Consider the following 57,671-nt stretch of genomic DNA (forward strand, 5'->3'; position numbering starts at 1 on the left):
ACCTCTCATGCCTGTTGTCTTTTTTTCATTGTGTACAAATAACATATATCAGAAAATTCTGTTACATATGTCTCAAATGGAAAATTAACGCTTGACTTGAAGCATTACTTTTTATGCAACGCTAGTGATAATTTCCTTGACAATAAAAAACAGTAGCGTTTTGATTCTACTGTTTTTTATTGATTTAAGGTGTAGCAACTCGTCTATAATTGTGAACTTCAGCGACTTTACATATTTCTACAGTCTCAGCGGGTCCATGCGCTCTCACCGAAGCTTTACCTGCCCATTGGAAAGCTTAAAGTCGCCACATATTAACGATGATCTGCGTAAATTGCCATGGCATCACGCATAAAAATGGCTAATCCTTCCCCAAATTGATCAATATTTCTCTGAAAACGTTCGTCTTCTACATACATTTTTCCTAAGCCTTTAAAAGCGTCGTAAGAATAGGTTCCTATATGATTTAACAGTTGATACCATTCTCCAATTCGCTGTTGTGCAATGTCTGAAGCAGGATCTTCATTACGAATCTCTGCCAGCCTGCGATACAAATCGTTCATGATTTGTTGCAAGTTTTCTTCGTCCTTTAATTGTTTAATCTTGGCATTTGCTTTGTCAACAGCTTCATTCCCCCAACGCTCACGCGCTTCATGCTCGTAAGGGTTGTTACTAAAATCAAAGCCTGCAAAGCGTTCCTTGTTGCTCATGTTCATTTCCCCTTTCGTATGTTGAATCGTTTTTTGAATCGTTTCTAGCATCGTATCAATTTGGCTTCGTTTAGCAAGCAATCGTTCGCGATGCTTTTCTAACGCTTCAACTTGATCAAAGGTAGGATTATCTAAAATGGCTTTTATTTTTTTCAAAGGAAAGCCAACTTCTTTATAAAATAAAATTTGCTGTAGCCGTTCCAATTCATCATCTGTATAAATGCGATAACCTGCTTCGGTTGTATGTTCCGGCTTTAGCAAACCAATGGCATCATAATGATGAAGCGTACGGATGCTAACACCAACTAAACCAGCAACTTCCTTTACTTGCAACCTATATCCCTCCCTAATTTTTTTTAATAGTAAAAGCTGTCATTTTCCTTGTATTATAATCCCTAAACCCTATAGAAAAAGCATAAACGATAACGTTACGTTAGAGTCAATACCTTCTAGCAACGCTTTTCTAAATTATTTCTCATTACTCTGTTTCTCAGGATTTCCTTGTTGCTTTACGTCACTAAACTGTTCACTTGGAACTGCTCGATAAACCAAAAATGCTAAGATAACCGCAATGATCGAAATAGCAAATGCAATAAAATAAACAAACTCTACTCCTATAATCATTGCCTCATTTATTGTTTCGGAATCATTTGGAGCTGCCGATTGACTTAGATAAAGGCTTTGCCTAGCATTTAACATACTAATAAAAACAGAAACACCGACAGCCCCCGCTACGGGCTGAAGTGTTGCCATCACAGACGTCCCATGTGGATACAACCGTTTCGGTAACTGGTTTAATCCATTTGTTTCTGCTGGCATCATAATGGCAGAAACAGTGAGCATTAAAATAATATAAGCAACAATAATCATCCATGCTTCTGTATTTTCGTTTAATTTACTTAACAAGAACATCGTACTACTTAAAATAATCGTCGCAGGAATCATCATGACACGTGGGCCAAATTTATCAAATAAATGTCCCATCACAGGAGACATGACGCCATTAATGAGACTACCAGGCAATAATAGCATTCCTGCCTTAGCTGCAGTAAACGCTAAAGCTCCCTGCATAAAAATAGGTAAGATTATTTCTGAAGAAAACATCATCATAATAATAATTAAAAACATCAGCATCCCGTGCGTAAACATCGGATATTTAAATACTCGAAGATCCAAAACAGGTTCCTTTAACTTAAATTGTCTAAAAGAAAAGATGGTAATTCCCAACACACCTATAACGATGAAACTGTACACACTTGGGTTAAGGAATCCTTTTTCTCCACCTGCACTAAATCCATATATAAGTGTTCCAAAGCCTATCGTAGAAAAAACGAGCGAAAGAATATCCACTTTTGGTTTTGTAGTTTCTGAAACATTTACCAAATATTTATAAGCAAATGCTATAGAAAACAAGGTAAACGGTATAACCGTAATAAATAGAAAACGCCATCCTAAATATTCCACAATCACGCCGGATAAGGTAGGGCCAATTGCAGGTGCGAACATAATGACAAGACCTACCGTCCCCATCACTTTCCCTCTTCGATGTGGGGGAAAAATGAGCAGAAACACATTAAAAATAATTGGCATCAATAAACCAGTACCCACAGCTTGAATTAATCTACCTGTAAGTAATATGGGAAATGACGGTGCGAAAGCGGCAATAGTTGTACCCGCTGTAAATACAATCATTGTCCCTAAAAATAATTGCCTTGTTGTAAACCATTGTAGTAAAACAGCAGAAGCAGGTATAACAATGCCCATCACAAGAAGAAATCCTGTCGCCATCCATTGCACCGTTGTCAAAGACACTTGGAACTCTTTCATTAATGTCGTAAGGGCAATATTAAGTAATGTTTCATTAAGAATAGCAAAGAATGCACCAATAATTAATGACAGCATAATTGGCATTACTTTAAAATTCGGATCATCCGCTAAATATTCGTACTCTGTGTTTGTTGAACGCATTATAAAATTCCTTCCTCGTTGTAAATTATTCTTTTTTATACTATAGGAAAGTATAAAGTTTTAAGGCTTAGAGTATAAGAAAAACTTGGTTAATTGCGAAGGGCTTATGGTGAAAGCTATCATTAAACTCCAAAATTTATACTTTCTAATGTACATGAGTAAATCTAACAATCAGTGGAGTTTTCTTTCATTCCTCCACTGATTGTCACATGAACAAATCCATTTTATTTGCTTACAAAGTAAGATAATCCTATCACCACTTATTTTTATTAGCAAGCATAAGTTTTTCATGTAAATTTTTTTTAAAACAGCGAGCTATTTAGGACAAGTGCGCCCATTTGTCGGAAATGAATAACAGGTAAGGCAGTTGACCCATATAGTAAACTAGACGACTCATTTATAGGAGGAAAATGTATGTACCCATATGACTATCATTATGATCCGAGCTTGAATCAGGAACGCGTTTTTCCTTTTTCCACGTTAGGAAATATGTTTTTTGGGCCAGGGCAGTCAAGCGGCACTTTTGGCCCTCCAGGGTTTCCGCCCGGTCCTCCACCTGGATTTCCTACAGGGCCAAGCGGTGGAGGTGGAATGCCAGGTTTTCCAGGTGCACCGACCAGCGGATTTCCACCTTTTCCGGGAAACCAAGGTGGTGGACCTTCAGGGCCCGGAAATCAACCACCAAGCTCTCCACCCCCAGCCTTCACACCGCAAAAATCACAAGTACAAACTTTCGCGGTTGACCCAGGAGGCATTCGTAATTGTTTATTTCGCTACACGTATATTTGGTTAAGAAGAGACGCTTTCTGGTTCTACCCTACATTCGTCGGACGAAATTCTATTGCCGGATACCGCTGGACCGGTTTCAATTGGGTTTACTTTGGCATCGACCTTAATCGAATCCAATCATTCCAATGCTTTTAGATTCATCATCTTACACCGTTTAGCAAAACTCGAATTCTCATCCATTCTTTATAGCGATATAATACCGTTTGGCTGCACGATAAACCCTATCTAACATTTTTACTTTCCCATAGTAGAGAAAACAAAAAACAGGAGCCGATTTAGATTTAACCTCTAATCGTCTCCTGTTTAGTTATTTATCATATAAAGTGCTGTGAGACTTCCAAATAGAAATATAAGTTGAATAGGCCTAATGTTATCTACTTCATTTGTTATTGAAGATTACTATCTACTCTTATATTGACTGCACAATTAAAACTGGTAAAATGTTAAAAATACTATTCTCTAAGGAGGGTTTAGATGAAAATTCATTTTTACGATAACAAATTCAAAAATGTGATTAATAATTATGAATTAACCGAAGAACAACTTCGCTATACTAAACACCCAAAAGATTGTATACAATTATTAAACGAGGATTTCAATCGTTATTCAATAGTAGCAATGGATGGAAATAAACTTGTAACTTTTTTTGTCTTACATAAAAATGACGGGGTAAAACCATATTCAAATAATAATAAATCCATCTTATTAAGATCATTTCAACTGATTTCCGTTTCCAAGGCAGAGGCTATGCTAAAAATGCATTAATGATTTTACCTAAGTTTGTTAAAGAGAATTTCACACAAACGAATGCGATTGTCTTAGCTGTTAATAGTACCAATAAGGTAGCACTGAGATTATACAAAAACTGCGGATTTATTGATGAAGGTGTTCGAAAAATGGGTCCAAAAGGGGAGCTCATGATAATGCATTACTATCTATAATCCAAAAGCAAATCAGCGTATACAATGAAGAACAATACCTTCATTCCAGAGGCTCGGGCGTCATTTAGCAACGTAACGACTAGAACGAATTAACGAAAGATAAAGGAATAATCCCATTAAAAAAGAGGTATGCCGACGCCATGCGGCAAGCCCGTTTTTAGTCGTTTCTCTTAGACACGAACCGATAATGGCCTAGCTTAAGGCGATTCGTGATTTCGCCTAGTTGCTGGGCAATGGAGCTGGACGTGGCTATTCAGTATTTTTCTTCTCACTAAGCATCAAATTTTATGCTTTCTTATCTTATTAGAAAAACTTGGCTTGTCGCCAAGTCTTATGGTGAAAGCTATAGTTTTTCTTAAACTATAACCCCCTACTCCTTCTATAGACTTTCCTATAATACTAAACAACCCGTGGGGGGGCTTTCATCCTCCACGGGTTGAAAATTCTCTTTATCTTTTAATCATCAACGACAATATAAGTGGCTTGAACGGGACCGTGTACACCAACAATTAAATTCATTTCAATATCTGCACTATTACTTGGTCCAGATACGAAGCTAACACAAGATGGCGTAACCTCCCCTTTTTCCACAGATGTGTGTAGTTGTTGAGCAGCTTGGGTCATTCTAGGTACAATCGTCCTTTTAGGAATGATTGCAATAAAGCTTTTTGGTAATAAACTAATCGAACGGCCGTTATCTTTATGATTAAATAAGGTCACTGTCGCTGATTCAGCTAAAGTGATATCACTAAATGAGATACCAATATCAGCTCGTTCAGCAATCTGCTGATTTTCTTCACCGAGCTGCGCATCCCAAATATGCACTTCCATTTCTTCACCAAGTTGTTCATACAATGGCTCTAATCCATAAGCGGTATTTCGCTCATCATGAGCTGTAATAATCGTTTTACCTTCATACCGCTCGATCGCCTGTAATAAAGCTTTCGGCAACTGAGCGGCACTTACTTCCACAACATCTGTATGGATTGCTTTACATTGCTTTTTTAATACAGCAACAAGTTCTTCTTTGGAGTAGCCTGCAAACACACGATCTTGCGGGCGGACACTCCATGTTGGTCGCTCTACTCCTGACATACGACGCGGCCGACCTAAATGGGCAGCTACATTACTTAAAAATGCATCTTGGTTATGAATGGTCATGACGAATTTCCTCCTTCTGCCGTTCTTTCCACCAAGCACGGAAGGATTGTTTCGCTGGTGCCGGAAAATCTCTTACATCTGTCCATCCTTTTAATGGACCTGGGCCATTTTTAATCGTCTCTTCTTTTGTCCACGGCTTTAAAGCTGTTCTTGCCAATTTCGTACTTAATTTATAAGCAGCAGGAGTCGAAGCCCATTGAGCAAATCCCTTCATCATCATCTTTTCTGTTACGGGTGATTTTTTCTCCTTTTCTACGATAATTTGTCGATGGCGAATCAACTGTTCATGTAATGGAATTTTCACCGGGCAAGCCTCTGTACAAGCAGCGCACAGGGATGACGCATAGGGTAATTCTTTATGATCCTCATACCCATCCAATAATGGGGTTAACACAGCACCAATCGGTCCAGGATATATAGAGTTATAAGCATGACCTCCGACATGTCGATAGACAGGACATACATTAATACATGCTGCACAGCGAATACAATGTAAAGCAGATTGAAATTCTGTGCCTAATATTTTTGAACGACCATTATCGACAATGACTAAATGATAATCATCGGGGCCATCAATTTCCCCTTCTAGCCTAGCGCCAGTATAAGAAGTCACATAGCTGGTTAATTTTTGTCCAACTGCTGCTCTCGTCAATAAACTTACTAACACTTCCATATCTTCCCATGTAGGGACAATGCGTTCCATTCCCATGACGGTTATTTGCGTATCAGGCAAAGCAGTAACCATACGTGCATTTCCTTCATTCGTAACTAGCGTAATCGCACCAGATTCGGCTACGGCAAAATTACACCCGGTAATACCCACATCGGCAGAAAGGAAATCTTTTCGTAGTTGTCCCCGTGCAAAAGCTGCTAGTTCTTCGGGAGAATCAGATCCCTTATACCCTCTTTTTTCCGCAAACGTCTTCTGGATTTGCGCTTTATTCTTGTGCAAAGCTGGCGTAACAATATGGGAAGGAGGATCTTCGTCAAGTTGTAAAATCCATTCCCCTAAATCGGATTCCACAACTTCTGCTCCCATTTTTTCTAATTGCTGATTTAAACCGATTTCTTCTGTTACCATCGATTTGGATTTAACAATCTTTTTAGCGTTTTTTTCGGTAATCACTTTTTCAATATAGGCATTTGCTTCCTCTGCTGTAGAAGCAAAGTAGACACTTCCACCACGTTTAGCTACTTGCTCACTTAACTGCTGTAAATAGTAATCGAGATTTTCTAATGTATGTGTACGAATTTCCGATCCTAGCTGTCGCCAATCTTCCCAATCACCAAGTTCTTCCGCTTGCGTGATACGTCCGTTTCTAAATCGACCTTGAGCAGAAGATACAGCATCTCTCATGAAATCATTCTCTATTCCTGTTTCAATACGCTCTTGATATGACCTATCTCCGAGTTTAATACTCATGCAATCCCCCCGCCTTGTTCGTGTGAATTCAAAATTTCCGTAATGTGAACAACTTTTACATTCTTTCCTTCTCGTCTCATCCTACCACCAATGTTCATTAAACAGCCCATATCAGCGCCAACTAGATATTCTGCTTTCGTCTCGGAAACATGCTGTGATTTTTCTTTTACCATTTCCTGTGATATTTCTGGATTTTTCACCGCAAATGTTCCGCCAAACCCGCAGCAATCTTCCTTTACAGGTAATTCGATAAACTCCATTCCCTTCACATGCCGTAAAAGAGTCTGTGGTGCATCCTTCACACCAAGAATACGTGTCATATGACACGATGGATGGTAAGTAACCCGACCTTTAAATGTCGCTCCAAGATCTGTCACACCTAAAACATCCACTAAAAACTGTGTGATTTCATAGCTTTTATTGGCCAAGTCGATAGCAGCTTCTTCCCACTCTGGATCATCTTTGAAAATAGCAGGATACTCTTTTAACATACCGACACATGAGCCTGACGGACCGACGACATACTCAGAATCTTGAAAAGCTCGCATCATTTGTTTCATCGATTGCTTCGCTTCTTTTACATACCCGCTATTATATGCTGGCTGACCACAGCAAGTTTGCGCTGCGGGAAAATCCACCTCACAGCCGACACGCTCAAGAATTTCCACTGTATTTTTACCGACATCGGAAAAAATGATGTCACTGACACATGTAATAAATAATGAAACCTTCATTACGTTCACCCCTTTTTTCTATCTGAAGCGGGCAGAAAAGATACTTACAGGTGTTTAAACACGATTGCTTCTACCTTTTCTAAATGATCGTACATTGCTTCTTCCGCTTGATCTGCCCGTCTATCTTTTATTGCCGCAAAAATTCGTTGATGCTCTTGGAACAAAATATCTGCACGATCTTCGGTATATAATAATATTTGTCTTGTTTCTCGTATTGTTTCTGACATGAGTTCGGCAACACTACCCATTAAATGATTTAATAGATTAATATGCGTCGCTTTAGCAATGGCGAGATGAAATTCGGTATCCGCCTGCTCAGCTAAAGCTTCATTTCCTTTCGCATGCTCCATAACGACTAATGCTCGTTCCATTTCTAGTAAATCTGCTTCCTCATAATTTTCAGCAGCTAATCTAGCAGCGCCTGCTTCCAATATTTTTCGGACTTTGTAAAGTTCTTGTACATCCTGACGTTTCATTAAAAACGCCGTACTAACCGGAAGCGTGAATCTTTTAGCATCAAATGTCTTCACATATGTACCTTCCCCTTGGCGCATTTCTATTAACCCCATTGAACGGAGTCCACTAAGTGCTTCACGAATGGCAGATCGTCCTACTTCAAAATTCACTGCTAATTTCTCCACAGAATCCAACTTGTCCCCAGGTTGTAACTCTCCAGATTTAATCATATCTATAATTGAATCAGCTACTTGTTCATAAATTTTTTTTGGTTGGATACGCTTGTATTTCATCGTTCCCACTTCCCTTCGTTTGAACCCATTTTACTTGATGCCCTACTATTTGCAAAGTTTACCAAGGAAGGGGCATGCACATTGTATAAACTAGCAATCGCTTTACAAATAAGAATATAAATGCATATTTTAGAAAAACTTTGCTTAATTCCTATGGGGAAATCGTTTTTCTTATACAATAAACCTTTAAATTTAGTACTTGCCTATCGTATAATCTCAACCAATTGCATTTGTATCGTACTATTAATGATAGTATGCTTTAACATCACACATAGAAGATAACATAACTAGCTAGTCCAATAACCAAGCCATATAAAATGGCTGGTAACAATGTTTTCCTTATAATATCGCCTTCTTTCCCGGATAAGCCTACGACTGCACTGGCTGCTACGACATTATGCACACAAATCATATTACCAGCTCCTGCACCCACGATTTGCGCTGCTAACACAGCATTTACGTCCACACCTATCTGATTTGCAACACTATGTTGAATTGGTGCAAAAGTTAACGTTGACACGGTAGCACTTCCCGTAATAAACGATCCGAGTTCACCAACAAAGGGAGCTACTAAAAACCAAATAGATCCTAAAGAACTCGCTAAAGACGCTGCTATATACTGCGGCATGCTTACTAAATCATGAGCATTCATACCTGAATTGGTAAACACATGCACCATAGCCAATGTAGCTATTAAAGATATCGCTGTCGTTTTCATAGTAGAAAAAGACTGAGTTGCCGCAGTAGCAAAAACGGAAAAACGTTTTCTATGTAGAAAAACCGATACCAATGCTGCTATTGCTAGAACAGTTCCAGGGGAATACAAAAACTCCCAGTTGGAAGTGATGCCTTCCACCCCAATAATATTCGTCCAAGAAAAATCGATGGCACTTTTTGTAAACTCGGCAAGTGGTGTAATAATTCGCGTCATTAACAATAGAACAACGACAATGACATACGGTGACCACGCAGCAAACAATCCCATACTTGATGGCTTCGTTTCTAACTGAAAATCTTCCTGTAATGCGTCTTGCCAAGATTTTTTTGGTAGTAGCCACCCCTGTTTTGCAGTAAAAGTTGCAACAATTAAAGCCGTTAAGGAAGCTAAAATCGCAATAAATTCTTGCCCAAATACAACGGCAGATAACAAAGCAGATAACGTGTAAACGATACCAATTAGTAACGTCCACGGTAACATTGGTAATGCATCTCTCAGCCCTTTTCCTTTTCCAAAAAACACTGTCATAATCACAATTAACGTAAATGGAATAAATGTTCCTGCAAATAAATCCAGTGTCGTAATAGCAATACCTATTTCTTGAAAAAACGTAGGACTGGCTTCTGGAAGTGTGCTTAAACCAACAGCAACTGGAGTTCCGACTGCACCAAAAGCAACTGCTGTACTATCGGCAACTAAAGCAAGTGTTGCAGCCGCTAAAGGACGAAAACCAAGTGCGATCATTAATGGACCAGTTACCATTGCTGGTGTCCCAAAACCAGCAGCCCCCTCTATTAACGATCCGAATAACCTTAAACGCAGAAAACGTGTATTTTATCGTAGTATCGTTTTGCATATTCTGTAAATAATGTGAACTTCAGCGAATAAATGATCAACTTCAAACAGCTTTCCTGTGAACTTCAGCGACTTTTCTACAAATTCTAGCACATATCCTGTGAACTTCCACTTAATCGCTCATTAAAGCAGCTAATAAAGCTTTTTGAGCATGTAATCGATTTTCTGCTTGCTGAAAAACAACGGATTGTAAACCATCCATCACTTCAGCAGTCACTTCTTCCCCGCGATGGGCTGGTAAACAATGCATAAAGTTGACCTCATTTTTTGCTAGTTGCATTAATTCTCTATTTACCTGGAAATCAGCAAACGCTACTTCTCTCTTAGCTTGCTCTGCTTCTTGCCCCATACTCGCCCAAACATCTGTATAGATAATATCCGCTTGCTGTACAGCTTCTCGAGCGTCATCCGTAATAAGGAGGCTCGCATCAGACTGATAAGCTCGTTTGCTAGCTTCGGTTACAATCTCCTCAACTGGTTGATAGTCTTTCGGAGATGCTATCGCAACATCCATTCCTAACATGCTCCCGCCAAGCATTAACGAATGTGCCATATTATTGCCGTCGCCTATATAGGCTATTTTTACGCCTTGAAGCCGACCTTTTATTTCTTTTATCGTTAACAAATCAGCTAAGACCTGACAAGGATGATATACATCTGTTAGCCCATTAATTACGGGGATATTAGCTTTGTTTGCTAATTCTTCTACATCTGTTTGCGAAAAAGTGCGAATCATAATTCCGTCTAAATATCCTGACAATACTTGCGCTGTGTCTGCAATCGTTTCTCCACGCCCAATTTGTAAATCATTGGAACTTAAAAAAATACCGTTCCCACCTAATTGATACATTCCAACTTCGAAAGACACTCTCGTTCTCGTTGAAGATTTTTCAAAAATCATCCCTAACGTCTTACCTTGTAGCAAAGGGGCTTGCTTACCATTTTTATAGTTTGTTTTCAATCTTTGCGCAAAATCAATTAATTCTTCTATTTCTTCACGGGTATAATCAGCCAAGGTTAAAAAGTCTCTCCCTTTTAAACCTTTTAACGTTTCTTTCACTCCAATTACCATCCTATCGCCGCCTTTTTTAATTGTTTATGAATTATTATGCACTATTAATAATAAATATACAATAGGAACATGCTACATTGTTTGTAATTTCTAATAAAAAATCTTTTTATGGTGAAAGAAAATGGTAATCAAAACTCTTTGTAGTAAGTATATCTTGATGGGAAAGAAAGCTCCATACACGCAAGAGGTGAACGGAGCTTTCCACTATAAAAAGATATAAAATTTCAGGAAATACGACAGCTTTTGCTTACAAAAGATGAATAGCAAGCAATTGTCTTATACCAAGCTTCACACTTATTTTTTCTGTATTTCTACGATACACACTTTCAAGTAATTACTTTGGATAAACTGTTTATTCGTTTGAAAGTCAGCTGGCAGTTGATACTGTTCCAGAATGTTAAAATTCACGTGCATTTTATTACACGCTTGCTTAATGAATCCTTTAAAATTCTTCATACCAAAACTAGCATTATTGGTGGATGCAACAATGACACCATGATTACTTGTAATCGAAATGGCATCTTGAAGCAAGGTAGGGTAATCCTTTGCTGTACGGAATGTTCGTTTTTTAGATCGTGCAAAACTAGGAGGATCAAGGATGACTAAATCATATTGTAATTGCTTTCTGCGCGCATACTTAAAATAATCAAATACGTCCATGACCACAATTTCATGTTGCTCAAAATCAACCCCATTTACACTAAACTGTTCTACAGTCTTTGACTTACTCCGTTTTGCGAGGTCCACGCTTGTCGTTTTCTCAGCTCCACCTAAAGCAGCAGCGATGGAAAACGCACCCGTATAAGAAAACGTATTTAAAACACGCTTCCCTTCAGCATATGTATCACGTATTGCCTTACGAACATCGCGTTGATCTAGGAAAATACCTGTCATAGCACCATCATTTAAATAAACGGCATAATGCATGCCATTTTCTTTCACAATAATCGGAAATTCTCCGCGCTCTCCTTTTACAAAATCATCGTCTTCCACGTACTCACCATGTTTGCGAAATCGCTTTTTCTCATAAATGGCATCATAATTGCCTAATGTATCTAAAACGTCGATTACAAGCTGTTTATATGCATAGATCCCTTCACTATACCAGTTGATTAAGTAATAACCCGCATAATAATCAATTGTTAAACCACCTATACCGTCTCCTTCGCCATTAAATATGCGAAACGCATTTGTATCCGGAGATTGAAAAAAGCCTTGGCGTTTGTTCATCGCCGCTAACATCTTAGACTGAAATAACGCTGCAAGATCCAATGGATCCTGACGGTGCGTCAATACCCAGCCTACCCCTTTATTTTGGACACCGATATATCCATTAGCGATAAAACGATTTTTCATATCTAATAACCGAACCATGGAGCCCTCTTCTGGCAATTCCTGCTCCTTTACAGCTTCTTTATGGATAAGCGGATACCCTTCTCGCATTTGTTTGCTATAATCATCGTTTATGTGTAATGTTACTTCTTTAGCCATTTTTTCATTCCTAACCTACGTTTTTCTTTATTATGGCATGCCAATAAAGAAATGAAAAGCTCTTTTACCCGATTGTATGTGTCGAGTTTTTTAGAAAAACTTGGCTTGTGGCGAGAGCCTTTATAATGTACTTGCTTTCACAATCAATTATTCCATGTAATCAATGATTTCTTTATTATGTAAAACTTTTATGAACACCCTAATAATTATGTGACAATTGTTTCTACTTATTTCATCAAATTCATGGATGAAGCAGTAGCCTGTTCCGACTCCATAAATAAATTAACCGCTTTCATTGTTGTTTCTCCGTGTTCTAATAACAATGATTGGTATTTCGAAATAAGCCCCTCTAGCAAGTCATTCATTGCTTCTAATTTTCTTGCCATCCCCAGTGTATTGTTGACTAATTGCGTACTTATCATATTCGCATGCAATTGATTGCTCGTTGTTTCTACATTTGAAATCGCTTTTTGAATTGGAGCATGGGCTACCTTAATTTCGTCACTCATTAATTCAATAACTCCCTTCGTTGTTTCCCATATAAATCATCTAAAATATCACTTTGGGTTGACAAATCCATACGGATATCAATGATGGATTGTTTCGTTTCTTTAATTTTATCATTTAATTGCTCCAACGTTTGGGTTAATTGATAATCATATAAATTAATATAACTTCTAAACAGCGTATGTTCTTTCCACTGCTCATACTGATCTGCTAAATGACCTGCCCATGTATTTCCAGTTAACTCAGGCTTTGTACACCATGTCTTATACTGTTTGAGTTCTTCCTGGTTCTCCTGTAAATTTGCTTGTGCTAATACAAGTCGTTCTAAGTCCCTTCTTTTTTCATCTAATTGAAGATGAAGCATATATAGTGAATTTTGTGTTCGGGTAATTTGTCCATTAATCCAATGCAATGATTCCATTTCCTCACCTCGGACTTCTGTCTTCCAGCTATATGTTGTCTTTCATCCACTTACTTCTATTATATAGTATTGAAAACTTTGTTTTAAGAGGAACTTTTGCCTATATTTGTTTACAAAAATATTCTCCCCGAGTAGGTAGGAAGTAGCAAAACAACGGACAAATGCAATGTTTTAAAGACAATGCTCTTGCAATGTTAACTTCTTTCATGTTTGCTGTAAATTTTAATATAATATAATATAATATAAACAACGGCTATCGCAAAAGCCTTTATGACGATAAAACGCCGTCTTTTTTCTTATACTACAAAACTTTATACTTTTCTAAAAATACAAGCAAAAAGCCCCCATATCTTAAAACACTGTAATGTGATACTACTCCAATTACAGCATTTCCTTGGAGACTTATTTAATATCGGATTGTTATCATTGATTCATATATGTGATGTTCCCATCCGCCTTTATTTCTATATCCTCACTAGCACGAATCAACAAGATTCTTTCACCATTACGAAACGCCCCATCTGACAAGTTTCTTTCTTCGCTAAACTGTTTAAATGGCAGCTCAGATTGTATGGTATAAACGTTTTTTTCTATGCTTTGAGGCTCCCATATCGTCAGTTGCGAGTCTTTAAATGTAACGATTGGAAATACATCTTCTTCTATAAATTGCATCACATTGATACCATTAATAAAGTGTGGAGACTGAAAATAACGGATGTCAATTTTATTTTGCAAATCCCCTGTTCTTTCCACATACACATCCATGGAACCATCAGGCGATACTATATGTAATGGTTGATTAGAGGATACAGAAAACTCCCATTGTTTTTGTTGATAGGAGGAATCTACATCTTGCCAATGACGGTCACCTGCAAAATAATTGTACAAAACGATATCCGAATTCTTCGCTTGCCTTTTTACAACTTCATTATATGGAACAAAAAATGAGATCCCGGCAGCAATCAATAGTAGGATGACATATCCAAGAAAAATAAACTTTACATATTGATGGTAATGACGAAAACGATGTTTAGAGAGTTTGAGAACACCAAAAACAATTGCAACAAACAGAAGCAAAATGAACAGAGGCAAATACGCTAAAACGCTCATTACTTCAATTCCTCCTTCCTATTAGATAGAACAATGGCTAAACCAAATAAGACAGAAATTGTAACTAGCATTTTTATTATAAATAACAGGAAAGAGGTTTCTTGAAGATAAAAATCATACATTGTTGCATATAAGTCTATATAGCCGATTCCAAAGCTCAAACCAACGAGCAAAATTGGAATGACAATTGCTATAAAACGATTCCATTGTAGAATAATTCCATATACATATCCGATAGCACTAGCTAATAATATGTAAAAAATCATCGTTAGAACGCCAACAATCAGCTCAGAACTTTCTAACGTACTTAATTGTATAATCGGTTCATCACGCAATATATAATGAATAACGACATTGACATATTTGGTTAATAATGCCGTTATCCCACCCACAATACTTACCGTAGTCAACAAAGCAATATTTGCCAAATGATTGCTAAGACGATTCGTTACAAACATAAAATTTTCTATCCAATATCCCTTTGTCGTAAGCAATATAGCGCTGATCCCTCCCCATATAACGGTGAAAAAGAAGGCGACATCTGCAGAATATTGATGCATGTTTAAAGTAAAAACATCCGTAGTTTCCCCCGTATAAAGTGTACCTTCTATAGAAATTAGTATTGCAATAAGCTGCAATACCATTAAAGACATATACATACCAACATAGCTTTTTTGTTTATATTGGTACTGCTTCCAAACAATAGATGACAGCGAAATATTATTGAAAGACATCATCAATCGCTCCTTTTCCTGCACGCGTTAGGTAAACACAAAAATCACTTGCGGATACAGGAGTTACTTGAATACCGAGCTGTTTTGCTTTTTCCATATCCACTTGATTCGCTTTTATCACCGTATACGTTGTATCCATACCAATACTTTCTCGATAAAAGACCGTTTTGGCTTGTGTATATGTATAAACCATCTCCGTTCTCCCCGTTAGACCTACAGCTTCATGTTTTACATCATCCATAGGGAGATAGAGTTGCTTTTTCCCTCTATCCAGTAGCAATACAGATTCTAATAACTCTTCTACTTCTTCTAAATGATGACTAGATAGTAAAATCGTACGCGGTACTTGCAAATAATCTTTTAGTAAAGCTCGGTAAAAATCATTTCGCACTGCCTGATCCATCCCTGTAGTTGGCTCATCAAATATTGTGATCGGGCAGCGGGAAGACAGTCCAATAATTGCATTAAATGTATTTCTTTTACCTGTTGAAAGCTGTGTATATAAGTCATTGTCCCGAAACCCGAAGTATTCAACTAACCGTCTAGCCAAATCATCATCCCATCGCGGATAAAAACGACCTGCTTCTGTTAGTAACGCGGATAAAGATAGGGAGTTCGGCAATACCATTTCATTGCTAATGTAAATCGTATTTGCTGATACATATAAACTATTAAATGGATTTTCTCCTAACACATGGACATTTCCAGATGATGCCCTCCATAATCCAGCTAAAATTTTAAGCAAGGTCGTTTTTCCTGCCCCATTTCGACCGACAACGCCTACGATCGTATTTTCAGCAATTGAAAAAGACACTTCTTTTAACGTAGTCAATTGTTTCTGCTTTTTTGTCAACCCTTCACAGACAATCGCTTCCATTATTTTCTCCCCTTCCGCTTCGCTATGGTTTCTTGAAGTAGCTGCATAAGCTCCTGTTCATCCACCTTTAACTGTTCTGCTTCGATCACTACATCTTCCAATAATTGTTTTAATGTTTGGTTTTTCCGTCTATCCATAATAATTTCTTTTGCTTCTGGGGTTACAAATTTCCCTAGGCCTCGTTTACTGTATAAAATATCCTCTTCTGCCAAGAGCGTTAATCCTTTTGCCGCCGTTGCAGGATTAATGGTAAACATATCAGCAAGCGTATATTGCGAATACACTTTATCATGTGGCAGAAAGTTTCCATTTAATATTTCCGCTTCTATCCACTCGGCAATTTGAATATAAATCGGTTTCATTCCACTCGTATCTAACAGCAAATTTGCAACCCCCTTTCCGTCATGCGCATGAGTGCATTAGTCTTGTAATGTAGTATATAATATATAGGCATAATTAGCAAGGTGGAAATGTAGACCATGAGAGGAGTACCAAAAGGGAAAGATGTTGCTAGGTCATAGTCCATTTTGTGAAAAATGCTATAAAGAATTAAATAATTCAGAAGTGATCTCTTGATCTTGCTTTGCTCTTAAACTTATGATCATGCAAGTTTTTCTCTTTATATTTTTTGTCGAACGATTTTTTTTAAAGTTTAAAGGTCAAATTTACATTTAAAAAGAATAAAGTATTCAAATAAAAACTAGAGGATCGTATTATGAACAACAAATTGTATATTTTTTTACTTATCATTTTTTATTTATTTCTTACTGGTTGTACAGATCAAAAAGATTTACAAGATACTAAATCGAATTTTAAATTAACTCTTAAACAGGCAATAGAATTAGCTTATTCAGATGCAGTACTTTGGAACAAACAAGCTAAGTTAATCGATGCAATTAGTATCGATAACGATGAGAAACAAACTGGAGGGGATGGAAAACGTAGATATTGGAATATAACGTTTGGGCTACCTAACACAAATGATTTTTATCTAGTAAACATACACGATGGGAAAATCAATGAACATGTAGCTTTTCCAAATGAAGGAGAAGAACTTAGACCAAAAGAATATTTCATTACTAACTTGTCAGAAATCAAATATGACACACCTGAATTACTTAAAAAAGCGAAATCACTAACAAATTTATATCCGGGAGACGTATTTGCAAAAGGTTATAATTTTGGAATTACAAAAGATCCTAGAAAAAACATCATTCTTATAAAAATTATTGGATGGGATAAAGCAAGGAAAAAAATGAAATATTTACTTTTCAACGGAGAAACAGGTGAATTGCACAATGAATTTGAAAAGAATCAATACAAAAGAGAGGAAAACCATTGATGAAAAAGGTTTTTCATTAATTTTTTTAATGTCTGCTTTTATATTTTTATTCACTCCACAAACACAAGCTGCTACTCAAGTCTATCAAAAAGTCGCCTAATTGCTGGACGCTGGAGCCGGACGTAGCTGTTCTGTTTTTCGTTATCGCAAAGCATCTAATATGCTTTCTTGTCTCGGAACAGAAGAGTTTCGGTACTCGTACACAAGCTATTTTTCATTTATTGCAAGTGGCAGTCGAACAGTCGGACAATTGAGATGGCAAAATACATCCCTTGTCCGAAGGCGATTCATCCCCCACTTACTCATTCGGCTAAGCGTTTCCCATTGCTTGAAGATGGGGATTTTCTCGCCTGTTTTTGATAAAGGAAAAAGCTGAGGCATGATAACATCCTCAGCAAATATAAAGCAATTGATAAATAGCTCCACTTTATCTCGTTCGTACTTGTAGAAAAGTTTTCGCAGAGAAAACGCTATTATTTAAAATTCCTATAGTATAAATTGAGAACGGTATTTTGATGGAGACACACCCTTACATTTAGAAAACTGTCTAGAAAAATGCGAAGGCGTATTAAAACCAACTAAAAAAGCTATTTCCTCCATGTTGTAACTACTTTTTTTCAGTAATTCTGTCGACTTATTTATACGATATTGTCCAATATAGTGTGTGGGATTGACATTTAGATACTTCTTAAACAACCGATACAAATAGGACCGCTCAATTTGTAGCATTTGTGCGAGCTCTTGAACAGAAAACGTTGGCTGATTATAATTTTTTTCTATCACTTCAATGGCACATTTTACATACTTCTCTCCTTGTGTGATACTGCACCGTAAATCTTCTTCATGCTGCTCCATTAAAAGATTCATAATATGATAGGATTCTCCAATCGCAGCATACGGCCTTCTTTTTTGTGAATAACTAAACACACTAGCGAATAATTGACCCATTTTCTGCTTGTTCTCATATCGATATGTGAAATTCTCCATCCCATTTTTCGTTTTCTTTAAGAAGCCACATTGATAAAATAAATCATCACACGCTTCCCCTTTAAAGCCAATCCACCGATAACTCCAGGGATTACCTGCGAGTGGATAATAATTATTCTTCGTATTAGGTGGAATGACAAATCCTTCTTTTTCACCCAAGTGATACACTTCATCATTGATGAAAAATAGCCCTTCCCCTTCTAAAATATAATGGATTAAATAATAATCAATAGGCTGATACTGATAAGGCTCCCGCGGCTGTACGTCTTCAAAACCACATTCATATACATAAAAATGACTATTTGGCTGCTGATCCGTTTCAAAAGTACCAATAGAATGAAACAAAAACAACTCCTCCTCTATACAACATAATGTCAAGAACGAACAACATTAGATCATTAACTTTCGTGACAAATAACAGTATGATGAAAGCGTAACCAAATCATATTTATTTATCTTCATCGTACCAAATCACCTTGTACATGTACATTTTGCACACAAACATCAAAAGAGAAAGGAGCAAAAATTGTGACAGAAAATAGAAAAAAGATAACTGCTACCTCGTTTTTATTAATGGCGTTCACAGCAGTGTTTGCATTTAATAACATCATTAATGCAACTGCAAGTATTGGTTTATCTGCTGTATTCACATTTCTTTTTGCTACTGTTTTTTACTTTATCCCTTTCGCTCTCATGATTGGTGAGTTTTCATCGGCAAATGCGGAATCCGAATCTGGTGTATATAGCTGGATTCGAACATCATTAGGGGAAAAATGGGCATTCTTAGGATCATGGTCTTACTTTTTTGTCAACTTGTTTTACTTTACCGCATTACTGCCACAAATTCTAATTTATGCGTCCTATACCTTTACTGGAAAAAACGTATTCGGAACTGGAGCTACTGTTGCCATTTCTTTACTGTCTATTTTCTTGTTTTGGTTAGCTACATTTGTGTCTATTAAAGGTGTTTCTTGGATTTCAAAAGTAACAGATGTATCAGGAGTAGCCCGTATTTTAATGGGTATTGGCTTTATCGTTTTTGCTTTAGCGGTTGTATTTATTTTAGGAGAGCCATCTGCACAGGAATTTAATCGTGAATCAGTTGCTCCCTCAATGAATTGGAATTATTTTGCCACCCTTGCCTGGATATTACAAGCTGTAGGGGGAGCAGAAGCAATTGGTGTCTATGTAAAAGATATTAAAGGCGGTAACAAAACCTTTATCCGAACAATTATTATTGCTGCTTTTTCCATTGGGATCATGTATGCTTTAGGATCTGTAGCAGTTGGTTTAATCATGCCTGCTGATGCCCTTCAAGATAACTACTCGGATGCATTGTTTGAAGCCTTTGCTATTTTAGGTAGCCATTTTGGAATTGGAGATGGTATTACGAGATTCGTCGGTTTAATTATGCTATTAAGCGCTGTCGGTTCACTCGTCATTTGGACTGCTGCACCGGTTAAAATTCTATTTTCCGAAATTCCAGAAGGCATCTTTGGAAAATGGGTTGCCAAAACAAATCATGAAGGAAACCCTACCAATGCACTAACACTACAAGCGATTGTTGTAACCATATTATTAGTCATACCTGCTTTAGGCATCGGCTCTGTCAACTCTTTGTTAAAAACATTAATTAATATGACAGCTGCAACGTCGTTAATTCCAGTCCTGTTCTTGCTCATTGCCTATATCATGTTTCGCGTTAAAAAAGATAATCATCCTCGAACCTTTAAAGTTGGAACGCGAACTACTGGTATAGTGATGGGGGTTATGCTATTAGTTTTCTTTTTATTCGCTTTCTTTGTTTCTACGTTCCCATCCCCTTTTGCATTAATGGAGTACTTTAAAACCGGGGTGGTTGCTGAAGGTTCTATGAATCCACTATTCAGCCTTGTCTATAACTTGTTAGGAATTGTCATCTTCATTGGCTTTGCATTAATCTGCTATAAGCGGTATGAAAAAAAAGAGAGGATGGGTAAGCAATGAAATCGTTCGATAAAAAAAGATGGGAAGATTATAAAAATGATGGGATTCATAGATTAGAGGCAAGAGCGCATTTTACAAGTGTAACAGAAAATGGTCACCCTTATTTTAAGCAAAATTTAAACGGCGATTGGGCGTTTCTATTCCTAGATGCACCAGAATACAGTCCAGAAGGCTTCTATAAAACCGATTTCGACATATCATCATGGGATACGATTGAAGTTCCGGGAAATTGGCAAATGCAAGGCTATGGCAAGATGCATTATTCTGATTTATGGTATAATTTCCCAATTATACCACCGTTTGTACCAACAGAAAATCCTACTGGTATATATAGAAAAACGGTAGAAGTTGATCACATCCATTCAGGCTATCAATATATTCTACGCTTTCAAGGCGTTGATTCGGCATTTGAAGTGTACGTCAATGATGCATTTATCGGCTATAGTAAAGGAGCGAGAATTCAAAGTGAGTTCGATGTCAGTGAAGTTTTAAATAAGGGAACAAATACGTTAACCGTTCGCGTGTTTCAATGGTCTGATGGAACGTATTTAGAAGATCAGGATATGTGGTGGTTAAGTGGTATTTTCCGTGATGTAGAAATGTTTGCTAGACCGACATTAGGTCTCTACGACTATACCATAAAAACACGATTCGACGATCATTATAAAGACGCAACATTCATTGTACATCCTCTGTTTGATAAGATGCAAAAGCAGAGCATACGCTACGAATTAAAAAATGCAGAAGGAAAAGTTATTTTTACGAGCGAGCAAGCTGGTAATAAGAGCTTTATGCAAACCGTGCAACAACCTGTAAAGTGGTCAGCCGAAAACCCCTATTTATACAAGCTTACCATGACTATCTATCACGAAGGTCAAATAGTCGAAATCGTGGAGCAAGATGTTGGTTTTAGGCAAATTGAATTACAAGGGAAACAATTTCTTGTAAATGGTGTGGCAATTAAATTAAAAGGTGTTAACAGACATGATTATAGTCCAGATAAAGGGCGTGTAACGACGTATGAGAGCATGGAGCAAGATATTATGCTTATGAAACAACATAACATAAATGCTGTGCGCACAGCGCATTACCCAAATTCACCTTGTTTTTACGACTTATGCAATCAATACGGGATGTATGTTATCGCAGAAGCGGATGTAGAATGTCACGGCTTTGAGTTGACTGGTGACTATAAATGGATTTCTGATAATCCAGAGTGGGAAGAAGCGTATGTGAATCGGATGAAACGGACGTTATTACGAGATAAAAACCATCCATCTATCATCATGTGGTCCTTAGGTAATGAATCGGCATTCGGCTATAACTTCCGAAAAATGGCGGAGTATGTGAAAAAGGCAGATACTACTCGTTTAGTACATTACGAGGGTGATTTTGCAGCTGAAGTAAGTGATGTATACACGACGATGTACACGTGGCTAGAGCATGACCGTAAATTAACGATGGATGAAGTTATTCAAATAACCCAAAAACCACATATATTATGTGAATATGCCCATGCAATGGGAAATGGTCCTGGAAACTTAAAAGAATATCAAGATCTCTTTTACCGTCACGATCATCTGCAAGGGGGGTTTATTTGGGAATGGTTTGATCATGGAATCCAAACCGTTACAGAAGATGGAAAAGTATATTATCGCTACGGTGGTGATTTTGGCGATGAACCGACAAATGGAAATTTTTGTATTGATGGTCTACTTATGCCAGACCGTACGCCGTCCACAAGTTTAATAGAATATAAAAAAGTGATCGAGCCTGTTCAAACAGATCCTATCGATATTGCTGCTGGATTATATCAATTAACGAATCGTCTGGATTTTACTAGCTTGCACGCGTACAGATTGGTTTGTCAATTTTATGAGGATGACAAGCTCATTGAAGAAAAAATAGTTCCATTGCCAGAACTAGCAGCACGAAGCTCTGCACTAATTACGATTTCTTATCCAAATGCAAACAATAAACCTGGCGCCCAGTATACCGTCCACTTTATTTATCAATTAAACCAAGAGGCAGATTGGGCTCCACAACATTTCGAAATTACAAGATCTGTTTTTATCTATCATAAAGAGCCGAATCAAGTTATACCTGTTCCAGTAAACGCTGATCTATCATTACACAAAGAAGGAACTACCGTAATAGTATCTGGTGATCATTTCACATACATCTTTGATCGCGTACGGGGAAACTTGCTTCATGCATCTATCCATGGAGAAAAAGTCCTTGAGAAAGGTCCCATTTTTACATGGTGGCGTGCTCCGATTGATAATGATATGTATATATTAGAGGATTATCGACACAAATACTTTATGCACTTAGACCATCACATCGTTCGAAACGTAGAATATGAAATCAAAGATAACCACTTCATTTGGATGGTCCAAGCTTTTTACGGGACAACGAACAGCTCCTGGTACTATGACTTAACCTATTGCTATACCATCACGCCAGATGGGAAATTACAAGTCTCTATTGCTGGCATTGCTTCTGGACGCAAAGAAAACGCACCACCAATGTTGCCAAGAATTGGAGTAAAGTTGCATATTCATCAACAATACGACACCGTATCTTGGCGCGGATTAGGCCCACACGAGAACTACGTTGATTCCTGCCAATCCGCTTACCATGGCGTATTCCATGCACATGTAGATGATTTATTTGTCAATTATATAAAACCTCAAGAAAATGGAAACCATATGGATTGTGATTGGATTGGCTTGGCAAAGCAGAATAAAGGCATACTCGTCCAAACAGAAAATCCGCTAAACTTTAGCGTTTCCAAGTATGAAGATCATGACTTAGAAATAGCAAAGCATACGATTGATTTAGTGGAACGCGATTATCTCATCCTTCACTTGGATAAACAACAGAACGGATTAGGAAGTAATTCCTGTGGGCAAGATCAACTGGATAAATATCGTTGTAAATTTGATGATTTTTCATTTAATTTTTCACTTACTCTGAAAGATTTAACTACGCGAAGTCTTGTAGATTGGGGAAGATGCCAAAGCTAAAGGTACAACTTTTTTAAATAAACCGCATGAGCTCTCACAAGAACAAAACGGGAAGAGCTTTCATGCGGTTTGTCTATTTCTTAGCTTTAACAGAAAGCCATTGCTAATTGTTTTGCTTATTCATGCTGCGAAACTTTCTACGCAGTGCATCATATCCAAACCTTTGTGATGTAAGCCATCATTTTGCTAATGCGGAATCAACTTTGCTATAGTGCTTTGAAAAAGGGAATTCAACGATTCTTTATCCAAAATCGTCTTGTTTCCAAACCGTTTTCATCTCGATGTGATTCAGTTTCCACGCCACCATTATGCATAATCACCTTTGCAGAGCCAACATTCGTTGCCGCACATGTAACTAAAATATCTCCTAATTCCAATTGCTTACATTTAGCTAAAGCTTCATCTAGTATTCTCGCGCCATACCCTTTTCTACGTTGTGATGGTCGCACGCTGTAACCGATATGTCCGCCTACCCTCCAGAGGAAGTCATTCAGCTCATGTCGGATACTAACCATTGCTACAATTTTTTGTTCCCCGTTAACTAAGAAGTAATTAGAGTTAGGAACCCAATGCTCACTTCCTTTTTGCTTTAACCTTAATGCTTTCAAATAAACACTGTAATCTGTATACCCATCTAAACTGAAACTGTTTGGGATCATTTTTGATGGCCCCCACTCTTTGCAATAAGCCTGATGTTCAGACTCCCATTTTAAACTCGGTGTAACTAATTGCATGACTTCCCTCCTCATCAACATTTCATTTGCGCTGGATCATCCTAGAATTTATATGTTCCCACAGTACATAAAAACAAATAGTAATCGCTTTAAATTTTTTTGTTACTCTTTCATTGGTATACAACAGTGTGGTTTCATATAAAACAGTTATATTAGTTCGTAATTATAAACGATATCTCTATAAAAAGATATACATTTTTTGACTTTGCTCATTTTTATGGATACAGTGTTATATTCCTAACTTTGTGAGGTATTTCAAAGGTTTTGCATTTTCATTTTTATATCCATCTAACTTTACTATTTATTCACGCTACTTGACTTTTTCTTCTGTTCGAATTATGCTCACGGCAATGCATGTGAAGAAAACTCGGCTAGGGAAACCGCTGACCAATTTATGTTTTCCTATCGCACATCTTCCATTCCATACATGGGAGATTATATGCCTTTGAATTGCTCGTAACCTAAGAGCATGACCTAAAAATCCCAAACAAACTGTAGTTGACATACCGTTATCTGCTTCTTTATTTTCTTACACGATTATTTTTTGAAGAATAATTTACCGCCATATGATTCGAGATAAATAAATGAGAGGTTGTTTTCATGAAAATATTTGTTGATGCCGACGCTTGCCCAGTTAAAGAGTCTATTATGAAGTTAGCTCAAGCATATCGCATCCCAGTTACACTCGTGCAAAGTTTTTCCCATTATTCTAGTAAAACAAATCCAAAAGGGGTGGAAACCATCTATGTAGACTCAGGGGCTGATGCCGCGGATTATCGTATTATCAAACTAGTCAGTCGTGGAGATATTATTGTTACACAAGATTATGGACTCGCTTCATTAGGACTTGCTAAAGGATGCCATGTGATGCACCATAAAGGATTTCTATACACAAACGAAAATATAGATTCGCTTTTACAGACACGTTATTTAAATGCGATGGCAAGGAAAAGCGGAAAGCGAACGAAAGGGCCAAAAGCTTTTTCTGAGGAAAATCGGCAATTGTTTGAAACTCGTTTTCGTTCCTTACTTATAGAAAAACTCGGGTAATCATGATGTCTTCCGTTCAAAACTATTATTTTCTGCCTATAAGCCATGAAGCATTTTTCCAACTAGTGAAAATTAGGCATTTTGGTGCTTTATTTTCCATTTAGACTTGTGTTCACATAGATTTTCCAGTGTTTAAGATGGTAGTCTTACAGCAATAGTTACGTGTACTTTATATAAAAAACCCGGGTGTAAGAATCTCCTAATTGAGCAATCCATTTGTATAAAGATAATGAATTGCTGCATAAGACTCTTTCAATTTTCTATAAATAAGTAAAGAAAAAACTGTCAATCCATAAGAAATCAACAGTTTTTTCTTTACTTATTTATTTCGACTCGTATATCTTAGCTTTCGGTTCTCTCTACGAAATGGTGCCGACTCATACAAAATCTTTTCTTCTTCCGTTTCTGGATATACTTGCGGCACTGGTACTGGCTTACCTTCCTCATTTACTGCAACCATCGTGAGAAATGACTCTGTCGTTAGCCGTTCGTTTTGATTAATTAAATCACGCGCTGTTACTTTAACGTAAATTTCCATCGAACTTCTTCCTGTATAACTAACAAAAGCTTCAATCGTTAAAGCATCTCCAGCTTTAGCTGGTGATAAAAAGTCTACCGAATCAATCGATGCGGTTACTACTGTACTTTTAGCATGCTGCATGGCACATAACGCACCAATTTCATCAATATAAGCTAGGATTCTACCACCGAATATCGTATTTAAATGATTCGTATCTGGCGGTAAAACCAGTCTTGTTTGAACCGTTCTCGAGGCACTCATTGGTAGTTTTTCCATCTGTTTTTCCCCCTTACAAGAAACTTATTCCCTATGCATTAACTTGTTGTGCTTACATAAACGGCTCGGCAAACTATCATCTTAGCTCATTTCTTAAGTAGCATGTGATGAATTATTTTTAAATCATTCATTTCATAATGACAGACTAAGACACAACTTTATTAGTATAACATATAATTGCAGCGCTAGTTTTATCCAGTATCTAAGCTTCTGGAACAATCCCCGTTCAAGAGTCGGCATCATTTTAGATCTAAATGGGAAAGGAGCACAATAGAAAAAGAGAAATACCAACTGAATAAACAATCCATGAAGAAGCCCTTGCACAAGATTATAATTTGCTTTTTTGTTAAGATTTATTTAGAAATATGGTTACACGCTTTAGATTTTTTACTTCATAAAAAGTTTCATACTTGAGGAGGTTTATAACATGCAAATCACATCGATCGAACCGACCCCTAGTCCATATTCCATGAAAATTAATGTGAATGAACAATTACAAGATGGAGAAACGTTCAATTACACGCTTCAGGATGACTTACAGGATGCACCTGCCTATATACAGCAATTATTTCAAATTAACGGAGTAAAAGGTATTTATAGGGTGGTCGACTTTATCGCTTTAGAACGAAATCCGCGTGTAGCTTGGGAAGACATCTTACCCAAAGTAAGCGAAGTTCTAGGCTCTGCAGAAGATAATGATGATATTACACCTACAAGTTTCCTAGATACAGATGAAGCTTTTGGGGAAGTTCAAGTATATTTGCAATTATTCCGCTACATCCCCATGCAAGTAAAAGTAACAGATGGAAACACAGAAAAGCGTTTTGGGTTACCAGAGCGATTTATGAACGCCGTAATGGAGGCCTCAACGGCATCTAATAATATGTTGGAAGAGCGCAAATGGATTGAGCAAAATCCCCGTTATGGCGAGATAGAGGCTGTGGGAGAAGAAGTCGTTGAAGAAATTACTGCAAGCTATGATGACAAACGGCTACATGATCTCATTCAATATGCAAAAACAAATGATGCGTCATTTATTTCTTCCTACCATAAAAAAGTAACAATGGAGATGTTAGATTACCCCAATTGGAAAAAACGTTATGCTGCACTAGACCGCATGGACCCCTCCAAAGCAGACTTACCTGTTTTAAATAAAGCGATCGAGGATGAAAAAGCGTCCGTTCGCAGGTTAGCTACTGCCTATTTAGGTATGATTGAAGATAAAGAAGTGCTTCCATATTTATATAAAGCACTAAAAGATAAGGCTGTTAACGTAAGGCGAACGGCAGGTGATTGCCTATCTGATCTTGGTTTTTCCGAAGCCATACCAGCAATGATCGAGGCACTAAAAGATAAAAGCAGATTAGTTCGCTGGCGTGCTGCAATGTTTTTATATGAACGAGGCGATGAAGCTGCTATAGAAGCTTTGGAAGACGCAGTGAACGACCCTGAATTTGAAGTACGCATGCAAGCAAAAATGGCTTTAGCACGAATTAAAGATGGAGGAGAAGCAAAAGGATCCATTTGGAGTCAGATGACAAAAGCAGTGAAAGAAAAAAATTCTAGGTAGGGTTAGCTTATCGTAAAGTTATATAGTTAGAAAAACTTGGTTCGCCCGCCAAGTCTTATGGCGGAAAGCCTAATTTTGCTTATACTATAAACCCTAGAATCTTTATACTTTTCTGTAGTGTAAAAAATCCATTTAGTTTAACTTGTGATTTTGCACGAGTTGGCTTTCTAAATGCGAGCTACGCTTTATCGCTAGTTAGAGGAGCTTCACTTCCTTAAAATTTTATGTTTTCCTGTTGTGTAAAAGAGCTTTTTGTTCATCGGTCGGAGTAAAAACGGAACTACTCTGACCTTTTTTGCAACAAGCTTCATTGTTCAGTACTTTAAATCATAATATTCCATTAGCTATTCGCGACATCTGATAAGCGCCAACTTGAAGATAGCGAGGTTAGTCACCTAAAAGGTAAAATCACAACATAAGATAGTTTGTTACATTGAATCATCACATATTCTATTTATTAGCAGAATGCCTAGTGCCAGATGAACATTTTGGACGAAAATCCTAAGCAAATTATTACATATATATGTAATGTTGTATGCAATTTTAGTAGTAAATGAACCGTTTTTGTGTGAACCATTTTTCTGTACACATAGAAAAGAAATCCAGATCACTACCTTGCATTATTTAGTAGCAAGGTATAAACTATAGTTAACTATTAAATAATAAACAGTACTCATCATTAGATCATTGAATCCATACATCGGAAGGCTTAGAGTATTATATAGCTCAAGCATCTTTCGTAATAGTTTCATATTGATTATAATTAGCATGAACTTATAAGGAACTTGTAAACATAAAATTCTTAGTAGTTATGAAGCTATTTTAAAACAAAACGCTTATAAAAGAACGGAATTTTCACAGTACGACTATGAATATAAAATTTTTAGAATCCAAATCGCAATCTTTTTCGTATAAAATAATACTACTGATAGCACAGAAAAAGCATACATACAGATAGGAGAGATGATAGTGCAACAAAAAGAAATCTACTTATTACTTACAGATACAAATTCATGGCTTACGAGACTTATTAAATTGTATACAAAAAAACCCTACAATCATGCTTCTATAGCTTTTGATGAAAAACTTGAGCACGTCTACAGCTTTGGGAGAAAAGCTCCTAAAAATCCATTCATAGGTGGTTTTGTAAAAGAAAATATACATGAAGGTTTATTTAAACATGCAAACGGCGTTATTTATTCCATATCTATCACAGAAGAACAGTGGCAGCTAATAAACCAATATATTCAGAACATATATGCAGAAAAAGATGCTTATCGATACAATTTCATCGGTTTATTTGGTTTTCTTCTTAAACGCCCGATTAATAGAAAAAATGCTTTTTTCTGCTCACAATTCGTAGCTACAGTCCTACAAGAGAGCAACGTAGTCAAGTTTAATAAACCAGCTCCCCTAGTTACTCCTCATGACTTGGAGGATGCAGGTATTTTCCATCTTGTTTATCAAGGGAAAATAAATGCTTACTATAATCAACCTCAATTGAGAAGCATGGAATCAACCAGTTGCTGACCTTTCCTCCCCCCTTTTCTTACCTTTCTAACCTAGTCATCCATGCGTCTTCTATTTTTGATATCAGAATCGGTGAGGGATTCCTCTCAAAATAAAACCTTCCTTTTCCTAGATAAAATACTAAGCAATTTTCGTGGTGATGGGCGACTGCGCAGGAATATCGTACATTAAGTTGGTTGAAAAAGCCACTCCATCGTTGTAAGATTGGTTCACGAAAGACGTCTTTGTCCGTTAAATACCCTACTTGAACCAACTGATGAATTAACTCATCAATCACTTCCCGGTTTCAAATGAAATTATCCCTTCTGTTAATAACTCGGTGATTTTCATACTTTCACTTCCTGTCTGTATATATATGAACGGAAACATCTTGAGCTAACTTCTCTACTAGCTGTCGGTCACATAAATCATTACTAAAAGCTGTCGCACTCCCAGCTGCTACTGCATAACGGAAAGCATCGACCTTACTTGCTTCTGCTGTCATTTGCTCGATAAAAGCCGCTACCATAGAGTCACCTGCACCAACTGTATTAATTACTTCACCTTGCACAGGATCTGCTACAGCGATACAGTCATCGGTCAAATAAATTGCACCTTTTGCACCTAAAGATACGATGACGTGCTGTATCCCATTTTCCACCAGTTGTTTGCCAAAATAGATAGCTTCATCTACGCTGGTTATCTTTTTGTTAAATAAATCACCTAATTCGTGCTCATTTGGCTTTACGAAATATGGTGTCGTTGTCATTAATTGTCGCAAAGGTTGTCCAGACGTATCTACTATAAGACGAACTCCTAATTGTTTGCATGTTTTAGCAATTTCTTCTAAAAATGCAGATGATATCGTACTTGGTATGCTTCCCGCTAAGATAAGCCAATCATGTTTATTAAACTGACTTATCTTTTTTAATAGTTCACGCTGCTGTTTTTCAGAAATGAATGGCGTTGGTCCATTTAATTCTGTCGCTTCCTCCGCCTTTACTTTGACATTTATTCTAGTCGTTTCCTTCGTTTGAATAAAGTCTGTCTTAATGCCTTCTTCTTGCAACTTTTGTGTAATAAACTTTCCTGTAAATCCACCAACAAACCCAAGCGCTGTGGACGGGATATTAAACTGCTGTAACACTCTTGATACATTAATCCCTTTTCCTCCAGGATAGTAATTCACTGCATTTGCTCGATTTAACCCTCCTACTTGAAATGATGCAAGATATGTTGTGTAATCCACGGACGGAGCCATGGTGCATGTGTATATCATTACTCTGCCACCTTTACTGTTGTTTCATTTGTAAAATGTTCCATTTCATCTTGAGGCAGTTCTTCCGTTATTAAAGTAGCCTCCTGCAAATCAAGTACTTTTGCAAAACTTACTTTACTTTTTTTGGAATGGTCTGCTAGTACATAAGTTTGTATGGCATGGTTCGCGGCCGTTTTTTTCACCATTGCTTCTTCTGGGTCAGGTGTCGTATAGCCCAACTTCACGTGAAAACCGTTAGCACCTAAAAAGCATTTGTCAAAACGATAATGATGAATGGATTGAACGGCTTGTACACCTACTAACGCTCCTGTTTTTTCTTTCATATATCCACCCGTAAGGTAGGTAACGATACCGTTTTGTATTAAAGCTTCGACATGGGAAAGACCATTTGTTACAACGACAACATCTTTTTCTCTAAGAAATGGAATCATTTGCAATGTTGTTGTTCCAGCGTCAAGAAATAAGCAATCACCTTCATGAACAAGATATGCTGCAACTTGCGCGATTTTGTTTTTTTCTTGAAGGTTTTTGGTGGATTTTTCTTTTACGCTACATTCTTGTAATTTACGCTCAGGTAAGGTAGCCCCTCCATGAATTCGCACTAATTTGCCTTGTGATTCCAAATCTGTTAAATCCCTACGAATAGTTGATTCAGAAGCTTTCGTTACTTCCATAGCATCTTGTATTTTAATGGATTGCTTTTCCCCTAATAATTGCATTATTTTAGCGTATCGATCTGTCATTAACAAGTTTATCACTCCAAGCTTGGATTCATTGTTATCATATACTACATTTCATTCAAATTCAATCAAAAACGTTTAAATTCATTTAAACGCATGCACTTTTTTCTATTGCCATCCTTTCTCATTCTATCTTATAATTGATTTACATATATATGGAAATTAGCTGCTGTATAAAGGAAATCTTCAACCAGTAGGAAGGGACTCTTTCACCCCTTTTTCTCCAACTCCCATCTTCCAATTTTGAAGTAAAAGTCTTACAGCAACTTATATCTTGAATGAAAATCACTAACGCCAACTTATAGGTATTAACCGGAAAAGGGTGTCTAAAAATGATTTACATCATTATGTTTTCTTTACTTATTCTTCATATTATTATCCAAAAACGACTAATTAGGAGCTTGAACATGAACGCAAACGATGATGATGAATCAAAAGAGAAATACGTAAATAATATTCATCGATACGGTGAAAAAACGCTTAACTTTTTAATTCTGATCATCATTACAATAACCATCATCGATTATCACGAATTTAGAGTATTTATCTTTATAAGTATGGCTATCCTTTTCGCTTTTCGCACCTATATAGAATGGAAGCATATAAAGGGAAGCCTGCAATACCTGCTTAGCGCTACATCTATTGGATTATGCATTATTGGTGCCGTCGTTTACAGCATACTGGATCATATAATTTAAGAAGGCTACCGTTTTCTTGTGCTATCATTCTTTAGAAAAAATTGGTTTATCCCCAATTCTTAAGACGGAGGAACGCCGTCGTTTTGCTTAAACTATGAACTCTAAAATCTTTATACTTTGCATAAGTACTATTACATCAGCACTTTTATGAAAAGTGCTGGCTTGCTGCGTTTAAGATAACATAAATAAAGTGAATAAACTTTCCATTTCAGTTAGACAAAATAGCAAAAATTCTATATAATGGAATCAACAAATTACGGAAAGGGTGACCCAATTACATGAAGTATTAATCCTATTTACTGAAAAATTGTTCAACATGCAGCATTTTCAACAGAAGTCTGTTCAATTTGTATGCATTTCAAGCCTTTCAGAATAGGATGATACGCTTTGTAATTGGCATAAAATTTTTCACATTGCTTTTTATATGTAGATATTACCAGCTTACATATACAGGCTTGTGTTTATTTATCACTGTCTTTACATTCGTCTTCTGTTCTGAAAAGTTCAGGAGGCTTTTTTTGTGCTATGAAAGTAGGTTTATTCTATAAACAAGACGAGAAGCTACCATTTTCGATCGGTGGAAACCTTATAGCATGTTAGAAAAGCATGGCTAGCGATAAGTCTTTATGACGATAGAACGCCATCATTTCGCTTATGCTACAATCCCTAACATCTCTACTTTCCTATCGTGCAAAAAAACCTCCTGTTTCCGCTAATTATTCGGTTTACATGAACCTATCTACACAGGAGGCGATCCTATGCATTTACTATTGGATGCAAAAAAGATTTCATACTATATTAAAGATCGTAAATTACTATCCATAGAAGCATTACGTGTGCATCGAGGAGATCGAATTGGTTTAGTTGGTAAAAACGGTTGTGGAAAGACAACGCTATTAAAAATACTTGCAGAAACAATGACGGCTGAAACGAGCAATCTTTCTCTGTACGGTTCGATTGATTTAGTACCACAATTAAAAGAAACGAAAGAAACAAAAAGTGGCGGTGAAATAACGCAAGCATATATAAGCAAAGCACTAGCAAGAAAAGCAGACATTTTACTTGCTGATGAGCCAACAGCAAATTTAGACACCTCCCATATGGAAGCGTTAGAAGCCAACTTACAAAACTGGCCCGGTGCCTTCATTATCGTTTCTCATGATCGGGAATTTTTAGATGCCATATGTACGAACATTTGGGAGCTAGAAGATGGCATTCTTACAACATACAAAGGCAACTATTCTGATTATCAACAACAAAAAGAATTACAAATACAACAGCAAGAACAAGCGTATGATACCTATATAAAAAAGAAATCACAACTAGAAGAAGCACTCGCTTTAAAAGAAAAAAAGGCACAGCGGGCAACAAAAAAACCAAAGCAAACGAGCAACTCAGAAGCGAAAATTACAGGAGCAAAGCCTTATTTCGCCAATAAACAAAAAAAATTACGCAAAAACGCTAAAGCAATAGAAACACGCATTGAAAAACTAGAAAAAGTAGAAAAAGCTCGGGAAGTTCCCCCTCTTAAAATGGAGTTGCCAAATGAAAAAACAATCTTAGGGAGAAATCTTTTACGAGTTGAAGATGTAACAGGAGAAGTACATCAACGTTTATTATGGAATAAAGTTAGCTTCCAAATAAAAGGTGGCGATAAGGTAGCGATCATTGGAGCTAACGGAAGTGGGAAAACAACACTGATAAAAAAGTTACTCCTACCAACAGAGCAAGTCCACCATTCTCCAGCTATGAAAATCGGTTACTTTAGTCAAAATTTAGATGTACTTGATACGAACAAATCTATTTTACAAAATGTACGTGAGACCTCCCATCAAAACGAGACTTTAATCCGTACAGTATTAGGAAGGCTTCATTTTTATCGCGATGATGTCCATAAACAAGTAGCTGTCCTTAGTGGAGGTGAACGAGTCAAGGTTGCTTTTGCTAAATTATTTGTAAGCAATATTAACACCATTATTCTTGACGAACCGACTAATTTTCTTGATATTGAAGCTGTGGAAGCTTTAGAATCGCTGTTAGCAGAATATCAAGGCACTGTCATATTCGTCTCCCATGACCGAAGATTCATTCAGACCGTCGCAACTACAATCTTCGCTTTCGAAGATCAGACCATAAAGATTTTCGCAGGCACTTATGAAGCGTATAAGCAAGCATCCTCACAACAAAAAGAAGACGCAAGCGAGCAGGAACGAATGGTTATTGAAACAAAAATGACCGAGATACTAGGAAAATTAAGCATAGAGCCTTCAGACGAATTGGAGCAAGAATTTCAAGAACTTGTCGCGAGAAAAAATGAATTAGAAGCAAAGAAAAAACGTTAATTGGCTATGGAACACTGGACGGAGATATTGCTTGAATAAGCAATATCTCTCTTACATAAACTAAATTTACACAACAAGCTTTGATTATATTGTACGAATCGTATTAGTCAAAAAATTTTCTTCGTTTATGTTTTCACTTGCTCCACAACAAAAATTGACATAAAATTAAATATCATTTTAACATTTAACCTTCATCGATTATGTTTCATCTCACTTTACCTGTTTAAAATTTCTAATCAGGAATTTAGCACGTCTTCTGAACCATACAACGATAATCGATATGCTTTGACACGTGTTGGCAAATCTTTTATATTTAATTAAGAATATATGAATTAATATATTTCGTAAGATAAGGAGAATGAACAACTATGAAAGAAAATCTATCGTTAAAAGCTTTTGTCGTATTAATTAAAGCGTCAAAAGCGTTACAAGACTATGTTATGGAAGATATGAAGAATTATGGCATGAAGACTTCTGAATTCACTATTCTTGAAACGCTTTATCATAAAGGAAAACAAACCGTTCGGGAAATATCTGAAAGTGTACTGATTAAAACTGGCTCCATTACGTATGTTATTGATAAATTGGAAGAAAAAGGATTACTCCAAAGAAAACATTCCCAAGAAGATAGACGTGTCGTTTATATTGATATTACAGATAAAGGAAAGCAACTGATGGATGAAATTTTTCCAAAGCATCAGCAAGTCATTGAAGAACTCTTTATGGATGTAAGTGATGAACAAAAAAAAGTTGTTATCGACGTATTAAAAAAAGCTGGAAAGCGTTTATAAGGAGAGATTAAAGATGAAACATATTTTTCAAGAAGGAAACGATCCTACAAAACCTACATTATTATTGTTGCACGGTACTGGTGGTACAGAACAGGATCTGCTTCCATTAGCTGAAAGAATAGATGAAGGGGCAAATGTCTTAAGTGTAAGGGGAAATATTCTTGAAAATGGCATGCCTCGCTTTTTCAAGCGTTTAGCCGAAGGAATTTTCGATGAAGAAGACCTTATTTTTCGAACCAAGGAATTAAATACCTTTTTAGATGAAGCGGCGGAAACATATACCTTTCATAGAGATAACATCATTGCTATCGGATACTCCAACGGCGCAAATATCGCAGCAAACTTACTTTTTCATTATCAACATGCACTTCGTGGTGCAATACTCCATCATCCTATGGTACCACGTCGGGGTATAGCTTTACCAAATTTAGCTCATAAACATGTGTTTATCGCTGCAGGAATAAATGACCCTATTTGTCCACCACAAGAATCAAAAGACTTAACAAAAATATTAAAGGATGCTGGCGCAAATGTCCATTTGCATTGGGAAAATCAAGGTCACCAATTAACATTACAAGAAGTAGAATCCGCAGCACAGTGGTACCAACATTTATAAGCTTTTTTACACTTACGTTTATTTGAATAGCCGACGATAAATGTAAAAGCGCGTGTTTCTTGCTCACTTCTGCGCGTGACTTGCTGAATCCACGCTCGTACCGCTAATGTCTGGGCGCAACTTTCTTGATATACCTCTCTCCTTTTTCCATTCCAAAGGCAAAATTTTTCGCAAGCGTGCGCCCGCTATCACTTCACGCGATGGGCGGGCGAATTTTTGCATGGAGGGAGAGATTTTCTTGGATTGACGAGCGACTTAGAAACGCTTCCTGCCTTTGTTTAATTTCTTACTATGATATACACCGTATAAACGATATAGCCTATAACTAATACAAGGCCTTCACGTTTATCGATGCGAAAGTTTGTGCGAGAAAAAATAAGTAGTAGCACGGTGATAGCAATCATTATCAAAATGTCGATAGTAATTTTCCCGCTGACTTCTAAAGGAGAAATAACTGCAGAAGTTCCAAGAACGAATAAAATGTTAAAAATATTGCTTCCAACAATATTTCCTAAAGCTATTTCACTTTCCTTTTTTAAAGCCGCTGTAATGGAGGTTACTAGTTCTGGTAGGGAGGTTCCAATCGCTATGATGGTTAAACCGACAAGAGCTTCACTCATTCCCCATGAGTAAGCAATGTCCTTTCCATTTTCCACAACCATCTGACCACCGAGGACAATGCCTAAAAGCCCAAGAATGGTAATTGTAATGTTTTTTCCCCATTTAACGTCTTGAACAGCATTAACTTCACTTCCATTTTCACGACTCTTTAACGCTACTTCAATGACATAGAACATGAATACAGATAAAAACAATAGAAATATAAGCCCGTCACTTCGAGATATTGTATTTAGATTCAGGCCTTGCAATACTTTATCATTAATTAATATTAATAAAGCAACACTTGCAAGCAAAGTAAAAGGAATTTCTTTTCGAATTGTTTCATTCTCTACTTTAATTGGAAACAATACCGCTGCGATTCCAACCACAAGTGTTATATTAAAAATGTTGCTCCCAATAACATTCCCCATCGATACGTCTGCTGTCCCTTGTAATGAAGCAATAATACTTACCGTTGCCTCTGGAGAGCTTGTACCAAATGCAACAATAGTTAAACCAATTAATATTGGTGGAACTCTTAGTAGTCTGGCAATATTTGACGAACCATCTACAAAAAAATCAGCACCTTTTATTAATAAAACAAATCCAACAATCAATAGAACATACGCCATAAATGTGATCTTCCTTTTCTGTCAATTAGTATGTCTTTCTGTTAAGGGGTAGTGATCAATTTCACAACCATCTTTTGATCTAAGTAGCTGTACAATGTAACGTATTGATGTACTATATGTAGCATTTCACAGCTTATAAAATAATTACATTACCGTTTATACTCTTATTCTCCACATTTTAATAACCACTACACATTTTAACGTATATGTAGCAAAAACGTTATTAGAAAGACTTGGCGATAAAACGCCATTGTTTTGCTTATACTATAAACCATAGAAATTCCATACTTTCTAATAGCACCTAAAAAACAAGCAAAGATTGCTTTGCTTGTTCTACAATAAATCTCTAATTACTAGTCGCTTGTCCCTCACTGATTGTTTAAATTTAATTTAATCCTCTCCAACACCTATTCTCTACAGCAACTTATATTCAGGATAGATAAATTTCATTTCCAGACGGGTCGTCTACGTATACACCATCCCCATCCTTTGCTCGAATAGCATGCCATCCCCTTTTCTTTAACTGATCATGAATTATATCTATTGCTTGCGTTTTCGGAAATGCAATAGAAAAATACTTTAGACCAGCACTATATTTTTCTGGTGGAAGGGCTTTTTCTCCATTCCAAACATTAATAGCAATATGGTGATGATAGTCACCAGTCGATAAAAATAATGCTCCTGGATAATGGGCTACTTCCGTAAAACCTAATATTTTTACATAAAACGCTTTCGCTTGTTCCAAATTGTTTACATGTAAGTGTATATGTCCTATCAGACTTTCCTTCGGTGCACCTCTCCATTTACCAGATGGTTCCGCCAACAATCCAGCTGTATCTAACTGATGCGTTGTCATCATTACTTGATCATCATCCCACTTCCACCTACTTGATGGGCGATCACGATACACTTCTATTCCATTTCCATCTGGGTCCGTTAAATAAATCGCTTCACTAACGTGATGGTCTGAGGCCCCAAAAGGAATTTGTTCCTCTAAACAAAACTGTAAGAATGATGCCAAATCACTTCTATTTGGAAGCAATATAGCAAAATGATACAGCCCTGTTCTCCCCTGTTGTTTCGATAAAACAGATTCTGGCTGTTCCAAAGTTAATATCGGAGTAGCACCATTTGCTGACAGTACAGCTTGGTGTTGAGATTTCTCTAATAAAGAAAAACCGAACAAATATTGATAATATGCAAGTGAATGCTTTAAATTTGTCACGTAAATCGAAACTTCGTTTACATGAGCCACCGAATGATCAAAAAACTTCGTCTCCATTACTGCACCCCTTTTAGTTACTTTTTTAAATAAAGTTATTTATAGTAAGTAATTGTATAGGCAAAATGTTTTCTTGTCAATCTTATTCGTGTAGAATTGACATGCACTTCCTAAAAGCACATCCAATTGGGAATAGCTTTGGGTTCAAAAAGCTCCTTCTAAAATCACCATAACAAATTAAAAAAAAAATTGAAGAACTTGAAAAACGATTATTATACCAATTCTGTTATAAACACAAAATCATTAGAAGAACTAGAGTTAATCCCAAATCTATCATGAAACATAAAAGCTGTAATTATTTGTATGTTAAAACAACTTGGCTAACCGCCAAACCTTGTAAAGGAAGTGGTCGTTTTTCTTATACTATAAACTTAAAAAATTTATACTTTCTGGCAAAAAACCGCTTGCAAGAACTTTTCATAGTAAATGTTAGCTCCCCATTACGAGCTATGGCAATTCATGATACGATAGTCACGCTTTCATTATGTTCGTTTTCTTTCGTGTAAAATGAGGAATATATAATAAAAGCATTCATTTCTTACTTCCAATTAAAAAGGAGGATGTTTCATTGATTATTCGCAAGCAACAAAATAGCTTTATCTTCATAGAGCAAGATCAACATGCTCGCATATCTGAAAGTATGATTAGACATTGGAACAAAGCATATTTACCGCAATCTCCATACCACGATTCTGCCATTTATGCCATCCAACAACATGATGTTGGATGGAGACCATTTGATGAAGAACCATTTTGGAATGACCAATCGCAAGCACCTCACAATTTCACAGATTTTCCAACACCAGCTAAGACCGTGTTATATACTGCTGGAATCGAAAAAGTCGCTTCTGCAGATTTGTATGCAGGTTTGTTATGCAGCTTACACTATACGCGTTTTCTTGAAAAAGATACTTCTTACTATAGTAAACAATTTGTTAATCAAGAAAGAAGCAGACAACAACGAATAATAAATATCCTGAAACAGTTTGATAAAGAAGTATTAGCTATCCATCTTGGTTTATTGCAGCTTTGTGATAATCTTTCTTTATTTATTTGCCTCAATGAACCAGGAGAAAACACGCACCCTTTCTTTAAAAAAGGTATTCCCTTATCGGCTAAATTGAAAGGTTTTACAAACCAACTACTAGAAGCGACGTGGCAAGATAAACAGACAATTCAACTATCACAACTGCCATTTTCATCAGCAACAGCATTCACTTACCCGTATAAGCAGGTAACAAAAACGTCCATTTTAAAGCAAGGATTGATTCCAGCATATCAACAAGCACCTATAGAAGAAGTAGCTATTACTTTTGTGCAAGGATAAAGTGATCTCACACCTAAACGTATAGGCTAAAAGATCTTGGCTTCTGAAGGAAGGGATTTACTTGCTGTTATCTCCCACTTAAGCTTACCCATTCACATTTGCCATTGTGAAAGTGTAAGTCGTACAATTCTTTCTATCTGCATTCAAATTGCTGCAACACAACCATGAGAACCCACACTCAGCATTTTTTAGCCAAAATGGTCTCATGCTTGTAGTTGTTCTCGTATCACAACTGCATTCCGATGAAGTTTTCCATTCTCCTATGAATGTGACTTAAGTTAGTCGAATCAATATAATGATTTTAAGAGGCACTTACCTCACTTTGTTGTTGTGCCTCAAAGCTTTTATACTACGCCCTAACCTTCCTCCCCTTCCCTTACATGCGTCAAAAAGTTATCCGCTTCATTTGTGACAAATAATTTTCGTGTAGGCAACGGTATTAGAAGAAGATAAAATTAACACAAGCTACAACCACGGTGCTGGATGTACGTTTGCTGCTGCTATCACTGCCAACCTAGCACATGGTCGTACTGTAAAAGATGCTGTAAAGGGAGCAAAAAATTTCGTAACAGCAGCGATCAAGCATGGCTGGAAACTCAATGATTATGTCGGTCCAGTAAGACATGGCGCTTATAATAAGTATACGAAATAAATATTGTAAAATCTTTGACTTTCCTATAGTGCAAAAAAATCCAGGGGGCAGATTCACCTGGATTTTTCTATCATTAGTAAATTAATGTGCTTCTTCACTATTTAGTATGGGAGCAGGGAGCAGAAGGTAGTTTAGGAGGTTTTACGTGGAGTGGCAGGCATGATAGCATTTTTGGCGTGAGCCAATATTCCTTTCATATTGGCGTCTTGGCTCGTCAATCATGCCCGGCTCCATGTCAAACCGACTAATTCTATCTTTTGGCTATAATACCAACATTAAATAGCGAGGAGCTATTAATGTATTCCTATTCGAACAGTCTCTTTTTCTAGTTGAACGCTTTTCATCCCAGCACGCTCTCCAAAATGAATGCCCTTTAGGAGCAGGTTCGTTTCTAATAAAGGTTGGTACATTTTCATAACGTTTTTCATTTCCTTACTAGCCGCAAACGTAATATTTACTCGTTGATCAACCGGCAAATTCAGTTCTTTGCGGTATAGTTGCACTGCTCGTATAAGCTCGCGAGCTAAACCTTCTTGTTTTAATTCCTTCGTTAATTGCGTATCTAATAGAACGGTAAACGTTGGGTTTACAGCCATTTCCAGCCCTTCTTTTGTCACCTGCTTTACTAACAGATCTTCCTCCTCAAGTTGTAACGTCTCTCCGGACGGTAACGTTAATGTTCGATCTCCTTTTACCATTTGAGTGATTTCTTCCTCTGATAAATGTTGCAACTGTTTCTGCACAATCCCTATCCGCTTCCCTAATTTCGGTCCTGCGACAGGGAAATTCAGCTTAAATTCATAACGCACGTTTTCACCCATTTCTGTTGCGACATTCACTCGCTTCACATTAATTTCGTCTTTCATAATTTCCGCATATTTATAGACATAGCTTGCGTGTGACGAATCGCTAACCACTGTTAAAGAGGCTAATGGTTGCTTTGTCTTTATTTTAGATACGTTACGAGCCTGTCGTGCAAGTTCTACAACTTGGACCACGCCACTCATTTCCTCTTCTAATTGAACATTAATCGCCGCATTGTCATCGTTAGGAAAATCAACGAGGTGCACACTCTCACCTGTTAACTTTACATGAATATCCTCGGTAACAAACGGAATAAACGGTGCAAGCAACTTACTCGTTGTTATCAATACTTCTCTTAACGTATGATAAGCAGCCAATTTTGTACTCCCCATTCCCTCACCCCAAAAACGGTCACGAGAACGACGAATATACCAATTACTTACTTGATCTACAAATTCCGCTAAAACCTTCGCGGCAGATGTAAACTCATAGGCATCCAAATAGTAATTCACCTGATTAACAACTGTCTGCTGACGAGATAAAACCCATTTATCCAACAATGTTTGCTCCCCTTTATCATGCTGATGAGGATCAAATTGATCAATAGCCGTATACATTGCATAAAATGCGTACACATTTTGTAACGTATCGACCACTTTTGATTTGGCTTGAGCAACTAAATTTGCTGAAAAACGTTTATTGTTCCACGGTGCACTATCTGCTAATAAAGCCCAACGAAGCGCATCCGCCCCATACGTTTCCACCAGTTGCATCGGATCAATCACATTGCCTTTACTTTTCGACATTTTTTTACCATCTTCATCTAAGATATGTCCTAAAGATAACACTCGTTTATAAGAAGGTTTGCCGACGAATAAGGAAGCAACCGTTAATAAGCTGTAAAACCACCCTCTAGTTTGATCCACACCTTCAGCAATTATATCTGCTGGGAATTGTTTTTCAAATAACTCTTTGTTTGCAAATGGATAATGATATTGCGCAAACGGCATCGAGCCACTATCAAACCAGACATCAATTACTTCTTTTGTACGGTACATATCACTATGGCAGTGCGGGCAACAGAGCACGATCTTGTCTACGTATGGTTTATGCAACTCCAACGATTCAGGAATTGTATCTTTGGCATATGCTTTTAGCTCTTGGATACTATTCGGAACAACTTGATGCTCACAGTCTTGACATATCCACACATTTAATGGTGTTCCCCAGTAACGGTTTCTTCCTAAATTCCAATCCACCATATTTTCCAAAAAATTTCCAAAGCGACCGTGCTTCATATGCTCTGGATGCCATTCGATCTGTTCGTTATTTTGTAAAATCGTATCTTTTATAGCTGTCGTTCGGATAAACCAACCTTCCATAGCGTAATAAAGAAGCGGCGAATCACAACGCCAGCAGTGTGGGTAGCTATGCTCATATTTTTCCTTTGCAAACAACAAGTCTTTTTCCGCCAACATTTTAATAATCGCTACATCGCTTTGCTTCGCTAATTGCCCTTTTAAAGGAAGCATATTTTCCTTATATCTACCTGTCTCATCAACGACATGAATAAAATCAAGATTATTTTCTTCCACCGCATGATAGTCATCTTCTCCATACGCAGGAGCGATATGAACAATACCTGTACCGCTATCGTTTGTAACAAATTGAGCACCAATGACTTGGTACCCACGCTTTACTTTAGACATTGGAAAAGGAGGTTGATAGGAAAGTCCAACAAACTCTTTTCCTTTATGCCAGCTTAACACGTCAGCTTCTTTACATATTGCTTGTAAACGATCAGCTGCTACAATAAACACTTGCTGATTTTGCTGAACTTTAGCATAGTCCATGTCAGGGTGTACAGCAAGAGCAATATTTCCTGGCAACGTCCATGGTGTTGTCGTCCATCCTAAAAAGAATGTATTCGCTACATCTTTTAGTGGAAATTTCACTGTTACGGATAAATCTTTAACATTTTTATATCCTTGTGCGACTTCATGAGAGCTTAGCGAGGTTTGACAGCTTGGGCAATAAGGCGTTACACGATGCCCTTTATCCAATAATCCTTTTTTATGAATGGTAGCTAAAATATACCAAACACTTTCAATATAATTATTTTCGAGTGTCACGTACGGTTCATCCATATCTACCCAGTACCCAATTGCCTCTGTAAATTTCCGCCATTGTTTTTCATAATCAAAGACACTATCTTTACAGGCTTCAATAAATTCTTCTACACCATACGCTTCGATTTCTTGTTTACCGGAAATACCTAGTTTTTTCTCCACACCTAATTCAACGGGTAAGCCATGTGTGTCCCAACCCGCTTTTCTTAACACTTGAAAACCTTGCATTGTTTTATATCGCGCAACAAAATCTTTGATTACGCGACCAAGCACATGCCCAGCATGTGGTAAACCATTCGCTGTAGGTGGCCCCTCGTAAAATACAAACGTTTCTTTCCCTTCCCGTTGTGTGATGGATTTTGCAAATATATCCTGCTGCTGCCACCACTTCTTAACCCGATTTTCCCTTTCAACTACCGTTTCTTCTACATGATGATGATCCAACCCAATTCACTCCTAACTTTTTTATCATTATTAAAACGTTTCTCCACAAAGGCTTCCATTAGCTTATTGCATGGTAGACTAAAAAATACGATTATACACAGTATCGCATGAAAAACCTTGGCTTATTTACACAGCTTTATGGCGAATGCACCAATTTCTTATAAGATAACCTATCCCCTTTATGCTTATATAGTACAAAAAAGCCCGCCCCTAATTATTATTAGGGACGAGCTTAAACTCGCGTTACCACCCTGGTTCCAGAGTTATGTGAACCATACTCTCCAGCACTCATCAACGTACATCTCATACGCGCCTCTAGTATAACGGTGAGGATTCCGGAAAAGCTTACTGACAAGCTCAGCTTTTCTTCTCGGAGAGGATCTTCAACATAAGTGGAACATTGGCTTACAGCAAAAATGCCAACTCTCTAGAGAACCACCATTACGTTTACTCATTCTCGTCAACGAATGTAGTCGTTTGTTTCATTACTATAAACCTATACGAAAGCGTCATTGCTGTCAAGTTGAATAAAGAATTACAGTAAAATTTCTATGCCTGAAGCGAGTTTTGCTTATATGGTACCCCCTATAAATTTTTAGAGGAAGTGAATTTATTTTTAAATTTTCAATTAAAATGGTTGATTTTCTCCAAAAAATATTATATGTTTCATATATGCAACTTTATTAGTTCTAGGTAAATTTTATTCCTTTGGTTATTTTTTTTACCTGAAGGAATAAAGATGGCAGTACAGGTAATTCAACATGCCCTCCCGGGGTGGTAGCCGGGAGGGCGCTCCTTCTTAACGTACACGATTTTTTATACTATAGATGAGCGAATTTACAACGACGAACTGGAGCGATTTCTATGCGGGATGAGCGAATTTACGAAGAACAGGAGCGTAAAAGTATAAAAGTTTAAAGGTTTATAGTATAAGAAAAACTACGCCATTCACCATAAGACTTGGCGACAAGCCAAGTCTTTCTAATAGATGGGAATTTCGATATCAAACCCACTGAAATTAATCAAACAAATGTAGCATAGGTGCTGTTCTCTTCCACTTCTACGGTTCTAAGGTTGAAGCGAGCGTTTTCCAGTACCTTATCTATACGATAAAACCTAGGAATGGAGGATAACAAATTGTTCAAACTCATGCGGAAATCCTTACAATGGAGCCTTAGAATTAGTTTATTAACATTTGGAATGGCTTTTGTGTTTGCATGTATATCTACATTATTTCAGGAAGGTGCGGGTTTACTTTTAAGTTTGTTTATTGTATTTGTCTTTATACTAATCGGTATTACCGGAGATACGATTGGACTTGCTGCAGCTACGTCAAACGAGAAACACTTTCATGCTATGGCAGCTAAGAAAATAAAAGGGGCAAAAGAAGCAGCTTTTATTGCTAAAAAAGCTCCACTATTTTCCAGTTTATTTAATGATGTAATTGGGGACATCGCAGGTATTGTTAGTGGTGCAGCTTCTACAGCTGTTGTATTTCAACTCGCTAAATTGATTCGTACTTCAGAAGGATCCATCACTTTCATATTTGTTTCTGTTATTTTAACAAGTATCATTGCAGCACTTACAGTCGGTGGAAAAGCAATTTGTAAAACGATTGCTATCTATCATTCAACAACGATTATTCTATTTACTGGAAGAATTATCTACTACACAAAAGCTATCGTACATATTTTTTCCATACATCACCTATACAGATTAAGGAATAAACACTAGAAATAGCAAATCTGTAATAAAAAAACATGTATCAAGTTTTTCTCTACATCGTTATAACCCAAATATTTCATAACTCTATTGATGTACATTTTATGTTTTTAATAGAACAATTGTTTATAAATGTATAAGAAAAAAGCAGCTAGTGACCGCCTGCGGAAAAACACTACGCTATCATGTTATTTTATAATAGAGCTCCTTTCTTTTTTTTGACTAGAAATTAGCCCTAATATCCTCCTCTAGAAATATTTTCATATATATAAAACTTGACTGCTCAGCCATTGCACGGGCAGCCAAGTTCTATTTAAATGACCCAATAATAAAGATTTTATTATTTTTTATCCGCCTTATATGTGCCTACAGACGCTTCCTGTATAAATACATTTGGCTCCTCGTTAGCCACCATGACTAACTCGTGCATTGCTCGCGTACAAGCAGTGTAAAACAAAGTTTGATCTTCCTTTGTATAGTTACTATTCGTTGCATCTGGAATAATAACGGCATCAAATTCAATCCCCTTTGCTAAATATACAGGGATGATCAAAACTCCTTTTGATAATGTATACGTTTCTTCATCCAATAAGGTACAGGGAACCTCCCCTGTTAACGCATCATAGATATGTTTACTCTCCTGTAAAGATTTCGTAACTAGAGCTATCGTTTCATAGCCTTCATTCATTAGATTCTTTATCTGATGCTTTAACACTTCTTTACGTTGCGTCTCTTTGTTTACATAGATAAGCTTGGGTTTGTTTCCTTCCCGTTCGAATGGTTCAATTTCATGTTCACCTGGGACAAAATGCTTGGTAAATTGGACGAGCTGCTTTGTAGGACGGTAGCTTTTCATTAATGTAATGCGCTCTACCTCTTCTCCATCTTTTAGAAGCAACGGATTTTGTTTCGATATTGGGGCATAAATAGTTTGATTTATATCGCCTAATAACGTCATTCTCGTATGTGGAAATAATTCCGAGACATAGGCAAATTGGAAAGCAGAAAAATCTTGCGCTTCATCTATGACTAAATAACGTACGGATCGATCCTTCATATCTCCTAATAACCGCCCTTTAAAATACACATATGGCGTTACATCTTCCCATTGCAGATGGCTAGATTGAATATGTTCCACTGTTTGCGCAGCCATATCCTTCCATGAATTAGGGAGCTCAGCTAGCTCTGGATGGTATTTAAATAACTGTTCAAATGTTTTTGCGACATCTACAAACGCAAAGTCCTTCACTTTCGCTTTCATACTAGCAAACATTTTATGAACGACGGCCTTTCTTAAAATAGCCTCTTCATCCATCACACTGTCCGCACCTTGTTGTCGCGCTTTATAATACGCTTTAGCATAGGCTTCTTTATCCAACAGCTCTATCTTCTCTCCTACCCAATCCTTCGAAACCTCCTCCTGTTGAATGCTAGTTAATTCCTTCAACAGCCAATCCGCTACTAGCTCCATTCGGTTTGGTAAAGAAATGGATGATTCCATAGTATAAAAGTAATCAGCGATCGCCTCTTTGGAAATGAGTACTTCTCCGCGAAATAAAACAGGGCGAAAACAAATCCCCTTGTCATGTAAAGTTGCCAAATATGCATCCACCATTTGTTTAAATGCTAACGAAGATTTATATTCAATCCCCTGCATACGTATTTGATCCGTCATTGTATGTTTATTTGTTAACATGTACTCCATTTGATCAAAAGGAGATTCAACGGAGAAATCATCTCCTACCTTTTTTTGCACAAAGTGATAAAAGGTAGTTTGTCTCACGTTCTCTTCCCCAAGCTCAGGTAATACATTATTAATATAACTTGTAAACAAAGGGTTAGGGGAAAACAGCATCACATTTTCTGGGTTTAACTGTTTACGGTAACGATACATCAAATAAGCTATTCGTTGTAATGCTGCGGAAGTTTTCCCACTACCAGCAACACCTTGCACCAACAATAATTTACTCTTTTCATTACGAATAATCTTATTTTGCTCTTTTTGAATGGTGGCGACAATATTACGCATCGTTGTACTTGCATTATTACCTAACGCCTCTTGTAACAATTGGTCGCCAATGGTAAGCCCCGTGTCAAACATCGCCTTCATCTTTCCTTGGCGAATAATAAATTGCCGCTTCAAAGAGATTTCTCCAGAGATTTCCCCAGCTAAGGTTTGATAACTTGCTTCACCTAATGCATAGTCGTAATAAAGGCTTGATATAGGCGCTCGCCAATCATAAATGAGGAAGTCCTCCTCTTCTTTATCCATTAGAGAAGCAATGCCAATGTAAATTTTTTCTTTTTCTTCTCCATCTTCTTTAAAATCAATGCGTCCAAAATACGGATTATCTTTTAACTTATTTAATGTTTTTAATTCTTTAGCCAAACTGCCATGAACGGTTTCTTTTTGTGCTAGCAGTTCTGCTTGTTGTTTTATGCTTGCCTCTGTTTCAATGACATCATCTGGCTCATCCAAATTGACAGTTACATCGTCCCAAAATGTCTTTCTTAACTCGATGACATTTTCTTTTAATTGTGCAGTTTTCTCGAATAATTTGTTTTCTTTCTGATTAATTTCTTCTCGAATATGATCTACACGTTGTTGCTCTTGCGGCAAATCTTTATGCATTTCTAGCATTTCCGCAACCCCTTTCCATTTTCCTTGACCCTCTTTTTCAAACATGATATAATGTAAATTAGGATAATTGTATAAAAATGAAACATAATACTTTAACCTATTTAGCATAGCATTTTTCTGCCTTTACTTCAATAGGTTTATTTTAGTATGCTTTTTTATTCACTAAAAACGGTTTACCCTTTATAAAATTGAAATAATTACACATGAAAGCAATATTGTTTAAAAATATAAACCTTAAAATGTACAAAACTTAGCTTATCCATAAATCTTCTTTATACTAAAACCCTTTGTTTTATTTATACTATATACCAAATCTTATACTTCCCTATAGTGCAAAAAGCCGATACCTCCTCCTTCAAGAGAGACAGTATCGACTTTCTAAGACACATCCATTTACGCTTTTAACAATTTCGCATTAATCGCAACAATGACTGTGCTTAAACTCATCAGTACAGCACCAACTGCCGGACTAAGTACAATACCTATTGGAGCAAGTACTCCTGCAGCTAAAGGAATGGCAAATATATTATATCCCGCTGCCCACCATAAGTTTTGCACCATTTTGCGATATGTTTTTCTCGATAAATCCATTAGAGAAACAACATCTTTTGGATTACTTCTTACAAGTACAACATCTGCCGTCTCCATGGCGACATCCGTACCTGCGCCAATCGCTATTCCTAAATCAGCGGTTGCTAATGCCGGCGCATCATTAACGCCATCTCCTGTCATAGCAACCTTCCATCCTTGCTGCTGAATATCTTTTACTTGGTTCGCTTTATCATCAGGTAACACTTCAGCATATACTTCATCTATACCAAGCTGTTCTGCAACCCAGTTCGCCACTTTTTTATTATCTCCTGTTAGCATAATGGAATGAATGTCTTGCTCTTTGAGCGTAGATATTGCTTCTTTTGCTGTTTCACGCACCATATCCGCTAAAGCAATCATCCCAATTAATTGTTCATCTACAAGAACAAACACAACCGTTTTTCCTTGCTCCGACATCTCGTTAAATAGTTCTTTATCATATTCGAGCTGCTTATTATGAACATATTTCGGGCTAACTACATGTACTATCTTTCCATTCACTTTCCCTTGAATCCCTTTTCCAGTAATCGATTCGAAATCCGTTACTTTGTCAATACGTATTTCTTTCTCTTTTGCTGATTGAACGATACCTGTTGCAATTGGATGTTCAGAATTTTGTTCTACACTGGCGGCATATGCAAGTACATCTACTTCCCTTTGTCCCTCTATCGGCACAATATCCGTTACACCAAATTCACCTTTTGTTAACGTTCCTGTTTTATCAAAAACGACGGCGTTTAAATTTCTCGCTCCTTCAAAATTAGCTCGGTTACGAATAAGCAAACCTTTTTTTGCAGAAATGGATGTCGACACAGCAACGACTAATGGTGCCGCTAAGCCCAATGCATGCGGACAAGTAATCACCATAACCGTAACCATCCGTTCCATAGCCACATCAAATGGATACCCAAGTAATAACCAAATAATGAGTGTTACAAAACCAGAAAGTAAGGCAATATAAAACAGCCATTTTGCCGCGCGATTCGTTAAATCTTGTGTTTTGGATTTCGACTCTTGTGCTTCTTTTACCATCGTGACTACTTGCGACAAGAATGATTCTTCGCCTGTTTTTTCTACTTGAATGGTAAGAGAACCTTCCTTGTTCACTGAACCGCCGATTACTTCGTCGTCTTTCCCTTTTTCTACGGGGACAGATTCACCAGTTAATAAAGATTCATCTACCGCAGATTTCCCATCCCTAATAATGCCATCAACCGGAACTTTTTCCCCTGGTTTTACGAGCACATAATCTTTACTTTTTAACTCAGATAATGGTACATCTTGTACATTTCCTTGCTCATCTAATTTGTGCGCTTCATTCGGCATGAGTTTTACCAACTGCTCTAACGCATTAGATGCCCCCATTACCGAACGCATCTCTATCCAATGCCCCAGTAGCATAATATCAATCAGTGTCGCTAGTTCCCAGAAGAAATCTTTTCCTTCCCAACCGAACACCGTAAGAGAACTATACCCATAAGCAACGAGAATCGCTAAACCAATTAAGGTCATCATCCCAGGGTTTCTGTCTTTTAATTCACGAATGGCTCCAGTAATAAACGGCCAGCCACCATAGAAAAAAACAAAGGTCGATAACGCAAATAAAATATATTGATCGAATGGAAATTGCCAATCAACGCCAATAAATTCTTGAATCATTGGAGACAAAGCTAAAATAGGTATCGTAAGGATAAGTGAAATAAAAAACCGTTTTTTAAAGCCATTTACCATATCTCCATGGTCATGACCGCCGTGATGCCCATGATGCTGATGCCCCTCCCCATGACCTTGGTGCGCAGTGTTATCGTGATGTGTATGAGTCTCGTGATCATGATGAGAGTGGTCGTTCTGATGTTTGTGCTTGTGATCCTCATTTTGTTTCATCTATACCCCTCCTCTTATTGTTTACCTTTTTAATATGAGTTACAAACCAAATTTGATACCATAATACAATACCCCCCTATGGTAATTGTCAAACAAAAATTTTTTATTTCTTACTATAAAGTGAATCTTCAATCCAGTGGTGGGCTCTTTCATTTCCCACTAATTGAGAGCACAATCCACGAGTCTTACAGCACCTTATATTCGGAATAAAACGATACCCTTCTTAACACCTTGACAAAACATTGTTACTAAAATGTTTAAAAACGCATTGCATGGGAAACATACGAACTAAAAGGAGGTAGATGGATATGGCTCATCAACAACACGAGGAATTAATTCAAGCTTTACATGAATGCATGACTGCTTGCAACCATTGCTATGATGCTTGCTTACAAGAGGACGACTTAAACATGATGGCGAATTGCGTTCGTCTAGATCGTGAATGCGCAGATATTTGCAGCTATGTCGAACAAGCACTCACAAGAGGGACACCATTCGTGTCTGAATTGACTGCTTTATGTGCAACTATTTGCGAAGCTTGCGGCGAAGAATGCAAAAAGCACGAACACGACCATTGCCAAAAATGTGCAGAAGCTTGTTTTAAATGTGCGGAAGTTTGCCGTACAGCTTAATATATGACTTCAATTTTAGCAAGCAGTTCTCCAACCACATAACCAAGCGTTTTACTAAAGACCTTAAGAAAAAGGGATTTAAGTGCTGGGATCTTCCACTTAAATCCTTCCAACTTTTGAAGTGGGGATCCTACAGTGGAATGTCTAAAGAACGAGTTAAAGCAAAAAATAACAAGTTTAAGTGCGATGAAGTATATTCTTTTATACGAACAGGGATATTATTTCATAAATATAGCATTAAATTAGTTATTAGTTGAAGTTTTTTCACAACTACGAAAGTATTTTTCTATATAGGAGGTTATGACACATGAACATGAAAAAATGGATGTTCAGTCTAATGGTAATTCTATTCGCAACTGTTTTAGCTGCTTGCGGAACAGATCAAGAAAACGAACAAGATAAGGAAAACGCAGATACCAATCAACAACAAGAGGAAAAAAATCAAGAAAATGACTCCAATGATACAGAAGATAAGGATATGAAGCATTCTAGCTCCGGTGAGGTTCCTGACGGGTTAAAAGAAGCAGAAAACCCTAAATTCCCTGTTGATAGTAAAGCGATTATTGAAGCGAGTCATATGGAAGGAATGAAAGGTGCGGAGGCAACCATTAAAGGTGCATACGACACCACGGTATATTCCGTTACGTACACCCCGACAGACGGTGGTGAAAAAGTAAAAAACCACAAATGGGTGATTCATGAAGAATTAAAAGATGTGGGTGAAGAGCCTTTGAAGCCAGGGGATGAGGTAACGATTCAAGCCTCCCATATGAAAGATATGGACGGCGCTACAGCTACGATTGATTCAGTAGAACAAACAACCGTTTATATGGTTGATTATACGTCAACAACAACCGATGAAGAGGTTACTAATCACAAATGGGTTACAGAAGACGAACTATCTTCTGTAGAAAAGTAAGCAAATAGCTACTTTTAGAAAAGATTAGCTTCAAGGATTATAGTTATAAAGCCTATGAATAAGGATTCCGTGCGAATATGCCACTGAATCCTTTACATTCGTTTGTAAAACTTGAGAAATGAACCTTAGAAGTCAGATTAGTATAACGCACTAGATATTATTTTGCTATGGTAATACCTCCATTAGCTGTCCTTGCTTTAATAACATGCTCTCCATCTCCAACTACTGCATTCCAATTATCATTTCCAAACACTTCTACACCGCCATTACCTGTGCGCAAGTCATACGTTACATTCGTCGGTTCTTCATCTACATTTATATCAATACTTCCATTCTCCGCATCCAAATCCATCGATTGATTCAGTGTTTTGGCTTCCAAAAAAATCGATCCATTACTTGTTTCAGCTTTAATACTTCCTTCCACGCCATTCAGCTCCATGCCGCCATTTTGCGTGGAAACTTCTGTCGTGTCTGTTATGACTTCATCCAGCACAATTTCTCCATTTGCTCCTGAGGCTTGTAAGCTTTTTACAGTGAACTTTTCCCCGTGAATCGTTCCATTTTTCGTATCAGCTTGGATCGTTTCATACGCTTTTTGTGGTAAATGTACCGTAAGCACAAGAGAATCACCTTGGTTAAAAAAACGAAACTTGAACTTTTCCGACTTTTTACGTACTTTTAACGTATTTTCTTTTTGACCAATATCTAGAAATTTTTTATCTGGCTCGTTGCTTTTCCCTTTCAGTTCTAAAACGATGTCCGAATTATCAGTAGGGATAATAGATATTTCTTCATTAATCATGTCAAGTTCCAAATTTGTTATTCCATCAGCAGAAAATTCTTTCGTAATATCAACTTTCTCTCTAACTAATGATTTAAATGTAAACAAACATCCAACACCCCCTATAATAATGAATATAATAGCAACTAAAAATAACTTTTTTAATTTACTCATTGTTCAGACCACCTTTTACCATCTTAACATTAAAGTGTAAATACTTCATAAAAGCCTTGAACGTATAACGGGTAATAAAATACATTCCGATGATAATCAAAATACCAAGACCTGTTAAGCCAATAGAGACAAATACATCAAATAAAAGAAACGCCTCTGGATATAAAACGACATTTACTAAAACAGCTAGCGGAGATAATATAAATGATCCCCCGATTGCCCACCCAGAAGCAATCAGTGACACTAAAGCAATAAATGGCCCTAATACAATGACTAAATTAAAGAAACCTAAACCGATAACAGCCCAAACAGCACGAAATACATTGCCTGCATGAGAACTATGATTTACTTTTTCCAGATGATAGGTTGCTACCAGCTCTTTAGCAACCTGATTTGGAGCTCCTAAAGCAGAAGCAACTTCCCCTTCTGTTTTCCCTTCTGCCACACCGACGGAAAAATGCTCTGCAAAATCCTGAAGAATTTCCTTTTGTTCTTCTTTAGGAAGTTTTTTAATACCTGTAGCTAATTTTTTCATAAATACATCTTTATTCAATATGATCACTCTCCTGCAACAGCTTATTTACGCCACCAGTAAACTGCATCCACTCATGAATCAATTGATGCAAATAGTCTCTTCCTTTATCCGTCAGACAATAGTACTTCCGAGATGGTCCTTCCTTTGATTCTTGTAAATAGGTTGTAAAATATTCCTCTTTTGCAAGCCTTCTTAATAATGGATAAACAGACCCTTCCGAAATAGCTATTCTTTTCGATATTTTATTTGCTAGCTCATAGCCGTAATGATCCTGCTTATCTAATAAAGCAAGCACACACAGTTCCAGAGCACCTTTTTTAAATTGAACATTCATGTAGCTTAAGCACCTCATTTCTTATGTTTAACCTTCTAACTTCTCACTAAAACCATAAACAAAGGCTCAGGGCGCTCGTTTAGCAACGTAGCGACTAGAGCGAATTAACGAAAGATTTAGAAATCACGCCCTAAAACAAGGGGATGCCGACGCACTAAGGCAAGCCCGTTTTTAGTCGGCTTTCCACTTAGACACGAACCGATGATGACTTAACTTAGGGTAATGAAGTGAAGTCGCCTAGTTGCTGAGCGTTGAAGCCGGACGTAGCTTATTCGGTTATGTATTATCTTTTTAAAAATGATCGATGGAATCTGGACAAAGTGTTATTCTTATGGAAACTTTTATAAGTATAGATTTTAATCAGCGAGGGGATCTCCTTGCTGATGGTTTAGTAGACCTGACCTATAGACTCCGAAAAAGCGATCTCGGCGCTGTTCATTCCTACTTAAACTTGTTTAGCTTTCAGCAGCCAAAGAAGTGAAAAAGGTATAATATTTCAGCACAGTACACTTTACCACTCACTATTACATATAAAATAGTACCTATATATACTATATACTTTAGTACTGAATATTGCAAGGTACTAAAATAAATTTTATTGTTTTTACCTAGAAGGAAAGCATGAACCAACAAAATCAGAGGAAAGCCTATTTAAAAGAAAGAAGACGGAAGGGGGGAAGCCCAATCCGCCAACAAATAGAATCACATACAAACTCTGGGCACCAATATAAAATAGGAAGAAATGACCTTGTACCTACTATATATTGCGCTGGCAAGTGGAAATTCTTTTTAAAACACGATCATTTATTCCATTTGAAAAGTGTAAAAAAACAACACAGAGACAAGAACCTAAACACAAACATTAATGGATAAACTTAGTATCACTATATCTACATATAGTAATACTATTACCTAAATTGTTATTTAATAAAATTATCTATTACAGGAAATTTATTTGAATCCTCTACTTGTATATTGTAATTAAGATCCACAAAAATATCCCCATTTACATTCTCTGTTTCCTTAAGTTTAAATAATAAATTTAGACTATCTCCAGGAGAATATCTACTCGACAGATTTCCTTGAAACATGATGCTGTGATAATTTGGAGTTGAATGCTCCGATTTGAATTGAAATTCCGTGTAATCATACTCTGAATTATATTTTAAACCTGCTATTACATCATTTATAGAAACTTCATCTTCAGCGTCCAATGTTCTGGTTTGATTTGTTAGCTTTTTAGTATTATTATCATAGAACTCATTAAAGATATCATTCATTGTTAAATCTTTTTTGTTACTTTTTAAGTCTACTGAGTCTAAATTAGACTGCTTGATGTATATTCTATCATTTTTTAAGACTAGATTTTCATTAAGAGGGTGAGGATCTTCTAGAGAGGATGGTATGCATTGAGTGCATGGTTGGCCATTATTTATATAATACATTCTTGTATACCAGTTTTCTTTATTATTTGAACCATAATAAATATGGTACCCATTATATCTAGTGTTATATCCACCGGGAATCTTATAATCTACTGTGCGCCCACTAGCCACTGATCTATCTAAAACCTTACTTCCATTATGGTTAAATACAAGAATTTGAGCATTACCAACAAAAAGCTGATTTTTTTGCATAAATGGCCTTAAAACATCTTGTCCATATGCAGTGACTTCTTTTTTGACTTGAGTGTTAATGCTCCCGGTGTTAAATTTTACATTAGGATGAGTAACATAAAGATTTCCACTCCCAAAATTTGTAACATAACCAGGGTGATTACTTAAGCGGATATTACCAGCTACATTTATCAAGACTTTACCTAACACTCTAATAATTGTGTTTGTTGACGTTACTTCTTCTTGAGCAGATTTAATACTTGGCACTATATCTCCGGGGTTTTTGCTTTGTGCCAACGAAGTTATAGGGCTTATTAGCAACAATGTGAATATAGCTATCCATAAAACTGTTTTTTTCATTCAAGTCCTCCCTAATTTTTTTATTTTAAAACCGACAAACTTTCACCTCCTTCTTATAATTTTAAGCATTAAATTTAGTACCAATTCTATTATATCAAAAAAATATTAATTTTCTTTATTTTAAATAAAAAACTATTTCTCATCCAATAAAAGTTACTTGGTCAATTTAATTACTAAATATTAATTCAGTGAAATTACATCACATTGTTTTTTGGGACAGATGTTTTTTAGAAAACACTTTTTGTAACCTAACTACACTTTAGTTTTTACTCTGGCATATGTTATAATTATATATAATTTTCATTAAATTAAATTTTCCTCACCCGAAAAGGTTAAAACCGCCGTCTGTTAAAAGAACAGGCAATTTCAAGGGTAGATGTTAACGTTATGTCTTTTGAAGACGTAAAACTCACTTCCCAAATGCTTCAAAACCCATCAGATCCAGATGCAAACTTTTCAACATAAAGCAGGCGAATCCCATATTAAACATAGTTTAAACTCTATAGAGGTTTACGACAATGAGACAGATGTGAGGAGGTTGATTTACACAAGCCGATATAAAAGAAAACATTTACAGCGACAGTTAGTATGGAGAAATCTTTGTGAAAAAAAACAATCCCTAGAGAAATAGATACGTTAGCTGTGGATGGAGCTTATTTTCGTAAAGAAACCGTGATGGCTAACTGAAAAAAGAAATTATCAATTATCATCACCTATGCTATACAAATGCGGTTGAAAATAACGAAGACTTTATTTTACTTGTAAACAATATATATATAAAGAGCGCATTATTGTAGAGTGCAACATGAACTAGCACAGTTGCACCAGAATTCTCAACCATGGATTTTGGTGAAGAGCCTAAATGAAGGTGATATTTTAATTTTTTAAAAAAACGGCACATCGCTTATTTAAAATTATTTTCAGTTTAAGAGTCCTTACGTCATATTGTGATAATAACAATCGTTGAAGGTTTTGCTAAGAAATAAATATAGAATTTTTTAATACAATTCTGAATATCACACACTGATTTTAGATTTAGAAATTAAATTAAGTATTTAATAAAAGCGAATATGAAAAAGTATTGACATTTAACATTATTGGGACTTAAGTATTTCAGATTTTTCAAATTCATTCAATCTTCCACCAGGAACTGTAAAACGATCACCTATAGATCATATTTAATGCTGGTAGCACAGCCAAATGATTCATAGTCTGTTTAGCACGGCCCCTCGGCTTGCATGATTAACTAGCCAAGACGCCATTATAAAAGGGATATTGGCTAACGCATGGAAATGCTGTTATGCGCGCACTCCACGTAAAACCTCCTAAACCACCTTCTACTCCCATACTAAATAGCTAAGAGGCTCCTTAAGAAAACGTAAAAGAGGTGCTTTAATGAATAAAAAACTAAAAGATGTGATAAAAAAAATTCAAACACGCTCAGCTTTAAGTCCGAGAAGCAAATTCAATGTTAGTCAAACTAAAAGAAAGTTTCTATTTATCGTTTTTTTTGTGATTTTTCTAATCATTAATACGTATTTATATGGTTTATTGTACTACAATTATTTACCATGGAAAACAAATTTGGCTACCACCTTAGGAGTTTTCATAGCTTACTTTTTTTTACTAGTACCATTAACTGCTTTTGTAGCAGAGAAGTTGTCTATCTATTTATTATATAAAGGTCTCGGTAAGCAAAGATGGTTTTTAATTTTTATTGTAATACTAATAATTGCAGCATCAATATTATTTTCCTTTAAAATTATAAAGGAAAATAGTGAAAAATCGTTAGGTAGCATTTTAGATTATAACACAGCAAATTTCCAATCATTAATAATTGATATAGAATATGAGTCGAGAAATGTTAATGATGTAAATAAGCTAGT

At 36.8% G+C, this 57,671-nt stretch carries 46 protein-coding genes, 2 pseudogenes and 1 other annotated feature (1 of these 49 running past the window's edge); of the genes and pseudogenes, 19 read left to right on the forward strand and 29 right to left on the reverse strand.

Annotated elements, in window-relative coordinates:
- Positions 1 to 311: 311 nt before the first annotated feature.
- Positions 312 to 1,040, reverse strand: coding sequence for a MerR family transcriptional regulator (locus HLX49_RS01540; RefSeq protein WP_296360625.1), 729 nt, complete (start codon positions 1,038 to 1,040; stop codon positions 312 to 314).
- 135 nt (positions 1,041 to 1,175) lie between these two features.
- The gene (locus HLX49_RS01545) at positions 1,176 to 2,675 is read right to left on the reverse strand and encodes an MDR family MFS transporter (RefSeq protein WP_296360627.1); all 1,500 of its coding nucleotides are present in this window, start codon (positions 2,673 to 2,675) and stop codon (positions 1,176 to 1,178) included.
- Between the two features lie 414 nt (positions 2,676 to 3,089).
- Here HLX49_RS01545 and HLX49_RS01550 point away from each other — a divergent pair, with 414 nt between their 5' ends.
- From HLX49_RS01550 to HLX49_RS01560, 3 genes are all read left to right on the forward strand, one after another.
- Positions 3,090 to 3,599: a hypothetical protein gene (locus HLX49_RS01550; RefSeq protein ID WP_483372440.1), complete on the forward strand. Its 510-nt coding sequence runs from the start codon at positions 3,090 to 3,092 to the stop codon at positions 3,597 to 3,599.
- A gap of 339 nt (positions 3,600 to 3,938) precedes the next feature.
- Positions 3,939 to 4,229, forward strand: coding sequence for a hypothetical protein (locus HLX49_RS01555; RefSeq protein ID WP_237342789.1), 291 nt, complete (start codon positions 3,939 to 3,941; stop codon positions 4,227 to 4,229).
- The gene (locus HLX49_RS01560; protein ID WP_296360629.1) at positions 4,229 to 4,405 is read left to right on the forward strand and encodes an N-acetyltransferase; all 177 of its coding nucleotides are present in this window, start codon (positions 4,229 to 4,231) and stop codon (positions 4,403 to 4,405) included. Before HLX49_RS01555 ends, HLX49_RS01560 begins: the two co-directional genes overlap by 1 nt.
- 456 nt (positions 4,406 to 4,861) lie before the next feature.
- Here HLX49_RS01560 and HLX49_RS01565 read toward each other — a convergent pair whose 3' ends face one another.
- The 13 genes and pseudogenes from HLX49_RS01565 to HLX49_RS01625 all read right to left on the reverse strand — a co-directional run bounded on the left by HLX49_RS01565 (position 4,862) and on the right by HLX49_RS01625 (position 16,640).
- Positions 4,862 to 5,566, reverse strand: coding sequence for a LutC/YkgG family protein (locus HLX49_RS01565; RefSeq protein WP_296360631.1), 705 nt, complete (start codon positions 5,564 to 5,566; stop codon positions 4,862 to 4,864).
- Positions 5,553 to 6,989: a LutB/LldF family L-lactate oxidation iron-sulfur protein gene (locus HLX49_RS01570; protein WP_296360633.1), complete on the reverse strand. Its 1,437-nt coding sequence runs from the start codon at positions 6,987 to 6,989 to the stop codon at positions 5,553 to 5,555. The genes HLX49_RS01565 and HLX49_RS01570 overlap by 14 nt, the downstream gene beginning before the upstream one ends.
- On the reverse strand, positions 6,986 to 7,723 hold the full coding sequence (locus HLX49_RS01575) for a (Fe-S)-binding protein (RefSeq protein WP_101932737.1): 738 nt from the start codon (positions 7,721 to 7,723) through the stop codon (positions 6,986 to 6,988). Before HLX49_RS01575 ends, HLX49_RS01570 begins: the two co-directional genes overlap by 4 nt.
- Before the next feature lie 44 nt (positions 7,724 to 7,767).
- Positions 7,768 to 8,472, reverse strand: coding sequence for a FadR/GntR family transcriptional regulator (locus HLX49_RS01580; RefSeq protein ID WP_101932738.1), 705 nt, complete (start codon positions 8,470 to 8,472; stop codon positions 7,768 to 7,770).
- A gap of 265 nt (positions 8,473 to 8,737) precedes the next feature.
- A pseudogene (locus HLX49_RS01585) lies at positions 8,738 to 10,000 on the reverse strand (L-lactate permease); the annotation flags it as partial.
- Positions 10,001 to 10,157: 157 nt separating this feature from the next.
- Positions 10,158 to 11,117, reverse strand: a complete 960-nt coding sequence (argF, locus tag HLX49_RS01590; protein ID WP_101932744.1) for an ornithine carbamoyltransferase — start codon at positions 11,115 to 11,117, stop codon at positions 10,158 to 10,160.
- A gap of 294 nt (positions 11,118 to 11,411) precedes the next feature.
- Positions 11,412 to 12,608 carry a class I SAM-dependent rRNA methyltransferase gene (locus HLX49_RS01595; RefSeq protein WP_101932745.1) on the reverse strand — a complete coding sequence of 399 codons (1,197 nt, stop codon included), beginning with the start codon at positions 12,606 to 12,608 and terminating at the stop codon, positions 11,412 to 11,414.
- Between the two features lie 227 nt (positions 12,609 to 12,835).
- On the reverse strand, positions 12,836 to 13,117 hold the full coding sequence (locus HLX49_RS01600; RefSeq protein ID WP_101932746.1) for a DUF5344 family protein: 282 nt from the start codon (positions 13,115 to 13,117) through the stop codon (positions 12,836 to 12,838).
- Entirely contained in the window at positions 13,117 to 13,536 is a 420-nt protein-coding gene (locus tag HLX49_RS01605) for a YwqH-like family protein (protein ID WP_077706263.1), read from the reverse strand. Before HLX49_RS01605 ends, HLX49_RS01600 begins: the two co-directional genes overlap by 1 nt.
- Positions 13,537 to 13,959: 423 nt before the next feature.
- On the reverse strand, positions 13,960 to 14,646 hold the full coding sequence (locus HLX49_RS01610) for a hypothetical protein (protein WP_101932747.1): 687 nt from the start codon (positions 14,644 to 14,646) through the stop codon (positions 13,960 to 13,962).
- A complete protein-coding gene (locus HLX49_RS01615; RefSeq protein ID WP_296360641.1) occupies positions 14,646 to 15,383 on the reverse strand; it encodes a hypothetical protein in 738 nt (245 codons plus the stop codon). Before HLX49_RS01615 ends, HLX49_RS01610 begins: the two co-directional genes overlap by 1 nt.
- A complete protein-coding gene (locus tag HLX49_RS01620) occupies positions 15,367 to 16,257 on the reverse strand; it encodes an ATP-binding cassette domain-containing protein (protein WP_077706266.1) in 891 nt (296 codons plus the stop codon). Before HLX49_RS01620 ends, HLX49_RS01615 begins: the two co-directional genes overlap by 17 nt.
- Entirely contained in the window at positions 16,257 to 16,640 is a 384-nt protein-coding gene (locus tag HLX49_RS01625) for a GntR family transcriptional regulator (protein ID WP_077706267.1), read from the reverse strand. Before HLX49_RS01625 ends, HLX49_RS01620 begins: the two co-directional genes overlap by 1 nt.
- A gap of 332 nt (positions 16,641 to 16,972) precedes the next feature.
- On the opposite strand from HLX49_RS01625, the gene HLX49_RS01630 reads away from it, so the two are divergent.
- Positions 16,973 to 17,599, forward strand: coding sequence for a hypothetical protein (locus HLX49_RS01630; protein ID WP_101932749.1), 627 nt, complete (start codon positions 16,973 to 16,975; stop codon positions 17,597 to 17,599).
- Positions 17,600 to 18,085: 486 nt separating this feature from the next.
- Here the strand turns inward: HLX49_RS01630 and HLX49_RS01635 are convergent, their stop codons facing one another.
- Entirely contained in the window at positions 18,086 to 18,931 is an 846-nt protein-coding gene (locus HLX49_RS01635; RefSeq protein ID WP_296360644.1) for an AraC family transcriptional regulator, read from the reverse strand.
- Between the two features lie 183 nt (positions 18,932 to 19,114).
- On the opposite strand from HLX49_RS01635, the gene HLX49_RS01640 reads away from it, so the two are divergent.
- Together HLX49_RS01640 and ebgA are read left to right on the forward strand one after the other, a co-directional pair.
- Positions 19,115 to 20,572 (forward strand): amino acid permease, encoded by a 1,458-nt coding sequence (locus HLX49_RS01640; protein ID WP_077706270.1) that lies wholly within the window; start codon positions 19,115 to 19,117, stop codon positions 20,570 to 20,572.
- Positions 20,569 to 23,601 carry a beta-galactosidase subunit alpha gene (gene ebgA, locus HLX49_RS01645; RefSeq protein ID WP_077706271.1) on the forward strand — a complete coding sequence of 1,011 codons (3,033 nt, stop codon included), beginning with the start codon at positions 20,569 to 20,571 and terminating at the stop codon, positions 23,599 to 23,601. The genes HLX49_RS01640 and ebgA overlap by 4 nt, the downstream gene beginning before the upstream one ends.
- A 230-nt stretch (positions 23,602 to 23,831) precedes the next feature.
- On the opposite strand, the gene HLX49_RS01650 is transcribed toward ebgA, so the two are convergent.
- Positions 23,832 to 24,335: a GNAT family N-acetyltransferase gene (locus HLX49_RS01650; protein ID WP_077706272.1), complete on the reverse strand. Its 504-nt coding sequence runs from the start codon at positions 24,333 to 24,335 to the stop codon at positions 23,832 to 23,834.
- Positions 24,336 to 24,935: 600 nt separating this feature from the next.
- On the opposite strand from HLX49_RS01650, the gene HLX49_RS01655 reads away from it, so the two are divergent.
- Positions 24,936 to 25,385 carry a YaiI/YqxD family protein gene (locus tag HLX49_RS01655; protein ID WP_101932752.1) on the forward strand — a complete coding sequence of 150 codons (450 nt, stop codon included), beginning with the start codon at positions 24,936 to 24,938 and terminating at the stop codon, positions 25,383 to 25,385.
- Between the two features lie 319 nt (positions 25,386 to 25,704).
- On the opposite strand, the gene HLX49_RS01660 is transcribed toward HLX49_RS01655, so the two are convergent.
- Entirely contained in the window at positions 25,705 to 26,181 is a 477-nt protein-coding gene (locus HLX49_RS01660; RefSeq protein ID WP_073009779.1) for an acyl-CoA thioesterase, read from the reverse strand.
- Positions 26,182 to 26,608: 427 nt separating this feature from the next.
- On the opposite strand from HLX49_RS01660, the gene HLX49_RS01665 reads away from it, so the two are divergent.
- Both HLX49_RS01665 and HLX49_RS01670 read left to right on the forward strand, forming a co-directional pair.
- Positions 26,609 to 27,751, forward strand: a complete 1,143-nt coding sequence (locus HLX49_RS01665) for a conserved virulence factor C family protein (RefSeq protein ID WP_101932753.1) — start codon at positions 26,609 to 26,611, stop codon at positions 27,749 to 27,751.
- A gap of 969 nt (positions 27,752 to 28,720) precedes the next feature.
- A complete protein-coding gene (locus HLX49_RS01670; RefSeq protein ID WP_101932754.1) occupies positions 28,721 to 29,281 on the forward strand; it encodes a hypothetical protein in 561 nt (186 codons plus the stop codon).
- 334 nt (positions 29,282 to 29,615) lie between these two features.
- On the opposite strand, the gene pfkB is transcribed toward HLX49_RS01670, so the two are convergent.
- Both pfkB and HLX49_RS01680 read right to left on the reverse strand, forming a co-directional pair.
- The gene (gene pfkB, locus HLX49_RS01675) at positions 29,616 to 30,539 is read right to left on the reverse strand and encodes a 1-phosphofructokinase (RefSeq protein WP_101932755.1); all 924 of its coding nucleotides are present in this window, start codon (positions 30,537 to 30,539) and stop codon (positions 29,616 to 29,618) included.
- Positions 30,539 to 31,288 (reverse strand): DeoR/GlpR family DNA-binding transcription regulator, encoded by a 750-nt coding sequence (locus tag HLX49_RS01680; RefSeq protein WP_296360645.1) that lies wholly within the window; start codon positions 31,286 to 31,288, stop codon positions 30,539 to 30,541. The genes pfkB and HLX49_RS01680 overlap by 1 nt, the downstream gene beginning before the upstream one ends.
- Positions 31,289 to 31,626: 338 nt before the next feature.
- On the opposite strand from HLX49_RS01680, the gene HLX49_RS01685 reads away from it, so the two are divergent.
- From HLX49_RS01685 to HLX49_RS01700, 4 genes are all read left to right on the forward strand, one after another.
- The gene (locus HLX49_RS01685; RefSeq protein WP_296360656.1) at positions 31,627 to 31,977 is read left to right on the forward strand and encodes a DUF4181 domain-containing protein; all 351 of its coding nucleotides are present in this window, start codon (positions 31,627 to 31,629) and stop codon (positions 31,975 to 31,977) included.
- 758 nt (positions 31,978 to 32,735) lie between these two features.
- A complete protein-coding gene (locus tag HLX49_RS01690) occupies positions 32,736 to 34,319 on the forward strand; it encodes a Vga family ABC-F type ribosomal protection protein (RefSeq protein WP_101932757.1) in 1,584 nt (527 codons plus the stop codon).
- Between the two features lie 368 nt (positions 34,320 to 34,687).
- Complete coding sequence (locus tag HLX49_RS01695; protein WP_073009747.1) at positions 34,688 to 35,110, forward strand: MarR family winged helix-turn-helix transcriptional regulator; 423 nt, start codon at positions 34,688 to 34,690, stop codon at positions 35,108 to 35,110.
- A 13-nt stretch (positions 35,111 to 35,123) separates the two neighbouring features.
- Positions 35,124 to 35,726, forward strand: coding sequence for an alpha/beta hydrolase (locus HLX49_RS01700; RefSeq protein WP_077706280.1), 603 nt, complete (start codon positions 35,124 to 35,126; stop codon positions 35,724 to 35,726).
- 278 nt (positions 35,727 to 36,004) lie between these two features.
- Here the strand turns inward: HLX49_RS01700 and HLX49_RS01705 are convergent, their stop codons facing one another.
- Both HLX49_RS01705 and HLX49_RS01710 read right to left on the reverse strand, forming a co-directional pair.
- Positions 36,005 to 36,958 carry a calcium/sodium antiporter gene (locus HLX49_RS01705; protein ID WP_077706281.1) on the reverse strand — a complete coding sequence of 318 codons (954 nt, stop codon included), beginning with the start codon at positions 36,956 to 36,958 and terminating at the stop codon, positions 36,005 to 36,007.
- Between the two features lie 430 nt (positions 36,959 to 37,388).
- Positions 37,389 to 38,240 (reverse strand): VOC family protein, encoded by an 852-nt coding sequence (locus HLX49_RS01710; protein WP_101932758.1) that lies wholly within the window; start codon positions 38,238 to 38,240, stop codon positions 37,389 to 37,391.
- Between the two features lie 568 nt (positions 38,241 to 38,808).
- Here HLX49_RS01710 and HLX49_RS01715 point away from each other — a divergent pair.
- On the forward strand, positions 38,809 to 39,567 hold the full coding sequence (locus tag HLX49_RS01715) for a DUF3891 family protein (protein ID WP_164085335.1): 759 nt from the start codon (positions 38,809 to 38,811) through the stop codon (positions 39,565 to 39,567).
- A 436-nt stretch (positions 39,568 to 40,003) separates the two neighbouring features.
- Positions 40,004 to 40,219: pseudogene (locus HLX49_RS01720) on the forward strand (bifunctional hydroxymethylpyrimidine kinase/phosphomethylpyrimidine kinase); the annotation flags it as partial.
- Positions 40,220 to 40,512: 293 nt separating this feature from the next.
- Here HLX49_RS01720 and ileS read toward each other — a convergent pair.
- Entirely contained in the window at positions 40,513 to 43,596 is a 3,084-nt protein-coding gene (ileS, locus tag HLX49_RS01725; RefSeq protein ID WP_296360646.1) for an isoleucine--tRNA ligase, read from the reverse strand.
- 219 nt (positions 43,597 to 43,815) lie between these two features.
- Positions 43,816 to 44,069 (reverse strand) — a binding site (T-box leader).
- 676 nt (positions 44,070 to 44,745) lie between these two features.
- Between ileS and HLX49_RS01730 the strand changes: the two genes are divergently transcribed.
- On the forward strand, positions 44,746 to 45,330 hold the full coding sequence (locus HLX49_RS01730; RefSeq protein WP_296360647.1) for a hypothetical protein: 585 nt from the start codon (positions 44,746 to 44,748) through the stop codon (positions 45,328 to 45,330).
- A gap of 328 nt (positions 45,331 to 45,658) precedes the next feature.
- On the opposite strand, the gene helD is transcribed toward HLX49_RS01730, so the two are convergent.
- A complete protein-coding gene (gene helD, locus HLX49_RS01735) occupies positions 45,659 to 48,067 on the reverse strand; it encodes an RNA polymerase recycling motor HelD (protein WP_296360648.1) in 2,409 nt (802 codons plus the stop codon).
- 285 nt (positions 48,068 to 48,352) lie between these two features.
- The gene (locus HLX49_RS01740; RefSeq protein ID WP_296360649.1) at positions 48,353 to 50,434 is read right to left on the reverse strand and encodes a heavy metal translocating P-type ATPase; all 2,082 of its coding nucleotides are present in this window, start codon (positions 50,432 to 50,434) and stop codon (positions 48,353 to 48,355) included.
- Between the two features lie 308 nt (positions 50,435 to 50,742).
- Between HLX49_RS01740 and HLX49_RS01745 the strand changes: the two genes are divergently transcribed.
- Positions 50,743 to 51,066, forward strand: coding sequence for a four-helix bundle copper-binding protein (locus HLX49_RS01745; RefSeq protein WP_296360650.1), 324 nt, complete (start codon positions 50,743 to 50,745; stop codon positions 51,064 to 51,066).
- Between the two features lie 307 nt (positions 51,067 to 51,373).
- Entirely contained in the window at positions 51,374 to 51,985 is a 612-nt protein-coding gene (locus HLX49_RS01750) for a DUF1541 domain-containing protein (protein WP_296360651.1), read from the forward strand.
- A gap of 157 nt (positions 51,986 to 52,142) precedes the next feature.
- On the opposite strand, the gene HLX49_RS01755 is transcribed toward HLX49_RS01750, so the two are convergent.
- The 4 genes from HLX49_RS01755 to HLX49_RS01770 form a co-directional block, all read right to left on the reverse strand.
- A complete protein-coding gene (locus HLX49_RS01755; protein WP_296360652.1) occupies positions 52,143 to 52,940 on the reverse strand; it encodes a DUF4097 family beta strand repeat-containing protein in 798 nt (265 codons plus the stop codon).
- Positions 52,933 to 53,493: an HAAS signaling domain-containing protein gene (locus HLX49_RS01760; RefSeq protein WP_296360653.1), complete on the reverse strand. Its 561-nt coding sequence runs from the start codon at positions 53,491 to 53,493 to the stop codon at positions 52,933 to 52,935. The genes HLX49_RS01755 and HLX49_RS01760 overlap by 8 nt, the downstream gene beginning before the upstream one ends.
- Positions 53,486 to 53,809: a PadR family transcriptional regulator gene (locus HLX49_RS01765; protein WP_101932783.1), complete on the reverse strand. Its 324-nt coding sequence runs from the start codon at positions 53,807 to 53,809 to the stop codon at positions 53,486 to 53,488. The genes HLX49_RS01760 and HLX49_RS01765 overlap by 8 nt, the downstream gene beginning before the upstream one ends.
- A gap of 920 nt (positions 53,810 to 54,729) precedes the next feature.
- Complete coding sequence (locus HLX49_RS01770) at positions 54,730 to 55,785, reverse strand: hypothetical protein (RefSeq protein WP_296360654.1); 1,056 nt, start codon at positions 55,783 to 55,785, stop codon at positions 54,730 to 54,732.
- A gap of 1,395 nt (positions 55,786 to 57,180) precedes the next feature.
- Between HLX49_RS01770 and HLX49_RS01775 the strand changes: the two genes are divergently transcribed.
- Positions 57,181 to 57,671, forward strand: partial view of a hypothetical protein gene (locus tag HLX49_RS01775; protein WP_296360655.1) — the 5' portion only. The gene runs 220 nt beyond the window's last position; 491 of the gene's 711 nt are visible here — the first part of the coding sequence; it begins with the start codon at positions 57,181 to 57,183; its stop codon lies off the right edge, out of view.

It is taken from the genome of Virgibacillus sp. (genome assembly GCF_013393565.1).
Lineage (GTDB): Bacteria > Bacillota > Bacilli > Bacillales > Amphibacillaceae > Virgibacillus > Virgibacillus dokdonensis.

Coding starts and splice junctions, on each gene's coding strand:
- HLX49_RS01545 (WP_296360627.1), bottom strand. CDS start 2,675: ATGCGTTCAACAAACACAGAGTACGAATATTTAGCGGATGATCCGAAT.
- HLX49_RS01550 (WP_483372440.1), top strand. CDS start 3,090: ATGTACCCATATGACTATCATTATGATCCGAGCTTGAATCAGGAACGC.
- HLX49_RS01555 (WP_237342789.1), top strand. CDS start 3,939: ATGAAAATTCATTTTTACGATAACAAATTCAAAAATGTGATTAATAAT.
- HLX49_RS01560 (WP_296360629.1), top strand. CDS start 4,229: ATGATTTTACCTAAGTTTGTTAAAGAGAATTTCACACAAACGAATGCG.
- HLX49_RS01565 (WP_296360631.1), bottom strand. CDS start 5,566: ATGACCATTCATAACCAAGATGCATTTTTAAGTAATGTAGCTGCCCAT.
- HLX49_RS01570 (WP_296360633.1), bottom strand. CDS start 6,989: ATGAGTATTAAACTCGGAGATAGGTCATATCAAGAGCGTATTGAAACA.
- HLX49_RS01575 (WP_101932737.1), bottom strand. CDS start 7,723: ATGAAGGTTTCATTATTTATTACATGTGTCAGTGACATCATTTTTTCC.
- HLX49_RS01580 (WP_101932738.1), bottom strand. CDS start 8,472: ATGAAATACAAGCGTATCCAACCAAAAAAAATTTATGAACAAGTAGCT.
- argF (WP_101932744.1), bottom strand. CDS start 11,117: ATGGTAATTGGAGTGAAAGAAACGTTAAAAGGTTTAAAAGGGAGAGAC.
- HLX49_RS01595 (WP_101932745.1), bottom strand. CDS start 12,608: ATGGCTAAAGAAGTAACATTACACATAAACGATGATTATAGCAAACAA.
- HLX49_RS01600 (WP_101932746.1), bottom strand. CDS start 13,117: ATGAGTGACGAAATTAAGGTAGCCCATGCTCCAATTCAAAAAGCGATT.
- HLX49_RS01605 (WP_077706263.1), bottom strand. CDS start 13,536: ATGGAATCATTGCATTGGATTAATGGACAAATTACCCGAACACAAAAT.
- HLX49_RS01610 (WP_101932747.1), bottom strand. CDS start 14,646: ATGAGCGTTTTAGCGTATTTGCCTCTGTTCATTTTGCTTCTGTTTGTT.
- HLX49_RS01615 (WP_296360641.1), bottom strand. CDS start 15,383: ATGATGTCTTTCAATAATATTTCGCTGTCATCTATTGTTTGGAAGCAG.
- HLX49_RS01620 (WP_077706266.1), bottom strand. CDS start 16,257: ATGGAAGCGATTGTCTGTGAAGGGTTGACAAAAAAGCAGAAACAATTG.
- HLX49_RS01630 (WP_101932749.1), top strand. CDS start 16,973: ATGAACAACAAATTGTATATTTTTTTACTTATCATTTTTTATTTATTT.
- ebgA (WP_077706271.1), top strand. CDS start 20,569: ATGAAATCGTTCGATAAAAAAAGATGGGAAGATTATAAAAATGATGGG.
- HLX49_RS01650 (WP_077706272.1), bottom strand. CDS start 24,335: ATGCAATTAGTTACACCGAGTTTAAAATGGGAGTCTGAACATCAGGCT.
- HLX49_RS01655 (WP_101932752.1), top strand. CDS start 24,936: ATGAAAATATTTGTTGATGCCGACGCTTGCCCAGTTAAAGAGTCTATT.
- HLX49_RS01660 (WP_073009779.1), bottom strand. CDS start 26,181: ATGGAAAAACTACCAATGAGTGCCTCGAGAACGGTTCAAACAAGACTG.
- HLX49_RS01665 (WP_101932753.1), top strand. CDS start 26,609: ATGCAAATCACATCGATCGAACCGACCCCTAGTCCATATTCCATGAAA.
- pfkB (WP_101932755.1), bottom strand. CDS start 30,539: ATGATATACACATGCACCATGGCTCCGTCCGTGGATTACACAACATAT.
- HLX49_RS01685 (WP_296360656.1), top strand. CDS start 31,627: ATGTTTTCTTTACTTATTCTTCATATTATTATCCAAAAACGACTAATT.
- HLX49_RS01690 (WP_101932757.1), top strand. CDS start 32,736: ATGCATTTACTATTGGATGCAAAAAAGATTTCATACTATATTAAAGAT.
- HLX49_RS01695 (WP_073009747.1), top strand. CDS start 34,688: ATGAAAGAAAATCTATCGTTAAAAGCTTTTGTCGTATTAATTAAAGCG.
- HLX49_RS01700 (WP_077706280.1), top strand. CDS start 35,124: ATGAAACATATTTTTCAAGAAGGAAACGATCCTACAAAACCTACATTA.
- HLX49_RS01705 (WP_077706281.1), bottom strand. CDS start 36,958: ATGGCGTATGTTCTATTGATTGTTGGATTTGTTTTATTAATAAAAGGT.
- HLX49_RS01710 (WP_101932758.1), bottom strand. CDS start 38,240: ATGGAGACGAAGTTTTTTGATCATTCGGTGGCTCATGTAAACGAAGTT.
- HLX49_RS01730 (WP_296360647.1), top strand. CDS start 44,746: ATGCGGAAATCCTTACAATGGAGCCTTAGAATTAGTTTATTAACATTT.
- helD (WP_296360648.1), bottom strand. CDS start 48,067: ATGCTAAATAGGTTAAAGTATTATGTTTCATTTTTATACAATTATCCT.
- HLX49_RS01740 (WP_296360649.1), bottom strand. CDS start 50,434: ATGAAACAAAATGAGGATCACAAGCACAAACATCAGAACGACCACTCT.
- HLX49_RS01745 (WP_296360650.1), top strand. CDS start 50,743: ATGGCTCATCAACAACACGAGGAATTAATTCAAGCTTTACATGAATGC.
- HLX49_RS01750 (WP_296360651.1), top strand. CDS start 51,374: ATGAACATGAAAAAATGGATGTTCAGTCTAATGGTAATTCTATTCGCA.
- HLX49_RS01755 (WP_296360652.1), bottom strand. CDS start 52,940: ATGAGTAAATTAAAAAAGTTATTTTTAGTTGCTATTATATTCATTATT.
- HLX49_RS01765 (WP_101932783.1), bottom strand. CDS start 53,809: ATGAATGTTCAATTTAAAAAAGGTGCTCTGGAACTGTGTGTGCTTGCT.
- HLX49_RS01770 (WP_296360654.1), bottom strand. CDS start 55,785: ATGAAAAAAACAGTTTTATGGATAGCTATATTCACATTGTTGCTAATA.